55 protein-coding genes (1 of these 55 only partly in view) are annotated in these 57671 nt (G+C 39.0%); 38 read left to right on the top strand and 17 right to left on the bottom strand.

The window, feature by feature from the left end; genetic code table 11:
- Window positions 1-675, top strand: partial view of a 50S ribosomal protein L1 gene (gene rplA, locus HMPREF3020_RS08595; protein ID WP_005695230.1) — the 3' portion only. Its footprint begins 15 nt before the window's first position; the window shows 675 of its 690 coding nt (coding positions 16-690); its start codon lies off the left edge, out of view; its stop codon occupies window positions 673-675.
- A gap of 155 nt (window positions 676-830) precedes the next feature.
- Here the strand turns inward: rplA and HMPREF3020_RS08590 are convergent, their stop codons facing one another.
- From HMPREF3020_RS08590 to eno, 7 genes are all read right to left on the bottom strand, one after another.
- Entirely contained in the window at window positions 831-1976 is a 1146-nt protein-coding gene (locus HMPREF3020_RS08590; protein ID WP_070776212.1) for an iron-containing alcohol dehydrogenase, read from the bottom strand.
- Between the two features lie 48 nt (window positions 1977-2024).
- Window positions 2025-3206, bottom strand: coding sequence for a glutathionylspermidine synthase family protein (locus HMPREF3020_RS08585; protein ID WP_070776211.1), 1182 nt, complete (start codon window positions 3204-3206; stop codon window positions 2025-2027).
- 2 nt (window positions 3207-3208) lie between these two features.
- Entirely contained in the window at window positions 3209-3835 is a 627-nt protein-coding gene (locus HMPREF3020_RS08580) for a DUF1190 domain-containing protein (RefSeq protein WP_070776210.1), read from the bottom strand.
- A gap of 7 nt (window positions 3836-3842) precedes the next feature.
- On the bottom strand, window positions 3843-4550 hold the full coding sequence (locus HMPREF3020_RS08575) for an HAD-IA family hydrolase (protein ID WP_070776209.1): 708 nt from the start codon (window positions 4548-4550) through the stop codon (window positions 3843-3845).
- An 8-nt stretch (window positions 4551-4558) separates the two neighbouring features.
- Window positions 4559-4978, bottom strand: a complete 420-nt coding sequence (locus tag HMPREF3020_RS08570; protein ID WP_049364023.1) for a DUF2251 domain-containing protein — start codon at window positions 4976-4978, stop codon at window positions 4559-4561.
- A 37-nt stretch (window positions 4979-5015) separates the two neighbouring features.
- Window positions 5016-5723: a hypothetical protein gene (locus HMPREF3020_RS08565; protein WP_070776208.1), complete on the bottom strand. Its 708-nt coding sequence runs from the start codon at window positions 5721-5723 to the stop codon at window positions 5016-5018.
- A 140-nt stretch (window positions 5724-5863) separates the two neighbouring features.
- Window positions 5864-7174 carry a phosphopyruvate hydratase gene (eno, locus tag HMPREF3020_RS08560; RefSeq protein ID WP_070776207.1) on the bottom strand — a complete coding sequence of 437 codons (1311 nt, stop codon included), beginning with the start codon at window positions 7172-7174 and terminating at the stop codon, window positions 5864-5866.
- Between the two features lie 286 nt (window positions 7175-7460).
- Here eno and HMPREF3020_RS08555 point away from each other — a divergent pair, with 286 nt between their 5' ends.
- Window positions 7461-9230: a DUF4153 domain-containing protein gene (locus tag HMPREF3020_RS08555; protein WP_070776206.1), complete on the top strand. Its 1770-nt coding sequence runs from the start codon at window positions 7461-7463 to the stop codon at window positions 9228-9230.
- A gap of 130 nt (window positions 9231-9360) precedes the next feature.
- Here the strand turns inward: HMPREF3020_RS08555 and HMPREF3020_RS08550 are convergent, their stop codons facing one another.
- Entirely contained in the window at window positions 9361-10296 is a 936-nt protein-coding gene (locus tag HMPREF3020_RS08550; RefSeq protein WP_070776205.1) for a glycosyltransferase family 2 protein, read from the bottom strand.
- Between the two features lie 122 nt (window positions 10297-10418).
- Window positions 10419-12056: a glutamine hydrolyzing CTP synthase gene (gene pyrG, locus HMPREF3020_RS08545; RefSeq protein ID WP_070582690.1), complete on the bottom strand. Its 1638-nt coding sequence runs from the start codon at window positions 12054-12056 to the stop codon at window positions 10419-10421.
- Window positions 12057-12314: 258 nt separating this feature from the next.
- Between pyrG and glmU the strand changes: the two genes are divergently transcribed.
- The 3 genes from glmU (at window position 12315) to ispH (ending at window position 15234) form a co-directional block, all read left to right on the top strand.
- Window positions 12315-13685, top strand: coding sequence for a bifunctional UDP-N-acetylglucosamine diphosphorylase/glucosamine-1-phosphate N-acetyltransferase GlmU (gene glmU, locus HMPREF3020_RS08540; RefSeq protein ID WP_070776204.1), 1371 nt, complete (start codon window positions 12315-12317; stop codon window positions 13683-13685).
- A gap of 116 nt (window positions 13686-13801) precedes the next feature.
- Window positions 13802-14287 carry a signal peptidase II gene (gene lspA / locus HMPREF3020_RS08535; protein WP_070776203.1) on the top strand — a complete coding sequence of 162 codons (486 nt, stop codon included), beginning with the start codon at window positions 13802-13804 and terminating at the stop codon, window positions 14285-14287.
- Window positions 14288-14289: 2 nt separating this feature from the next.
- Window positions 14290-15234, top strand: coding sequence for a 4-hydroxy-3-methylbut-2-enyl diphosphate reductase (ispH, locus tag HMPREF3020_RS08530; RefSeq protein ID WP_049364772.1), 945 nt, complete (start codon window positions 14290-14292; stop codon window positions 15232-15234).
- 48 nt (window positions 15235-15282) lie between these two features.
- On the opposite strand, the gene HMPREF3020_RS08525 is transcribed toward ispH, so the two are convergent.
- Entirely contained in the window at window positions 15283-15654 is a 372-nt protein-coding gene (locus tag HMPREF3020_RS08525; protein ID WP_070776202.1) for a CopM family metallochaperone, read from the bottom strand.
- A gap of 131 nt (window positions 15655-15785) precedes the next feature.
- On the opposite strand from HMPREF3020_RS08525, the gene rdgB reads away from it, so the two are divergent.
- The 7 genes from rdgB (at window position 15786) to HMPREF3020_RS08490 (ending at window position 22111) form a co-directional block, all read left to right on the top strand.
- Window positions 15786-16385, top strand: coding sequence for an RdgB/HAM1 family non-canonical purine NTP pyrophosphatase (rdgB, locus tag HMPREF3020_RS08520; protein ID WP_070776201.1), 600 nt, complete (start codon window positions 15786-15788; stop codon window positions 16383-16385).
- A 38-nt stretch (window positions 16386-16423) separates the two neighbouring features.
- The gene (locus tag HMPREF3020_RS08515; protein WP_005695251.1) at window positions 16424-16741 is read left to right on the top strand and encodes a heavy metal-binding domain-containing protein; all 318 of its coding nucleotides are present in this window, start codon (window positions 16424-16426) and stop codon (window positions 16739-16741) included.
- A 145-nt stretch (window positions 16742-16886) separates the two neighbouring features.
- The gene (locus HMPREF3020_RS08510) at window positions 16887-17249 is read left to right on the top strand and encodes a helix-hairpin-helix domain-containing protein (RefSeq protein ID WP_070776200.1); all 363 of its coding nucleotides are present in this window, start codon (window positions 16887-16889) and stop codon (window positions 17247-17249) included.
- Between the two features lie 213 nt (window positions 17250-17462).
- Window positions 17463-18317, top strand: a complete 855-nt coding sequence (focA, locus tag HMPREF3020_RS08505) for a formate transporter FocA (protein WP_070776199.1) — start codon at window positions 17463-17465, stop codon at window positions 18315-18317.
- 54 nt (window positions 18318-18371) lie between these two features.
- Window positions 18372-20684, top strand: a complete 2313-nt coding sequence (gene pflB / locus HMPREF3020_RS08500; RefSeq protein WP_049371761.1) for a formate C-acetyltransferase — start codon at window positions 18372-18374, stop codon at window positions 20682-20684.
- 129 nt (window positions 20685-20813) lie between these two features.
- On the top strand, window positions 20814-21554 hold the full coding sequence (gene pflA / locus HMPREF3020_RS08495) for a pyruvate formate lyase 1-activating protein (protein WP_049364777.1): 741 nt from the start codon (window positions 20814-20816) through the stop codon (window positions 21552-21554).
- 53 nt (window positions 21555-21607) lie between these two features.
- Complete coding sequence (locus HMPREF3020_RS08490; RefSeq protein ID WP_070582679.1) at window positions 21608-22111, top strand: surface-adhesin E family protein; 504 nt, start codon at window positions 21608-21610, stop codon at window positions 22109-22111.
- A gap of 121 nt (window positions 22112-22232) precedes the next feature.
- Here HMPREF3020_RS08490 and efp read toward each other — a convergent pair whose 3' ends face one another.
- Window positions 22233-22799 carry an elongation factor P gene (efp, locus tag HMPREF3020_RS08485; RefSeq protein WP_005695259.1) on the bottom strand — a complete coding sequence of 189 codons (567 nt, stop codon included), beginning with the start codon at window positions 22797-22799 and terminating at the stop codon, window positions 22233-22235.
- 36 nt (window positions 22800-22835) lie between these two features.
- Between efp and epmB the strand changes: the two genes are divergently transcribed.
- The 9 genes from epmB to HMPREF3020_RS08440 all read left to right on the top strand — a co-directional run bounded on the left by epmB (window position 22836) and on the right by HMPREF3020_RS08440 (window position 33170).
- Window positions 22836-23852, top strand: coding sequence for an EF-P beta-lysylation protein EpmB (epmB, locus tag HMPREF3020_RS08480; protein ID WP_070776277.1), 1017 nt, complete (start codon window positions 22836-22838; stop codon window positions 23850-23852).
- 74 nt (window positions 23853-23926) lie between these two features.
- Window positions 23927-25321, top strand: a complete 1395-nt coding sequence (oapA, locus tag HMPREF3020_RS08475) for an opacity-associated protein OapA (protein WP_070776198.1) — start codon at window positions 23927-23929, stop codon at window positions 25319-25321.
- A 105-nt stretch (window positions 25322-25426) separates the two neighbouring features.
- The gene (locus HMPREF3020_RS08470; RefSeq protein WP_049364780.1) at window positions 25427-25834 is read left to right on the top strand and encodes an MliC family protein; all 408 of its coding nucleotides are present in this window, start codon (window positions 25427-25429) and stop codon (window positions 25832-25834) included.
- Between the two features lie 7 nt (window positions 25835-25841).
- Window positions 25842-26546 carry a DNA repair protein RecO gene (recO, locus tag HMPREF3020_RS08465; RefSeq protein WP_070776197.1) on the top strand — a complete coding sequence of 235 codons (705 nt, stop codon included), beginning with the start codon at window positions 25842-25844 and terminating at the stop codon, window positions 26544-26546.
- 35 nt (window positions 26547-26581) lie between these two features.
- Window positions 26582-27892: a 23S rRNA (uracil(1939)-C(5))-methyltransferase RlmD gene (gene rlmD, locus HMPREF3020_RS08460; protein ID WP_070776196.1), complete on the top strand. Its 1311-nt coding sequence runs from the start codon at window positions 26582-26584 to the stop codon at window positions 27890-27892.
- Between the two features lie 101 nt (window positions 27893-27993).
- Complete coding sequence (relA, locus tag HMPREF3020_RS08455) at window positions 27994-30243, top strand: GTP diphosphokinase (RefSeq protein ID WP_070776195.1); 2250 nt, start codon at window positions 27994-27996, stop codon at window positions 30241-30243.
- Window positions 30244-30263: 20 nt separating this feature from the next.
- Entirely contained in the window at window positions 30264-30620 is a 357-nt protein-coding gene (locus HMPREF3020_RS08450; RefSeq protein ID WP_049364783.1) for a diacylglycerol kinase, read from the top strand.
- A gap of 148 nt (window positions 30621-30768) precedes the next feature.
- Window positions 30769-32025 (top strand): GntP family permease, encoded by a 1257-nt coding sequence (locus HMPREF3020_RS08445; RefSeq protein ID WP_070776194.1) that lies wholly within the window; start codon window positions 30769-30771, stop codon window positions 32023-32025.
- A gap of 14 nt (window positions 32026-32039) precedes the next feature.
- Window positions 32040-33170 carry a glycerate kinase gene (locus HMPREF3020_RS08440; RefSeq protein ID WP_070776193.1) on the top strand — a complete coding sequence of 377 codons (1131 nt, stop codon included), beginning with the start codon at window positions 32040-32042 and terminating at the stop codon, window positions 33168-33170.
- A 58-nt stretch (window positions 33171-33228) separates the two neighbouring features.
- Here the strand turns inward: HMPREF3020_RS08440 and xerD are convergent, their stop codons facing one another.
- Genes xerD through proC form a run of 3 tightly spaced genes read right to left on the bottom strand, consistent with a single transcriptional unit; the run spans window position 33229 to window position 36100 of the window.
- Window positions 33229-34122, bottom strand: a complete 894-nt coding sequence (gene xerD, locus HMPREF3020_RS08435) for a site-specific tyrosine recombinase XerD (protein ID WP_005698164.1) — start codon at window positions 34120-34122, stop codon at window positions 33229-33231.
- 2 nt (window positions 34123-34124) lie between these two features.
- Entirely contained in the window at window positions 34125-35285 is a 1161-nt protein-coding gene (locus HMPREF3020_RS08430) for a 3-phenylpropionate MFS transporter (RefSeq protein ID WP_070776192.1), read from the bottom strand.
- Complete coding sequence (proC, locus tag HMPREF3020_RS08425) at window positions 35285-36100, bottom strand: pyrroline-5-carboxylate reductase (RefSeq protein ID WP_070776191.1); 816 nt, start codon at window positions 36098-36100, stop codon at window positions 35285-35287. The genes HMPREF3020_RS08430 and proC overlap by 1 nt, the downstream gene beginning before the upstream one ends.
- Before the next feature lie 68 nt (window positions 36101-36168).
- Between proC and rdgC the strand changes: the two genes are divergently transcribed.
- A complete protein-coding gene (gene rdgC / locus HMPREF3020_RS08420; RefSeq protein WP_070776190.1) occupies window positions 36169-37080 on the top strand; it encodes a recombination-associated protein RdgC in 912 nt (303 codons plus the stop codon).
- 83 nt (window positions 37081-37163) lie between these two features.
- Here the strand turns inward: rdgC and typA are convergent, their stop codons facing one another.
- The gene (typA, locus tag HMPREF3020_RS08415; RefSeq protein ID WP_070776189.1) at window positions 37164-39014 is read right to left on the bottom strand and encodes a translational GTPase TypA; all 1851 of its coding nucleotides are present in this window, start codon (window positions 39012-39014) and stop codon (window positions 37164-37166) included.
- A gap of 249 nt (window positions 39015-39263) precedes the next feature.
- Between typA and glnA the strand changes: the two genes are divergently transcribed.
- From glnA to ndk, 16 genes are all read left to right on the top strand, one after another.
- A complete protein-coding gene (glnA, locus tag HMPREF3020_RS08410; protein WP_070776188.1) occupies window positions 39264-40682 on the top strand; it encodes a glutamate--ammonia ligase in 1419 nt (472 codons plus the stop codon).
- Between the two features lie 157 nt (window positions 40683-40839).
- Complete coding sequence (rffG, locus tag HMPREF3020_RS08405; protein WP_070776187.1) at window positions 40840-41904, top strand: dTDP-glucose 4,6-dehydratase; 1065 nt, start codon at window positions 40840-40842, stop codon at window positions 41902-41904.
- A 78-nt stretch (window positions 41905-41982) separates the two neighbouring features.
- A complete protein-coding gene (gene rfbA, locus HMPREF3020_RS08400; RefSeq protein ID WP_070776186.1) occupies window positions 41983-42855 on the top strand; it encodes a glucose-1-phosphate thymidylyltransferase RfbA in 873 nt (290 codons plus the stop codon).
- Between the two features lies 1 nt (window position 42856).
- A complete protein-coding gene (rfbD, locus tag HMPREF3020_RS08395; RefSeq protein WP_070776185.1) occupies window positions 42857-43735 on the top strand; it encodes a dTDP-4-dehydrorhamnose reductase in 879 nt (292 codons plus the stop codon).
- Between the two features lie 2 nt (window positions 43736-43737).
- On the top strand, window positions 43738-44280 hold the full coding sequence (rfbC, locus tag HMPREF3020_RS08390) for a dTDP-4-dehydrorhamnose 3,5-epimerase (protein ID WP_070776184.1): 543 nt from the start codon (window positions 43738-43740) through the stop codon (window positions 44278-44280).
- Window positions 44281-44370: 90 nt separating this feature from the next.
- On the top strand, window positions 44371-45156 hold the full coding sequence (locus HMPREF3020_RS08385; protein WP_070776183.1) for an ABC transporter permease: 786 nt from the start codon (window positions 44371-44373) through the stop codon (window positions 45154-45156).
- A gap of 14 nt (window positions 45157-45170) precedes the next feature.
- Window positions 45171-45908, top strand: coding sequence for an ABC transporter ATP-binding protein (locus HMPREF3020_RS08380; protein WP_070776182.1), 738 nt, complete (start codon window positions 45171-45173; stop codon window positions 45906-45908).
- An 8-nt stretch (window positions 45909-45916) separates the two neighbouring features.
- Window positions 45917-47098 carry a rhamnan synthesis F family protein gene (locus tag HMPREF3020_RS08375; RefSeq protein WP_070776181.1) on the top strand — a complete coding sequence of 394 codons (1182 nt, stop codon included), beginning with the start codon at window positions 45917-45919 and terminating at the stop codon, window positions 47096-47098.
- 250 nt (window positions 47099-47348) lie between these two features.
- Window positions 47349-48221: a glycosyltransferase family 2 protein gene (locus HMPREF3020_RS08370; RefSeq protein WP_070776180.1), complete on the top strand. Its 873-nt coding sequence runs from the start codon at window positions 47349-47351 to the stop codon at window positions 48219-48221.
- 21 nt (window positions 48222-48242) lie between these two features.
- Window positions 48243-50366 (top strand): DUF7657 domain-containing protein, encoded by a 2124-nt coding sequence (locus HMPREF3020_RS08365; protein ID WP_218970520.1) that lies wholly within the window; start codon window positions 48243-48245, stop codon window positions 50364-50366.
- A gap of 14 nt (window positions 50367-50380) precedes the next feature.
- Window positions 50381-51316 carry a glycosyltransferase family 2 protein gene (locus HMPREF3020_RS08360; protein WP_070776178.1) on the top strand — a complete coding sequence of 312 codons (936 nt, stop codon included), beginning with the start codon at window positions 50381-50383 and terminating at the stop codon, window positions 51314-51316.
- The gene (locus HMPREF3020_RS08355; RefSeq protein WP_070776177.1) at window positions 51313-51726 is read left to right on the top strand and encodes a GtrA family protein; all 414 of its coding nucleotides are present in this window, start codon (window positions 51313-51315) and stop codon (window positions 51724-51726) included. Before HMPREF3020_RS08360 ends, HMPREF3020_RS08355 begins: the two co-directional genes overlap by 4 nt.
- Window positions 51723-52652, top strand: a complete 930-nt coding sequence (locus tag HMPREF3020_RS08350; protein WP_070776176.1) for a glycosyltransferase family 2 protein — start codon at window positions 51723-51725, stop codon at window positions 52650-52652. Before HMPREF3020_RS08355 ends, HMPREF3020_RS08350 begins: the two co-directional genes overlap by 4 nt.
- A complete protein-coding gene (gene wbaP / locus HMPREF3020_RS08345) occupies window positions 52649-54067 on the top strand; it encodes an undecaprenyl-phosphate galactose phosphotransferase WbaP (protein ID WP_070776175.1) in 1419 nt (472 codons plus the stop codon). Before HMPREF3020_RS08350 ends, wbaP begins: the two co-directional genes overlap by 4 nt.
- 38 nt (window positions 54068-54105) lie before the next feature.
- Complete coding sequence (pepB, locus tag HMPREF3020_RS08340; protein ID WP_070776174.1) at window positions 54106-55407, top strand: aminopeptidase PepB; 1302 nt, start codon at window positions 54106-54108, stop codon at window positions 55405-55407.
- A 10-nt stretch (window positions 55408-55417) separates the two neighbouring features.
- Window positions 55418-55837, top strand: a complete 420-nt coding sequence (gene ndk / locus HMPREF3020_RS08335) for a nucleoside-diphosphate kinase (protein ID WP_070776173.1) — start codon at window positions 55418-55420, stop codon at window positions 55835-55837.
- Between the two features lie 51 nt (window positions 55838-55888).
- Here ndk and HMPREF3020_RS08330 read toward each other — a convergent pair whose 3' ends face one another.
- Together HMPREF3020_RS08330 and HMPREF3020_RS08325 are read right to left on the bottom strand one after the other, a co-directional pair.
- Window positions 55889-56620 (bottom strand): ABC transporter ATP-binding protein, encoded by a 732-nt coding sequence (locus tag HMPREF3020_RS08330; protein WP_070776172.1) that lies wholly within the window; start codon window positions 56618-56620, stop codon window positions 55889-55891.
- Entirely contained in the window at window positions 56613-57590 is a 978-nt protein-coding gene (locus HMPREF3020_RS08325) for a FecCD family ABC transporter permease (RefSeq protein ID WP_070776171.1), read from the bottom strand. Before HMPREF3020_RS08325 ends, HMPREF3020_RS08330 begins: the two co-directional genes overlap by 8 nt.
- Between the last annotated feature and the right edge of the window lie 81 nt (window positions 57591-57671).

Here is a 57671-nt window from a genome sequence, read left to right as displayed (position 1 = left end):
AAAAAAATGAAAGCAATCAAAGCTGGCGTAGATTCTACTAAAGCATACGAAATCAACGAAGCAATCGCGTTATTAAAACAATTCGCAACTGCTAAATTCGTTGAAAGTGTTGACGTTGCAGTAAACTTAGGTATCGATCCTCGTAAATCAGACCAAAACGTTCGTGGTGCAACTGTATTACCACACGGTACTGGTCGTGAAGTACGCGTAGCTGTGTTCACCCAAGGTGCTAACGCAGATGCAGCTAAAGAAGCTGGCGCTGATTTAGTAGGTATGGAAGATTTAGCAGAGCAAATCAAAAAAGGCGAAATGAACTTTGATGTTGTTATCGCTTCTCCTGATGCAATGCGTGTTGTTGGTCAATTAGGTCAAGTATTAGGCCCACGTGGTTTAATGCCAAACCCTAAAGTTGGTACCGTAACACCAAACGTTGCTGAAGCAGTTAAAAATGCTAAATCTGGTCAGATCCGTTATCGTAACGATAAAAACGGTATCATCCACACAACAATTGGTAAAGCAAACTTCTCTGAAGTTCAATTAAAAGAAAACCTTCAAGCATTATTGGCTGCTTTAAACAAAGCAAAACCAACTACTGCAAAAGGTATCTTTATCAAGAAAGTAAGCATCTCTACAACTATGGGTGCTGGTGTCGCTGTTGATCAAGCTTCACTATAATTAAGCGTTAAAACTTAATTCAAATTAACCGCACTTTGGGTAACTGAAGTGCGGTTATTTTTTGTGTTCTTTTCAATAAAGTGAAATATTGAGAATATAAAAAGAGCGGTTAAATTCACAAAACAATGGAATTTGACCGCTCTTTTTATGAGAGATTACTTCGCTAAAGCGAAAATTGCTTCAATAGCTTCTTTGGTGTAAATCTTATCCATTTTCGCCTTAATAGCAGTTTGAACCGCATTTCCAATAATTTCAGCTAAGGTTTTATCATCAATGCTGAGTTGCTCAAGACGAGTTGGTGTGCCGATTTTATCAAACCAAGCTTTTAAGGCTTGAATACCATCTTCAGCCTTATCTAAGCCAAATATTTCTTTAGCAAAGCGTTTGAATTGAGCAGGTCTTTGAGATTGATACCATTGCATCCACGCAGGCATAATTACAGAGAGCCCTGCGCCATGGGGTACATCTGAAATCGCACTCATGGAATGCTCAATCATATGATTTGGGAAACCGTAAGGTGAGATACCTAAATGAGTTAAACCGTTCAACGCAAGTGTAGCCGCCCAGGCAAATTCACCACGAGCATTGAGATCTTGTGGATCATTGAGCAAGATTTCAGTCGTACGGATAACGGTTTTAATATTGCTTTCTACTAAGAAATCAATAATTTCAGGACGATATTCTGCCGTGAAATAGGCTTCAATAGAATGAGCAATAATATCTGCGGCAGAATACACTAAATAATCACGGCTGACGGTCGCTTGTAATTTCGGATTAATGACTGATACTTTCGGGAATAAATGATTACTGTGAATTGAATATTTTTGCTGCGTTTCTTCATTGGTAATGACTGAGCCCCAGTTCATTTCACTGCCTGTTGCCGCAAGGGTTATTACATCAAAAATCATCAACGCTTTTTGCACCGGTGTGCCTTTAAAGAAGTCCCAAGTATCACCCTCATAGCACGCACCCGCCGCGATCGCTTTCGCACTATCAAGGCAAGAGCCTCCACCGATACTCAGCACACTATCAGTACCAAAGGCCTTCGCCATTGCAACAGCTTCACGGACTTTGCTGATTGTTGGGTTACTTTTTACCCCGCCACATTCAATGTATTCAATTCCCTGCTCACGCAAGCTTTTCGCCACATCTTCAAATAAACCGGATTGTTTGACTCGCTCACTGCCATAGATAATTAAGGCCTTTTTTGCACCGTATTCGTGCATATATTTACCCATCTCTTTTTCTTTATCGAGGCCAAATTCAATGCGAGTAGGGTTTTGAAAACTAAATGGATACATATTTATCTCCTTGTTATCTGTTAAGTGCGGTTAGTTTTTGCGTTGTTTTTATTCTACAAAGTAATGCGGAATAAAGTGGCTATCATTGCCGGTAACAGGGGTAAAATCTTCTCTTAATCCGATGCCGCATGCTACATCACCAACTACCCAAGAACCAATCATAGGATACATACCATCAAAATTCGGTAGTTCAAATTTTTGTTGATAGATGTAGCCTGCCTGATCGTAAAAGGCAGAATGTTCGCTGCCTTTGGCGGCAAATTCCAGACCATTACGTTTTTCATAGTAAGAAACATTAGCGCCCTCACGACCTAACGTCGGTTTTTTCACCCATATTGATTGACGATCGGTAATATCATGCTTGCTAAAGTAAGCAGGTAGTAATAATGGATGATTTGGATGTTTTTGCCACAATTTCGCTAATAGCACTTTATTGCTTAATAGTAATTTCCACGCAGGCTCAATAAAAGTAGTGGATGAATTAAGCATGTGTGGTGCATATTCTGTCGTAGTCATCCATTCAAGCGGGTAGAGCTTAAATAAACAATCAATAGGTTGATTATTCAGATCGAGGAATTGCTGACTGTCTTTATCGTAGCCCACATCTTCAATAGCAAGCTGATGAATATGCCAACCTGCGTTGTAAGCCACATCCACTAGGTAATCGATATTGCCCCAATCTTCACGGCCCGCTTCTTGCATGGCACTAAAATGGAAATCGTTTAGTCCTGTTTGCTGTTGAATAAACTGAAAGCGATTGAGCAATTCTTCGTGAATCCAATTAAATTGGTCACGATGCGCTAAGCCTTCAATTTGCTCTAACCATTGCCATTGCACCACAGCAGCTTCAAGCAGGGAAGTAGGTGTGTCGGCATTGTATTCAAACATTTTGAGGTTTTCACCGTCATAACCAAAATCAAAACGGCCATATAAGTGCGGTACGTTTTTAGCCCATGTTTGTTCAATCAGATTTTTCTGTAAATCGGTGAAGCGATAATACGCATAATCACCTTGTTTCACTTCATCGGCAACAAAGTCCATACACATCGCGTGCAATTCATTAGTGGCGTCTTCAATACGATCGATTTCCGCTAGGGTAAATTCATACGCCACATTGTCTGACCAATAATGGGAGCCATCAGAGGAAGGCAGATTATAGTAATCAAAGCCCACATCTAATAATTGTTGCACCATATTAGGGCGAGTAGGAAAGCCTGTGATTCGTTTCATATTTAACCGCCTGAGCTACGGTTACTGCTTGAATTTGAGCTTTTAAAGCCACCGCGTGAAACCGGTTTGCTGTAAGTGCTACCTGCATTGCCTTTCACTAATACAGGCTTACCGACAGAACGATTAGTTTGCGGTTGGATAACTTGACCCGTTGGCGTTGAAACGGCACGGTTACTTGGATTGTAGCTTGGACCTAAAAATGAGCCCATCGTACGCGCAATCATATAGCCCATTGCGGCGCCTGCAATCGCACTGCCCATACTACCGTGTCCTTCTCCTGTTGCAGAGCTAGTGTGGCTTGTTCCCTCAGAACCGCTTGAGTTACCAGAGTGAGTTGCTCCATCTGTATTTAAGGTTTGTTTGACGGTCTGATTGTCTTCTGACCATTTGCTATTATCGCTTGGACGTGTATTTAAATTGCCCGAGAGAGAGGAGCCTGAGCCAGCATGTGCTGTGGTGATGCTGTTATTTTCATTAGATTGGTCAGCTTCGCATAATTCAATTTTTTGCCAATCGGCTAAACAATCCTCAAGGCTGTTATAAACATCTCGTTGAACTTGCTCTTCTGAGCAGCCGCCCAATAAAGCCACAATAGAAAGGCTTACGAGAACTTGATTTTTCTTTTTCATCATAGGGTTAAAGTGTTAATAATTCAGTTAAATGATTGATTTCTAATGTAGGCAAAACACTTGCTTCAGTAAATGAATTGAGATCTTTGCCCGATAAATTAATCCATACAGCTTGGCATCCAGCTTGAATGGCGCCTTGAACATCTGTGGTTAAGTTATCACCAATATGTAAAATTTCACTCGGTTTTACGCCAAAATAATGAGCGGTTTGGTGGAACAAATCTTGATGAGGTTTCGCTCTGCCTTGTTCTCCACCACGTAAACTCAGCTGAAAGTGTTCAAACCCAATGCGTGTTGCAATCACATTACCATTGGTAATCACGCTTAGCGGGTAGCGATCTTTCAGTTGATTCAGCACTTCAATACTTTCTGTGGGTACATCAATTTTGTGTCGCCATTCAATAAATTCTTCCATGGCAAGGGCCAAAGTGCGGTCAATTTCAACTGCACTTTTACCATGATGCGTCAGTAAGTTGCGTAACGTTTCGACACGCCAGGCAATCACATCTTCAGCAATTAAGGGATCTTTCTCCGCCAGTTGCCATTTCCATTCCCGCCAATATTCTGAGGTAAGCTCACTCAGTTGAGCGTGTTCTTGCACACATTGAAGAAAGCGTTCTTCGGCTAACCGAATGACATCACTGTTATCGTAAAGGGTGTCATCAAGATCAAAACTCATGACCTTGAAAGGCCGAAGACCGCGGTAAAATCGCATAGTTAATCCTATTTAATGGTATTCACACCAAGCCATGCTGTCGCACGTTCATTGGTGATTTCTTCGTGTGTCCACATGCTCATTAAGTCAGGCTGAGGATGCTTGTTGGTGTTATAGCCGATCAAATGAGCAAAATCAAATACGGCATGCGGATAGCCGTTAATGAGCAATAAGGCTAAATAACCACTTTCATCCCAGCAGATTTCTAATTTACGTGCTTCGTGGTGATTGCGAGTGTTATCGACGTTATAAACATGTAAGCAATCGACAACAGGCTGCGCATTTTGACGCATATCTAATGCATAAAAATAGCCGGTTTCACCGTCATCTTCAAACATCACTGCCAGGTGATCATGCACAGTCGAGTGTGTGCCGACTTGTTTTGGTTGACCGAGAAAGAGTTGATCTTCGAGGGTTAAATGTAACATGGTATTTCCTCTTGAATTGAAGTTTTTAATAGGCTAATCATATAGTTGATATGATATTAATATCTCTATCTAATACTATCTCTATATACTCAGCTGGTAGATCTGGTAAATTATATTCTTCAGGACTAAAATTACTTTTTCTAAGAGATATTATTGATAAGTTTGATTTTATATTAAAACTTATATCAGTTATTCCATAAAGGTAATCTAAGACACTGGCTTCTTTATAAAGACTAAACTCTTCTGCATATTCTATTTCTAGATAGTTAAATAGATGTTCCCTAATTTTATTTCTGTTTTCATAAATTTTTTCAATCCATCTATTACATTTAAATGTAGAGAGGTTTGTTTCTTTATGAAATATTTTATTTATTCTATTTAATAATTTATTTTCAAATTCAAATTGATAGATCAACATCGAATCGATTTGATATTCTTGGCAATTATACCATTCACCTAACAGCACAGCAGAATTGATATCATTAGGTAATGCATCAAACATAGATGTATTATCATCTATAGTTGCTATTTGTAAGTTTTGGTTATTAAATACAACATTTTCTAGAATTTTATCAGATAAAAATAATGCTTCTTTTCTATTTTTTGCAAGTGCTAATTCATAAATATTATCTTCATATTCTTGTTGTATAAGATAAGCAGTAGCCCATTCTGTTAATACAGAAAACTCATTGATGTTTCTTTCAACGCAATAATATCTTCTGTATAGTTCTAGTTTTGCATTCATGATTTTTACTGAGTTTAATTAGTTAATCAGATAATATTTAGATAAAAATAGTAGGCAAGCTATTGCTTTGCAATTTAATAAAAAAAACACCGCACTTTTGTGCAAAGTGCGGTGCTATTTTACCTTAAATTAAGCAAAAATTATGCTTGACCTTTAACCGCTTTTAAACCTAAGAACGGAGCCGGTGTGCCAGCACGTTCTAATGCTTCTTCTATACGGATTAATTGGTTGTATTTCGCAATACGGTCAGAACGGCTCATAGAACCAGTTTTGATTTGACCTGCTGCTGTACCAACCGCTAAATCAGCGATAGTTGCATCTTCGGTTTCGCCTGAACGGTGAGAAATCACAGCGGTGTAACCTGCATCTTTAGCCATTTTGATTGCTGCTAAAGTTTCAGTTAAAGAACCGATTTGGTTGAATTTGATTAAGATAGAGTTTGCGATACCTTTTTCGATACCTTCTTTTAAGATTTTGGTGTTAGTGACGAATAAGTCGTCGCCCACTAATTGAACGCGGTCACCCAACACTTTAGTTTGGTATGCGAAACCATCCCAGTCAGATTCATCTTGACCATCTTCGATAGACACGATTGGGTATTGTTTAGTTAATTCTTCAAGATAGTGTGTGAACTCTTGAGAAGTGAATGAACGGCCTTCACCTTTCATTTCGTATTTGCCAGTTTCTTTGTTGTAGAACTCAGAAGAAGCACAGTCCATTGCTAAAGTCACGTCTTTACCTAATACATAACCTGCTTTTTCAACTGCTTCTTTGATACATGCTAAAGCGTCAGCATTAGATGCTAGGTTAGGCGCGAAACCACCTTCATCACCTACAGCAGTGCTCATACCTTTGGATTTTAATACTTTCGCAAGATTGTGGAATACTTCAGCACCGATACGAAGTGCTTCACGTAACGTTTTCGCACCAACTGGTTGAATCATGAATTCTTGGATATCAACGTTGTTATCTGCGTGTTCACCACCGTTGATGATGTTCATCATTGGTAATGGCATAGAGTAAACACCTGGGGTGCCGTTAAGTTCTGCGATGTAAGCGTAAAGTGGTAAACCTTTAGATGCTGCAGCGGCTTTCGCTGTTGCTAAAGATACCGCTAAGATTGCGTTTGCACCGAAGTTAGATTTGTTTTCAGTACCGTCTAAATCGATCATGATTTGGTCGATTTCAGCTTGGTTAGACGCTTCTTTACCCACTAATGCATCAGCGATAGGACCGTTTACTGCAGCAACCGCTTTTAATACACCTTTACCTAAGAAACGAGATTTGTCGCCGTCACGTAATTCTAATGCTTCACGAGAACCAGTAGATGCACCTGATGGAGCCGCTGCTAAACCAACGAAACCACCTTCAAGATGAACTTCAGCTTCTACAGTTGGGTTACCACGAGAGTCGATGATTTCACGACCAATGACTTTAACGATTTTTGCCATTTTGTTTTCCTCTGTTTAAAGTTAATTAAAATTAGTTAGGCGAACCTAAAACGGGGATATGATAAAGCAAATTTAGAAATTTGTCTTGGAAAAATGACCGCACTTTGATCTGTATCTTATTTTTCAATCAAGTGCGGTGAGTTTTTGTCTTTTTTTGCGAATTATTTCTTTTATTTCAGTGGAATTGCCTTCAAAAGTTGGTTACAGTTGCACGAAATTTCGTATTATTTTACGGTGAATTATTTATTCTTAATTGAGACTTTGTTGCATTGAAAAAGGAATCATTATGTCTCTTTCGACTTTTTTTAAGCAAACCAAAACACGAATAAAATCAGCGATATCTACCCATCCGATTGAAATCTTCATGATTGCTGCGTTTGCTCTTGGAATTTGGTTTGTGGATATGAATTCAGAAAAAGATCATTTAGCTTATTGGCTATTTGAGCCGATGCTGTTTGCCTTTATTTATTTGTCTCGTCCCTACTCATGGTATCGTTTTTCGTGGATTGTGCCGCTTATTGCCGTTTTCACCATTTGGCAAGTGAATGATAATGCTGATTTTTATGGCTATAGTCCTAAGTTTTTGGGCGCTCAATTTATTGTGTTATTGATATTATTCGGCTTTCCATTTGTCAGAAACAATCAAGCCTTTACTTATCGTAATTTCACGACTCTATATTACATCACCTCATCCATTGCTGGCTGGGGGCTCGTCTCTGGTTTGGTAGCCGCAATTTTGGCTTCAATCAGTACATTATTTAACATTGATTTTAGTGAATGGTTTCAAAAGCATCTTTATTCCTCCATTACTGCATTTTGCCTGCCTTTGTTCTTTTTAGTCTTTCAACAGCGCCAAGAAAATACAGAGATGACGCTAAATCGTAGTTTTGACATTTTAGTGAATTTTATCTTAGCGCCTGCGTTGATGATATTTACTGCACTACTTTATGCTTACGTTGGCAAAATTATCTTAGCAGGGGCTTTGCCAAAAGGTATGGTGTCGAATATTGCGTTGCCTTATTTAGTTGGAGGCTTAGGTGTTTACGCTTTACGTAGTATTAGTGTGAAAGCAAATTGGGAGAGTTTCTTTAAGTTTTTCCCATACCTTTCCATTGTGCCCATTGTATTGTTATGGTTGGCAATTGACCGTCGAATTAGTGCCTATGCTTGGACTGAGCAACGGATTTATTTAGTGGCTCTAGCCTCGGCGATTACGATTGCTTATACCATTTTAAGCATTCCTAAAATTCGTCAATATCGTTTGATTTCTGTCGTTGTGATAGTAGCTATTTTTGCCATGACTTGGGTGGTGAAACCGAAAGAAATCGCTTATCAAAGCCAAACAGAACGTTTTGAACATTTACTCACAAAGCTTAATTTATCTGATGGACAAGGGAAAATTCGTGATGATGTGGATTTTTTAAGTCGTTTAGAAAATATGCCTGAAAACGAACGCCAAGATTGGAATGAATTAGATGATGTATCTGATTATTTAGTCCATCGTTTAGACTTAGGACTTTATGATGGATCTAATTATGAAGAGAAACGAAAAGCCTTTGTGAAAAAATATGGTGAAAAAGTGAATGAACTGATTTCATTGGATGTTTATGAGCATTCTTTCCGTATCAATGATAGCGACATTATGGCTCTGGAAAATAGCCCGGTTAGAGAAGCGGAGTTTGAATGGTCATCAATTGATGTGAGTTCGTATAAAAAATGGATCCGTGTGCCAGTCTATCAATTCTATCGTGTGGACGATAACAGCTCGAAAAAAGAAGAGAATGAGCCAAAAGAACGAGCCGAAGTTTGTTTTGTTGAAGAGCATGATAGATATTGTACCGATATGGATCAGCATATTAAACAGGTCTTTCAACAACATCATTTAGACTCAATGAAAAAACTGGCGGAATCAGATCTTAAACTAATCAGCAAAGACTTACTAAAAATTGATGCACCAGGTTTTGCTATCTATTTAGGTTCACTTGAAATGCAATTTAGTCAAGAAAAAGGCTATCACTATAAGTCGCTAACCGTTGAAACTATTTTTGATAAATAGGCTAGATGTGTAAAGTGCGGTGATGTTATTGCAAAAATTTGGCTAAAACTGACCGCACTTTGATATTAAATGAATAAAACTTCTCTAATTCTATTTAGATTGGGGGCGTCGAGTAATAGAACTCAAAGCGTTATTGAACGCGTTGATATAAAAGTTTTTTCAATAATTGGATGCGTTGGTCTAAAATGCTGAACATCGTATGTCGATCTTCTCCAAATAATGAAATTTCACAAGTAGATTGAATCTTATCGTAAGCCAAAAATGCCATTTCAAACTCTTCTTTGCTGAGTTTAATGGATTTTTCGTGTAACGTTCGGCTTAGTAAGCTCACTTCTTTCGATGTTAAGTCAGGAAATAAATGACTTATCCATAGCTCCATAGAGTATTGAACAGACTTGCTAATTTTGTCATGTATTTTACTCGCTTGGCCTTGATGTATCCGATAAAACAATAATGGCTCTGGTAAATTAGCAAATTTCTTTTGATGTAAGGCGCATTGTACCCACATATGAAAATCGGGTGCAGTGGCTGTTTGGGCATAATTGATCCCGAGCGCCTTGATACTAGAATGTCGCCACATTGAAGAGGGATTAATGATATTGTCTCGAGCTAAAGAAAAATGTGCTTTTATATCTTTATCTAAAAGAGGAAGTGTACTCACTTTAGTCGCTTTATCAGTTTGCCCATCATTAAAGAACAGAGCATTACTTCCTAAAATATCAATTTCGGGATGCTCGTCTAAATATTGAACTTGTTTTTCAAAACGATGTGTCACACAAATATCATCAGCATCCATACGTGCAACATATTCAACATTCATATAGTTAAGCATATCCATGACAAATTGCATTACAGCAGGCTCACCTTGGTTTTGTGGTAAATGGTAAACACGTAAGCGAGCATCTTTTGCTGCATAAGTTTCGAGAATCTTGCCTGTGTTATCTGTAGATGCATCATTAACCGCAAGAATACAAAAATCACTAAATGTCTGATTCAATAATGACTCTAAACATTCAGTGAGAAAATTTTCTGCATTGTATGCAGGTAACATTACTGCAAGTTTCATTTTTGGCTATCCATTATTAAATGAGTGAATAAGGCTCAGATGATATTATTCCTTATTAATACAAAATGCGGTCAAAAATACAAGAATTTTTGACCGCACTTGTTTATGGAATCATCAGTAAATTATTTTTCAGTTTTTAACTGATTTTCTCTAGCTGCTTTGACAAAGCCTTCAAATAATGGGTGGCCATCACGCGGCGTTGACGTAAATTCTGGGTGAAATTGACATGCCACAAACCATGGGTGGTTTGGTACTTCGATGATTTCCACTAATTTACGATCCGCTGATAAACCAGTTACTTTAAGGCCCGCTTTTTCAATTTGTGGAAGCAGGTTATTGTTCACTTCATAGCGGTGACGATGACGTTCTTCGATGGTTTCTTTGCCATACAATGCACGCGCTTTTGAGCCTTCAATTAAATGACATTGCTGTGCCCCTAAACGCATCGTACCACCGAGATCTGAATTGTCGTCACGGGTTTCAATGTGGCCTTCCGCATCTTGCCATTCTGTAATCAAACCCACAACAGGTTGCTCACAGTGACGATCAAATTCAGATGAGTTGGCTTTTTCAAGACCAGCGACATTACGCGCATATTCGATTAATGCAATTTGCATTCCTAAACAAATACCGAGGTAAGGAACATTGTTTTCACGTGCATATTTTGCAGTCAAGATTTTGCCTTCTACACCGCGATAGCCAAAGCCGCCCGGTACTAAAATACCATCGACACCTTTTAATACATCAGTGCCTTTGGTTTCAACATCTTGAGAATCAATGTATTTGATATGCACGCTTAAACGGTTTTTTAAACCTGCGTGTTTTAAGGCTTCATTCACTGATTTATAAGCGTCTGGTAATTCAGTATATTTACCTACCATACCGATGGTCACATCGCCCACTGGGTTTGCTTCTTGATAAAGCACTTGTTCCCATTCTGAAAGGTCCGCTTCTGGACAGTCTAAGTGGAAACGTTGGCAGATGAATTCATCTAAACCTTGTGATTTCAATAATGCTGGAATTTGATAGATTGAATTCACATCTTTTAATGAGATGACGGCACGTTCTGGCACGTTACAGAATAAGGCGATTTTTGCACGTTCGTTTGGTGGAATCATGCGATCTGAGCGGCAGATAAGCACATCTGGCTGAATACCAATCGAAAGTAATTCTTTTACAGAATGTTGCGTTGGCTTGGTTTTCACTTCGCCCGCCGTTGGGATGTATGGCACTAACGTTAAGTGCATAAAAATAGTATGCTCACGGCCTACTTGCACGGCAAGTTGACGCAGTGCTTCTAAGAATGGAAGTGATTCAATATCACCCACAGTTCCGCCTACTTCCACGATTACCACATCATGGCCTTGCGCACCAGCAATCACGCGATCTTTGATTTCATTGGTGATGTGCGGGATAACTTGAATTGTCGCACCTAAATAATCACCACGACGCTCTTTGCGTAATACTTCAGAGTAAATTTTACCGGTGGTGAAGTTATTGCGTTTTGTCATTTTGGTACGAATAAAACGCTCGTAGTGACCTAAGTCTAAATCGGTTTCCGCCCCGTCTTGTGTCACGAACACTTCGCCGTGTTGGGTTGGGCTCATTGTACCCGGATCCACGTTGATGTAAGGGTCTAATTTCATAATAGTCACGTTTAAGCCACGTGCTTCTAAAATTGCTGCCAATGATGCTGCAGCAATACCTTTACCTAACGATGAAACCACACCGCCTGTGACGAAAATATAATTTGTAGCCATAGTGAGAGACCTAAAATGTTGGGATAAAAATGATTATAGCCAATCATCTTTTATGCAAATTTGTGCAGAATACTGAAAAGTGCGGTCAAAAGTAAAAGAAAAAGATGATTAGCTATCAAGACGGGAGGATAGTTTACAGGATTTGAGATTTTTATACAATCTTGTCTTGTCAGGAATGTATGAAAATTAAATGGCTTATCATATTCTCCATTCTACGATAGAATACGCCCAAATTTTTTATAAAGAAGAGAAGAATTTATGACAAATAAAGCATTAAGCGTGGTGATTTTAGCAGCCGGTAAAGGCACTCGTATGTATTCTGATTTACCTAAAGTCTTGCACAAAGTGGCAGGTAAACCGATGGTAAAACATGTGATCGATACGGCAAATCAATTAGGTGCGGAAAACGTACATTTGATTTATGGTCACGGTGGCGAATTAATGCGTGAGCGTTTGGCAAATGAAAGCGTGAACTGGGTATTCCAAGCGGAACAGTTGGGTACAGGACATGCTATGCAACAAGCAATGCCTTTTTTCCGTGATGATGAAAATATTTTAATGGTGTATGGCGATGGCCCAATGATTACACCGGAAACATTGCAAAAATTAATCGATGCGAAACCTGAAAATGGTATCGCAGTGTTAACCGTCGTATTAGATAACCCAACAGGTTATGGTCGAATCGTACGTGAAAATGGCAAAGTTGTAGGGATTGTTGAACAAAAAGATGCAACGCCTGAGCAACTCAAAATTCAAGAGATTAATACAGGTGTGTTAGTTTCAGATGGTGCAAGTTTCAAAAAATGGTTAGCGCGTTTAGATAATAATAATGCACAAGGCGAGTTTTATATTACTGATGTAATTGGCTTAGCTCATCAAGATGGTTGTCCGATTGTAGCTGTTCAAGCAACTGATTTTATGGAAGTTGAAGGGGTAAATAATCGCCTACAATTAGCCAAAATGGAACGCTATTATCAACGTAAACAAGCAGAAAAACTTTTACTTGCAGGTGTGATGTTGATTGACCCGGAGCGTTTTGATTTACGCGGCATATTAGAGCACGGTAAAGATGTTGAAATTGATGTGAATGTAATTGTGGAAGGCAATGTGCGCTTGGGTGACCGTGTAAAAATCGGTGCAGGTTGCGTATTGAAAAACGTGACCATTGGTGATGATGTTGAAATCAAGCCTTATTCTGTTTTAGAAGATGCGACAATTGGTGAGAAAGCGGCGATTGGTCCATTCTCTCGTTTACGTCCAGGTGCTGAATTAGCCGCTGAAACCCATGTAGGCAACTTTGTGGAAATTAAAAAATCTACAGTAGGGAAAGGTTCTAAAGTAAACCACCTCACTTATGTCGGTGATACCGAAATCGGTGAGAACTGTAACATTGGTGCAGGTGTCATTACTTGTAACTATGACGGTGCAAATAAATTTAAAACAATTATTGGTAACAATGTATTTGTTGGATCGGATACGCAGTTAGTCGCGCCTGTTACCGTCGCAGATGGAGCAACCATTGGGGCTGGTTCAACGATCACTCAAAATATTGAGAAAGATGAGCTGGTGATTACTCGTGTGCCACAACGTCATATTCAAGGTTGGCAAAGACCTGTGAAGAAAAAGTAATTAACATTGCAAGGCGAACCAATGTGTTCGCCTTTTATAATTTGATGCCTTTTGCTTTATAAAGGCTATTCGAGTTGTTAAAATCATCGTCCATTTATAAAGACAGATAATTTCCTATGACAAAAAATAAAACAGGACTTTCATTCCTTTGGCTAAGTGCAGTCGCATTTATCCTCGATTTACTGACCAAATATATTGTGGTGCAACGCTTTGATCTCTATGAAAGTGTGAACCTATTACCCGTTTTTAATTTAACCTATGTGCGTAACTATGGCGCAGCGTTTAGCTTCCTTGCGGAACATGATGGTTGGCAGAAATATTTCTTTATCGTGCTTGCAATTGGGATTTCTTTAATGCTGGCTTACTTTATGAAAAAGAATTCTGCAGAACAAAAATTACAAAACTCGGCTTATGCACTGATTATTGGTGGCGCTTTAGCCAATATGGTAGACCGTGTGTATAACGGTTTTGTGGTGGATTTCTTAGATTTTTATTGGGATATTTATCATTATCCGGTATTCAATGTGGCAGATATTGCGATTTGTATTGGTGCGGGTTTATTAGCATTAGATGCCTTTAAAGGTGATAAAAAGAGCGGTTAAAAATGAAGATAATTTTAGCTAACCCTCGCGGATTTTGCGCGGGTGTCGATCGAGCCATTAGCATTGTTGAATTAGCGCTTGAAATTCATGGTGCACCGATTTATGTACGTCATGAAGTGGTGCATAACCGTTTTGTGGTAAATGGTTTGCGTGAGCGTGGGGCAATTTTTGTAGAAGAATTAAGTGAAGTGCCAGATGGTGCCATTGTGATTTTCTCCGCTCATGGCGTGTCACAAGCCGTTCGTCAAGAAGCAAAAGATCGCCAGTTAAAAGTATTTGATGCAACTTGTCCGTTGGTAACCAAGGTACATATGCAAGTGGCTCGTGCGAGCCGTAAAGGGACGAAAGCGATTTTGATCGGACACAAAGGGCATCCAGAAGTGGAAGGCACAATGGGGCAGTACAGCAACGAGGAAGGTGGTATTTTCTTAATTGAAAGCGTGGAAGATATTGCTCGTTTGCCGGTTCAAGAAAGTGATGATTTAACCTTTATGACACAAACCACACTTTCTCTTGATGATACGGCGGAAACTATCAGTGCATTGAAAGATAAATATCCTGCGATTCAAGGCCCACATAAAAACGATATTTGCTATGCAACAACTAATCGACAAGAAGCGGTGCGTGAATTAGCGAAACAATGTGATTTAGTGGTCGTTGTAGGTTCTAAAAACTCATCAAATTCTAACCGTTTAGCTGAGTTGGCATCGCGTATGGGGGTGAAATCAAAATTGATTGATGATCCAAATGATGTGTCGGCAGATTGGTTTGAAGGCGTTGAAACAATTGGCGTAACAGCGGGGGCCTCTGCACCGGAAGAATTGGTGCAATCTGTGATTGCTCGATTAAAAGAATTTGGTGCCGATGCTATTGAAGAGCTTCAAGGCTTAGAAGAAAATATGTTCTTTGAAGTGCCAAAAGAGTTAAGAATAAAAGAAGTGAACTAATTCTATTAAAAAAGTGCGGTTAATTTACCGCACTTTTTTTGTGTTATTTTATTTTTTATTATGCACTTTAAGCCATTTTTGCATTTGTTCAATTTCTGCTTGTTGAGCGTTAATAATATTCTCAGCAAGCTTACGCATCTCAGGATCTTTTCCGTATTTTAATTCAACTTCCGCCATTTTTACTGCGCCAATATGGTGTGGCAACATACCTGCTGCAAAAGCAACATCAGGATCTTTATATTGCGCAGCTGCCATCATGTCTTGATTCATTTGATTCATACCTTGCATTAATTCTTGTTGCATTGCAGAATCTGTCGACATTGGCATATTCATGTGTGCTTGATGCGGTTGTTCATTAGCTTGGGCATAAATTGAAACTGCAGCAGCGCTAAGTGTGATAAAAGTCATAAGTTTTTTCATGTTTTTCTCCTATGTGATAACTGAATGAGCACGAATCATAAACCTTGACCTAAGGTTAAAGTCAATATTTATTCCGAAAATTTTTGGTGAGGTGCTAAAATAAGACAATATTTGATATGAGGGACAGAATCATGAAGCAAAAAATTGTGCTTGCCACGGGCAATAAAGGCAAAGTAAAAGAAATGGCAGACGTATTAGCCGATTTCGGTTTTGAAGTCATTGCTCAGACCGATTTAGGCATTGAAAGTCCAGAAGAAACAGGATTAACGTTTGTTGAAAATGCGATTTTGAAAGCACGTTATGCATCTGAAAAATCAGGTTTACCGGCCATTGCAGATGATTCTGGTCTTGTAGTGGATGCGTTAAATGGTGCGCCTGGATTGTATTCTGCTCGTTATGCAGGTGTGGATGGTGACGAAGCTGATGCGAAAAACCGAGAAAAATTATTGGCAGAATTAGCCGATGTACCGACTGAACGTCGCCAAGCAAAATTTGTGAGTACGATTGTGTTATTACAACACCTAAGTGATCCTTCTCCGATCATTGCTCAAGGTGAATGTGACGGGCAGATTATTTATGAAGAAAAAGGTGAAAATGGTTTCGGTTACGACTCGCTCTTTTTTAGCCCTGAAAAAGGCTGTACTTTTGCCGAATTAGAAACCGTAGAGAAAAAGAAAATTTCTCATCGTGCGAAGGCATTAGCTGTTTTGAAATCAAAATTAACGGCCTAAAGCGCGGTTGATTTTTAACGAGAATTAAAGGATACAAAATGATTATTACCACTACGCCTAATATTGAAGGTAAACAAATCGTAGAATATAAACAAGTCGTCTTTGGGGAAGTGATTGCTGGGGCAAACTTCATCCGTGATTTTTTTGCGGCTATTACCGATGTGATTGGTGGGCGTTCGAGTGTTTATGAGCGTCGTATTAGTCGTGCACGCCAAGATGCCTTGAAAGAGTTGGAAGAAAAAGCAATTGCTTTAGGGGCAAATGCTGTGGTTGGCGTAGAGATTAATTACGCAACAGTAAGCAATAAAAGTATGTTTATGGTGATTGCGAGTGGCACAGCTGTAGTGGTGCGATAAGGTCGTTTTTTTATTTGCTTAAATGTAATTTTTGCGATCAAGATCGCAAAAGTGCGGTTGATTTCTTGCGTGTTTTCTGTGTTTCTTAAAAATGTCACTGTTGATATGAATCAACGGTACTTATTTGTTAATAAAGGACATTTTTATGAAATTGATGAAACATTTATTTAGTTCATTATTTATTGCAGGCGCGATGTTGAGCACAGAAGCGCTTGCAGAAGAAAAAACAGCTGAGCAGGCTCAATCGCAAACGCAAGTGCAGCAACAAACAGCTGTACAAGCACCATCACAAACAGTACAACAAACGGTGAGTGATAAATTAAATATCAATACCGCTAGCGTATCAGACATTCAAAAAGCGCTGATTGGTATTGGGGCGAAAAAAGCAGAAGCCATTGTGCAATACCGTGAAAAACACGGTAGTTTCACTGCGGCAGAACAACTACTTGAAGTACAAGGCATTGGTAAAGCTACGTTAGAAAAAAACCGAGATCGTATCGTGTTTTAATGTTGTTATTTTTATATGAAAAGCGGAATAGTGATATTCCGCTTTTTTATTTTTTGAGCAGAAAATTTACCAAAACTTGCAAAATATCAAATTTTTTTGGAATAAGTTGGGGATTTCTTGCAATGGTTTTATAAGAGAGTAGAATACCAAATGGGTATAGGAATACCTATGTTGTAGTATAAGAAATAATAAACCAACTATTTGGAGTTAGATATGGCATCAGAAAATTTAAATCAATCTTCTGTTGCTCTCACACCAGTTGAAGCAACGGATTATGCTGAAAGCGTCGCTGCGTATAAAGCGCAAAAACGTCCATTTTTATCATTCATGTCTGGTATTAGTGCTGGGGCTTGTATTGCATTAGCCTTTGTATTTTATACGACAACTCAAACAGCGAGCGCTGGCGCGCCTTGGGGATTAACCAAGTTAGTTGGTGGATTAGTCTTCTCTTTAGGCGTAATTATGGTGGTGATTTTAGGATCGGAATTATTCACCTCTTCTACTTTAACCTTAGTTGCCCGCGTAGGCGGAAAAATAACCACAACCCAAATGATTCGAAATTGGATTGTGGTGTATTTAGGCAACTTCGTAGGCGGTTTATTTATTGCTGCAGTGATTTGGTTTGGGGGACAAACCATGGCAGCAAATGGTCAATGGGGGTTAACCATTTTGGCAACCGCTCAACATAAGATTCATCATACTTGGTTTGAAGCATTTAACCTTGGTATTTTATGTAACATTATGGTGTGTGTAGCGGTATGGATGTCTTATTCCGGTAAAACTGTTACAGACAAAGCATTTATTATGATCATGCCAATTGGTTTATTTGTGGCATCAGGTTTTGAACACTGTGTGGCAAATATGTTTATGATTCCGCTTGGCATTATTACAGCACATTTTAGTACACCAGAATTTTGGCAACAAATTGGTGTGGATCCAATGAAATATGCAGACTTAGATCTTTATCATTTCATTGTGAAGAATTTAATTCCCGTAACGTTGGGCAACATTGTGGGCGGCGCAGTTTGTATCGGCTTATTCCAACGTTATTTAACCAAAGCTCACTAATGTACTAACGAACTAAACAGACTTATTTTTTATCAATTAAAAAAGGAAATGACTATGTCAGAACTTAATGAAGCACAAAAAGTTGCGTGGGCAGGATTCGTTGCCGGTGATTGGCAAGAAAACGTCAACGTGCGTGATTTTATTCAAAAGAACTACACCCCGTATGAAGGTGATGATTCTTTCTTAGCAGGTCCAACCGAAGCGACAACCAAACTTTGGGAAACCGTTATGGAAGGAATTAAAGTTGAAAACCGCACACATGCGCCATTAGACTTTGACGAACATACGCCTTCAACGATTACTTCTCACGCACCAGGTTATATCAATAAAGACTTAGAGAAAATCGTAGGTCTTCAAACCGATGCTCCATTAAAACGTGCCATTATGCCATTTGGTGGTATTAAAATGGTGGAAGGATCATGCAAAATTTACGGTCGTGAATTAGATCCTGAAGTGAAAAAAATCTTCACTGAATATCGTAAAACCCACAACCAAGGTGTATTCGATGTTTATACGCCAGACATTTTACGTTGTCGTAAATCAGGTGTATTAACTGGTCTTCCAGATGCTTACGGTCGTGGTCGTATCATCGGTGACTATCGTCGTGTCGCACTTTATGGTGTTGACTTCTTAATGAAAGATAAATACGCACAATTCACTTCTTTACAAAAAGACTTAGAAGATGGCGTAAATCTAGAAGCAACTATTCGTTTACGTGAAGAAATCGCAGAACAACACCGTGCATTAGGCCAAATGAAACAAATGGCAGCAAGTTACGGTTTCGATATTTCTAACCCTGCAACTAACGCTAAAGAAGCAATTCAATGGATGTACTTTGCTTACTTAGCAGCAATCAAATCACAAAATGGTGCAGCGATGTCATTCGGTCGTACTGCAACCTTCATCGATATCTATATCGAGCGTGATTTAAAAGCAGGTAAACTTACTGAAACTGAAGCGCAAGAATTAGTTGACCACTTAGTCATGAAACTTCGTATGGTTCGTTTCTTACGTACACCTGAATACGATCAATTATTCTCTGGTGACCCAATGTGGGCAACTGAAACTATCGCAGGTATGGGTTTAGACGGCCGTACATTAGTCACCAAAAATACATTCCGTATTTTACACACCCTTTACAACATGGGGACTTCTCCAGAACCAAACTTAACAATTCTTTGGTCTGAACAATTACCTGAAAACTTCAAACGTTTCTGTGCGAAAGTATCGATTGATACCTCATCAGTTCAATACGAAAACGATGATTTAATGCGTCCAGACTTCAACAATGATGACTACGCAATTGCATGTTGTGTATCACCAATGGTTGTTGGTAAACAAATGCAATTCTTCGGTGCGCGTGCAAACTTAGCGAAAACATTGTTATACGCAATCAACGGCGGTATCGATGAAAAATTAGGTATGCAAGTAGGTCCGAAAACTGCACCAATCACTGATGAAGTGTTAGATTTCGACACAGTCATGACTCGTATGGACAGCTTTATGGATTGGTTGGCAAAACAATATGTGACTGCCTTAAATATCATCCACTATATGCATGATAAATATTCATACGAAGCAGCATTAATGGCATTACATGATCGTGATGTATACCGTACCATGGCTTGTGGTATCGCAGGTCTTTCTGTTGCAGCAGACTCACTTTCCGCAATTAAATATGCGAAAGTTAAACCAGTTCGTGGCGACATCAAAGATAAAGATGGCAATGTTGTAGCAAGCAACGTAGCGATCGACTTCGAAATCGAAGGTGAATATCCACAATATGGTAACAACGACAACCGTGTTGATGACATCGCTTGTGATTTAGTTGAACGTTTCATGAAGAAAATTCAAAAACTTAAAACTTACCGCAATGCTGTGCCTACACAATCTGTATTAACCATTACTTCTAACGTGGTTTATGGTAAGAAAACAGGTAACACTCCAGATGGTCGTCGTGCCGGCGCGCCATTCGGACCAGGTGCTAACCCAATGCACGGTCGTGACCAAAAAGGTGCGGTAGCATCATTAACTTCTGTAGCTAAACTTCCATTTGCTTACGCGAAAGATGGTATTTCTTATACCTTCTCAATCGTACCAAATGCGTTAGGTAAAGATCCAGAAGCACAACGTCGCAACCTTGCGGGCTTAATGGATGGTTACTTCCACCACGAAGCAGCAGTAGAAGGTGGTCAACACTTAAATGTGAACGTGTTAAACCGTGAAATGTTATTAGATGCGATGGAAAATCCGGATAAATATCCGCAATTAACTATTCGTGTATCTGGTTACGCAGTCCGTTTCAACTCTTTAACTAAAGAGCAACAACAAGACGTCGTCACTCGTACATTCACAGAATCGTTCTAAAACACGATAAAATTTAACCGCACTTTAGCGGGAACATAAAAATTATGAGCCTGATTTAAGTCAGGCTCATTTTTTATAGATGATATTTTTGGTAAAATTTAGCTAGATTTATTTTTTGGAAATTTATGTATGTCTGTTCTAGGAAGAATTCACTCCTTTGAATCCTGTGGAACCGTGGATGGTCCCGGCATTCGTTTTATTTTATTTATGCAAGGCTGTTTAATGCGTTGCAAATATTGCCACAACCGTGATACTTGGGATCTTGATGGTGGTCGCGAAATCAGTGTGGAAGAACTCATGAAAGAAGTCGTGAGCTATCGCCATTTTATGAATGCAACCGGTGGTGGTGTAACAGCATCAGGTGGTGAAGCCATTCTTCAAGCTGAGTTTGTACGAGATTGGTTCCGAGCTTGTAAAGCAGAAGGCATTAATACTTGTTTAGATACTAATGGGTTTGTACGTCATTATGATCACATTATTGATGAACTGATCGATGTAACCGATCTTGTTTTGCTTGATTTAAAAGAACTGAACGATCAAGTGCACCAAAACCTTATTGGTGTACCAAATAAACGGACACTTGAGTTTGCGAAATATCTGCAAAAACGTAATCAGCGAACCTGGATTCGTTATGTAGTGGTTCCTGGCTATACCGATAACGATCATGATGTTCATCTGCTCGGACAGTTTATTGAAGGTATGACCAATATTGAAAAAGTCGAACTTCTCCCTTATCATCGATTAGGCGCTCATAAATGGAAAACCCTTGGCTTTGAATATGAGCTCGCAGATGTTTTACCACCGACGAAAGAATCACTTGAGCATATTAAAACAATCCTTGAAGGATATGGACATACGGTAAAATATTAAGCTAAGGTGTAAAAAGATTAACAGCAGGCTTTAGAAAGCTTTAAGGAGGAAAAATGAAAAAATTAGCATTAACGTTTTTAGGTGTAGCCCTTTTAGCAGGCTGTTCAGCTGTTCAATCGCCAGTTACACAAGAAGAGGTGACATTAACGCCCCCTTCAAAAGATAGAGTAGGGTATGTTCGATTAGTAAAAGATAAAAATTACTACATTGATACCGATTCAATTTGGGTGGACAACCAAGATTTAAACCAAGTGCATTTTGATGCCGTGGTGAATTTGGATAAAGGTTTATATGTGTATCCAAATGAGAAAAGACGTTATGCACGTTCTGTTCGCCAATATAAAATCTTAAACTGTAAGAACTACCATTTAACCCAAGTTCGGACTGATTTTTATGATGATTTCTGGGGCGAAGGTTTGCGTGCCGCACCGAAAAAACAAGAGAAATACACAATTAGCTTAAAACCTAATACAACGCTCTATGCGGCGGCACAAATCATTTGTGTTAACTCAGATAGAAAACCTTCTTTAGATTTAGAAGGCTCAAAAGCGAAATAATCAATCAAAGTGCGGTTAGAAATAACCGCATTTTTTATCTCTATGAAACTAATGAGCAGGCAATAAAAAACGGCCAATATTTATCAAATATTGACCGCTCTTTTTATCTCTCAATGAAAGATTATTTCACACGAGAAACGTATTCGCCTGAACGAGTATCGACTTTAATTACTTCACCGATTTGAACGAAAAGAGGTACTTTCACCACAGCACCAGTACTTAATGTTGCTGGTTTACCGCCTGTACCCGCAGTATCACCTTTAAGACCAGGGTCAGTATCGATGATTTCTAATTCTACGAAGTTTGGTGGAGTAACTGTAATTGGTGCACCGTTCCATAAAGTCACGATACAATCTGCTTGGTCTAATAACCATTTTTCAGCATCACCCACTGCTTTTGCATCAGCAGAGTATTGTTCAAATGTTTCTGGGTGCATGAAGTACCAGAATGCATCATCTTTGTATGAATAAGTGAGGTTAAGATCCATAACATCAGCAGCTTCAACCGAAGTACCAGATTTGAAGTTTACGTCTAATACTTTGCCTGAAATTAATTTACGAATACGAGTACGAGTAAAAGCTTGGCCTTTACCTGGTTTAACGAATTCGTTTTCAACGATCACACAAGGCTCACCGTCTTGCATAAATTTTAGACCTGGTTTGAAATCACTGGTAGTATATGTAGCCATATTAAAAATATCCTAAAAAATAGAGATTGTTTGAAAGTGCGTATTTTAACCCAAAATATTGCGATTAGAGAAGAACAAAATTGGTTAGAAACCCTAAAAAATGCGATTTCTGATCCGAAAATCTTGTTAAAAACCTTAAATTTGTCTGTTGAAGATTTTGCCGAGGATATCACTGCTCGTAAACTTTTTGCTATGCGAGTGCCTTTGCCTTTTGTTGATAAAATGGAAAAAGGGAATCCGAAAGACCCACTTTTTTTGCAAGTGATGACGGCTCAACAAGAATTTATTGAGACCGAAGGGTTTAGCCAAGATCCTTTAGATGAGCAGCAAAAAAATGCGGTGCCTAATATTCTGCATAAATACCAAAATCGCTTGCTGTTCATGGCAAAAGGAGGCTGTGCCGTTAACTGTCGTTATTGTTTCCGTCGCCATTTTCCTTATGATCAAAATCCAGGCAATAAAACGAGTTGGCAACAAGCAATAGACTATATTGCGGCCCATTCAGAAATTGAAGAAGTGATTTTTTCGGGTGGCGATCCGATGATGGCAAAGGATAGTGAATGGGCATGGCTATTAGAACGCCTTGAAAAAATACCGCACTTACAGCGTTTACGTATTCACTCTCGTTTGCCTGTCGTGATTCCGGAGCGAATTACGGATGAATTTTGTGATTTATTGCTAAAAAGCCGATTACAAGCGGTGTTTGTCACGCATATCAATCATCCAAATGAAATTGATGAGGTACTTGCTTTCGCTATGCAAAAACTGGCAGGCGCTAAAGTGACCTTACTCAATCAATCAGTCCTTTTAAAAGATGTGAATGATAACCCACATACATTAAAAGTATTGAGCGATAAGCTATTTCAAGCGGGAATTTTGCCTTATTACTTGCATTTATTGGATAAAGTGCAGGGGGCGAGACATTTTTATATCTCAGATGAGAAAGCATTACAAATTTACAAAGAATTACAGGCGCTCACTTCTGGCTATTTAGTGCCCAAATTAGCACGAGAAATCGGCGGAGAGCCAAATAAGACTTTATACACCGCTTAAGATCCGATAAAATACGATTCAATTTTTCACCGCACTTTTGTGCGATCTTTAGTTTAGCAAATCGAGGTAATACCGTGGATAATAAAAATCAACCTAACGACAATTCATCTCAAAATGAATTAGATTTAGGATTTAATCACTCTGACTCTGTGACACCAAGAAAACCGGTTCAACAAAGTGGCTCAATTTTTGATAAAGCCAAAGGTTTATTTGGTAAAAAAGAACAGCCAGATACACAATTCCATGTTCGTCGCGAACCAACTTTTGGTGCGGCAGCAAGCCAATCTTTTTCACCTTCTCAAGCATTCCAAAGTGAAAATACTGAACAATCAGTGCAATCAAGTGCTTTCGGCGCTCAAGAGTCCGTTGAAAATGTTCAAGTAGAAAACGTAGCGGAAGAAAAAGTGATTTTTGAAAATTCACCTGCAGAAGAGATTGTGGAAGAAGTGAAAACTCAAGCAGAAACAGTTGCACCAGCAACAGCCGCTGCAGCAGCAAGCTTGAAATCACCAGAAAAATGGAAGGTTTTACAAATGTTACCAGAAAAACATCGCCGTTTATTTATTGCTATCTTGGGGTTAGTGGTCTTGCTGATTATTTTCTTCACCCTAAAACCAAACTCAGATACGGTAGAGTCTTTTGAACAACAAAACAGCAATGAAATTCCGGTTCAATTCCAATCATTGGATCAGTCTCAACCGGTTGAAACTACTGTATTAGATAACAATAACAATGCAGCGCCGGCAACGACAGAACAAGCTGCAAATGAAGCTAAATCAGATACACCTCCAGCCATGGAGTACGTAGGTGATAAAGCAGATGCTGCGAAATCACAACCTGCAGAGCCTGCACAACAAACTGTTGCTCAACAACCAGCAACTCAATCTGCACCAGTTCAACCAGCTGTTGCTCCTGCACCAGTTAAAGAACCTGTGAAAACAGTGCAACCAACTGTAGAAAAACATACCACAACAGTTGAGCATAAAGCAGAACCTCGTCGTGAACAAACATCGGTGGTTCAAGAGAAAAAACAACCTAAACCTGTAGCTGAAAAAGCAACAGTTCAGCCGACTCAAACCGTGAAAAAAGAGTCAAGCAAGATTCAAGAAGCGAAACCTGTTGCAACTAAAGACAGTAAGGTTCAAATTGTGGAAGCTAAATCAGCAACCCACAATGCGGTGAAAGCAGCTGAACCAGCAACACAAAGCGCTTCAACAGGTGCAACAAAAACATTAACTGTGCCTCAAGGTGTTTCACTGATGCAAGTATTCCGTGATAATAAATTGAATATTTCAGATGTGAATGCCATGACAAAAGCAAGCGGTGCAGGTCATGCATTAAGCAGTTTCAAACCTGGTGATAAAGTACAGGTATCAGTGAATAGTCAAGGCCGAGTGAGTGAGCTTCGTTTATCAAATGGCGGTAAGTTCGTTCGTCAAGCCGATGGTTCATATCAGTATAAAAAATAATTTTTAGTGGGCGAGTAATCGCCCATTTTTCTAGATAAGATTGTTTATCCTTGCTCATTTCGTAAAGTGAGCAATCATAAACAACCCTTGATGGAAATAGAATTCATGTTAAAAAAATTAAGCGTAATTTTGACCGCACTTTGTCTTTCTGCTTGTTCACAAAATGTTGAATTAAGCAAACCCGCACCACAGAAAATGAAAGTGCAAACCGTTGATAAAAAATCCCAAAAGGGTTCGGCGACGGTTTATTTGTGTAAAGGCAATAAAGAAGTGAGTGTGGTTCATACCAAGCAAAAACAGAAAAGTAAAAAAACACTCAGCCAGGTGACTGTTACTTTTAATGATGTAACCGAAAAATTGACACGAGTGATTTCTGAGCGTGGGAGAAATTATGCGAATATTCGTTGGTATTGGCAGGAGCGTGATGACTTCAGTCAATTACAAACTAGCGTAGGTGAAGTGCTTGCTGAACGCTGTGTTAAACAACCAAGTGAATTAAAATCAGGCAAATAATTCTTGTATGGATCTCCAACGCGGCTTTGTGTTACATCGTCGTCCTTATAGTGAAACCAGCCTTTTGGTGGATTTATTCACTGAAGAAACGGGACGTTTGACGGTTATTGCAAAAGGTGCTCGTGCGAAACGTTCGGCATGGAAATCTGTCTTACAGCCTTTTACGCCATTACTTCTTCGTTGGTCAGGAAAAGGCGCATTAAAAACACTCACGAAAGCAGAGCCCGCGGCAATTACGCTGCCTTTACAGCAAACGGCTTTATACAGTGGATTTTATGTAAATGAGCTGATTACTCGAGTGATCGAGCCCGAAACGGCCAATCCACAACTTTTTCAGCATTATCTTCAATGCTTAACAGGCTTAGTCACTCAACCACAGGTTGAGCCCACATTGCGTCTATTTGAATTTCATTTACTTAAAATCTTAGGTTATGGCATTGATTTTCTGCATTGTGCAGGATCAGGTTTACCAGTAGATGAATCGATGACTTACCAATATCGTGCGGAAAAGGGTTTTATCGCCTCGTTAGTGAAAGATAACTTAACCTTTTATGGTCGAGATTTACTTGCTTTTGACCGTTTGGAATTCACCGATGAGTCCATCTTGCAAGCAGCAAAGCGCTTTACTCGAATTGCACTTAAACCTTATTTAGGTGATAAACCGCTGAAAAGCCGAGAGTTATTTACGCAAAACGTGCTTTATTTAAAATAATCCTTTCTTTGATACAAACAGATTAATACACCATCATGGCTTTACTTTACGCTCCACAAAAAAAACAGAAAACCGCCCAAAAAGTTGTCGCTGAAATTCAGGATTTAGATTATCAAGGGTTAGGTGTCGCCAAAATTCAAGGTAAAACCTGGTTCATTGAAAATGCTTTGCCAACGGAAAAAGTGGAAGCGGTAGTGACTGATGAAAAGCGTCAATATGGTTTAGCCGCTGCACAAAAGTGGCTACAAAAGAGTAATCAGCGTGTTGAGCCACAATGTCGTTATTATGGACGTTGTGGTGGATGCCAAGGCCAGCATATTCCTGTAGAAATGCAGCGTAAAGCGAAAGAGAAAGCCCTTTTTTCTCGATTAAGTAAACTGCAAGCAGAGCCTATTCAATTAATGACAATGATTTGTGGCGAACAATGGGGCTATCGCCGTCGTGTACGATTAAGTTTGCTATGGAATGCTAAAAACAAAACCGTTGACATGGGATTTCGTCAGAAAAACTCCAATCAGTTAGTCAGCATTCAGCAATGCTTAGTCGCAGAGCCTGCAATCAATGATCTTATCCCCAAATTGACCGCACTTTGGGCGCAATATTCAGTCCCTAAACAATTAGGGCACATTGAATTAGTCTCAGCAGAGAATGGCGTAGCCATGTTGTTACGTTACAAAGGCAATTTAGCAGAAACTGACCGCACTTTGTTACTCGAGTTTGCACGTGTCAATGCTGTGAATTTGTTTTTACAAGATGATCAAAATATCCAACTTGTGCATGGTGAAATGCCTTATTATTCTCTGGACGATATTCGTTTATCTTTTGATATCCGCGATTTTATTCAAGTGAATACCCACTTAAATCAACAAATGGTTGAGACGGCTTTAGATTGGCTTGATTTGAATCAGGACGATCACGTTTTAGATTTATTCTGTGGTATGGGCAATTTCACGTTGCCTTTAGCCAAACGCGTGAAAAGTGCGGTTGGAATTGAAGGTGTTTTTGACATGGTTCAAAAAGCTCAAACGAATGCACAGTTTAACTACATTGAGAATGTTGAATTTTATCAAGCTGATTTAGACCAAGCTTTTTCAGAACAACCTTGGGCAAAACAACATTTCAATAAAATTCTTCTTGACCCGCCTCGTAGTGGTGCTGCATTTGCACTGAATGCGTTGTGTGAACTTGGTGCCGAAAGCATTCTCTATGTATCTTGCAATCCCGCAACCTTAGTACGGGATGCTGAGATTCTTCGCTCTTTCGGCTATCGCATTATCAAAACCGCTATGATTGATATGTTTCCACATACCAGTCATTTGGAGTCGGTGACATTATTTATCAAATAAGGTGTAAATTCTGATAGAATAGTCAGACTTTTTTGTTGTCTTAAAAAGACAACTCGGCGGACAGGATGTTGCCGAGCCATATTCATCAACAAGGGGGTATTATGGTTGCAGTTCGTGGTTCTCACTTATCAAATCCACATGATTTTGAGATCGAACAATGGTGTTCGAGCCTTAAACTTGCTGCCCCCGCAGAAAAGTCTCTGATTGATGCATGGTATTATGCCCAAGGCAAAATAGCTGAACATGCCGATCAAATGGAGAATGCAATCCTCACATTGCAATCTGGTGTGGAAATGGTGGAGATTCTGCATGAAATGAATATGGACTGCGAAAGCTTACTCACCGCGATGCTATTCCCCTTAGTAGCAAACAAAATTGTCGATTGGGAGCAAATTCAAGAACATTTTGGTCCTAAAATCACCAAACTGCTTAAAGGTGTGGAGGAGATGGATAATATCCGTCAGCTTAATGCCAGCCATTCTGCCAATGCCTCTCAAGTGGATAATGTTCGCCGTATGCTCCTTGCGATGGTGGACGATTTCCGTTGCGTGATCATTAAACTTGCTGAACGTATTACGTTTCTTCGTAATGCGGAAAATCACTTTTGTGAAGAAGAAAAAGTATTGGCTGCCAAAGAATGTTCCAATATTTATGCCCCATTGGCGAACCGTTTAGGTATCGGTCAATTGAAATGGGAGCTTGAAGATTACTGTTTCCGTTATTTGCATCCAGAACAATATCGAAATATTGCCAAATTATTACATGAGCGTCGCTTAGATCGTGAGCAGTATATTGCAGATTTTGTCACAGAGTTAACCGGTTATTTAAAAGAAAATATCGACAAGGTTGAAGTTTACGGTCGTCCAAAACATATTTATAGCATTTGGCGAAAAATGCAAAAGAAACATTTGGAGTTCAGTGGCTTATATGATGTCAGAGCGGTTAGAGTGATCGTACAGAAATTGCAAGATTGTTATACGGCGCTCGGTATCGTCCACACGCATTTCAAACACTTGCCAAAAGAATTTGATGATTATGTCGCCAACCCGAAACCAAATGGCTATCAATCCATTCATACTGTGGTGTTAGGCAAAGGTGGTAAGCCCATTGAAGTGCAAATTCGTACCCAGCAAATGCATGATGATGCGGAGCTTGGTGTAGCTGCCCACTGGAAATACAAGGAGGGCACGACAGGTAGCCTTTCCGCTTATGAAGAAAAAATCACTTGGTTGCGTAAATTACTTGCATGGCAAGATGATATTACGGACTCTGGCGAAGTGATGGCTGAATTACGTAGCCAAGTCTTTGATGATCGCGTATATGTGTTTACACCGAAAGGTGAAGTGGTTGATTTACCCGCGGGGTCAACGCCTCTCGATTTTGCTTATGCGATCCACAGTGAAATTGGTCATCGTTGTATCGGGGCGAAAGTTGGGGGACGTATTGTGCCATTCACTTATCACCTGCAAATGGGTGAGCAAGTGGATATCATCACGCAGAAAAATCCTAACCCAAGCCGAGATTGGGTCAACCCGAACTTAGGCTTTACCCATACCTCAAAAGCGCGAGCCAAAATCCAAGCGTGGTTTAAGAAACAAGATCGTGATAAAAACGTTCCAGCTGGTAAAGAGCAGTTAGATAATGAACTTGCGCGTTTGAATATCAGTTTGAAACAGGTTGAGCTGCTTGCCTTGCCACGTTATAACTTAAGAAACCTAGAAGATTTATATGCAGGCATTGGTAGCGGAGATATTCGCTTAAATCAGTTGATGAATTTCTTGCAAAGCCGATTGATCAAAGTGACGGCTGAAGAAGCTGATCAAGAAATTCTCCGCCATGTGGCGAGTAAAAGTGCGAATACTGCACAGCAAAAGGCGCAACAGAAAGCCGAGCAACAACAGAATAAAGGCTATGTCATTGTTGAAGGGGTCGGTAATTTAATGCACCACATGGCGCGTTGTTGTCAGCCTATTCCAGGTGATGCCATTGCAGGCTACATTACGATGGGGCGAGGTATTTCAATTCATCGTTGCGATTGTGAACAGTTTATTGAATTACAAGCGGCCCATCCAGAACGTGTAGTGGAAGCCCTTTGGGGGGATAATTACGCGGCGGGGTTCCATATTAATATTCGCATTGTGGCCAGTGATCGCAACGGTTTATTGCGCGATATTACAACCGTGCTCGCGAATGAAAAAGTCAGTGTATTAGGGGTTTCAAGCCGTGCAGACACCAAAAAACAAGTGGCGACGATGGATATGGAAATTGAACTGAAAAATGTCGAAAGTTTAAGTAAAATACTGGCCAGATTAGCGAAGTTAGACGACGTTATCGAAGCAAAACGTTTATAGATTAAAACATAGGAACTTTTATGTATAAAACCACGGGATTAACCCATTTAATTAACTCTACAAAATATTCCTTACAAGGTTTAAAGAGTGCATTCAAAAATGAAACTGCATTCCGCCACGAGTGTTTTCTTGCGTGCATTCTGATTCCACTCGCCTTTTGGCTGGGTGATACTAAAATTGAAATTGCTTTGATGATTTCATCGGTTTTACTTGTGATGGCAGTGGAACTGTTAAATAGCGCCGTTGAAGCGGTGGTGGATCGCATTGGAACGGAACGCCATGAGCTTTCAGGGAGAGCCAAAGACCAAGGCTCAGCAGCGGTATTCATTGCCCTTTGTATTGTTGTCGTGGTTTGGGGAAGTATTTTATTTTTCTAAAGTGCGGTCAATTTTCAGTAACAATTTCGGCTTATGTGTTGTACATAAGCCGTTTTTGTAGGTGGAAGTCGGACAAGATTTTATTCCTCTACTTTTGCTGATATAAATAAGAAAGATTTTTGCATATTTATATCAACAGGAGGACGCTATGCCTACAGTCTCAGCCTTAGGTGCACTCATTGCACTCATTGTCGCTATTTTCCTTATTTTGAAAAAAGTCTCACCAGCCTATGGTATGTTAGTCGGGGCTTTAGTAGGGGGATTAGTTGGCGGCGCTGATTTATCTCAAACCGTGAGTCTCATGATCGGAGGCGCTCAAGGTATCACTACTGCAGTCATGCGAATTCTCGCAGCAGGGGTATTGGCGGGAGTTCTGATTGAATCAGGTGCGGCTAATACCATTGCTGAAACCATTACAAACAAGTTAGGTGAAACAAGAGCATTATTAGCGTTAGCGTTGGCCACATTAATTTTAACCGCCGTTGGTGTATTTATTGATGTTGCCGTGATTACGGTCTCTCCAATCGCCTTAGCACTTGCTCGTCGTACTGACTTATCAAAACCCGCTATTCTCTTAGCGATGATTGGTGGGGGAAAAGCAGGAAACTTAATGTCTCCCAATCCCAATGCAATCGCGGCGGCAGACACATTCCATCTTCCTTTAACGTCAGTGATGATGGTAGGGATTATCCCCGCTATTTTTGGCTTAATATTGACGTATTTCTTAGCAAAACGGTTAAGAAATAAAGGTTCACGTGTTTCAGCCCAAGAGGTTGTCGCAGTAGAAACACAGAATTTACCCTCATTTTTGACCGCACTTGTGGCGCCTTTGATTGCCATCTTCTTACTGGCACTTCGTCCGTTAGCTGATATTAAAGTGGATCCTTTAATCGCTTTACCACTTGGTGGTTTGATTGGCGCACTCTGCATGGGTAAGCTTCGCCAAGCCAATAACTATGCGATTAGCGGTTTAGGGAAAATGGCTCCGGTGGCGATTATGCTACTTGGTACGGGCGCTTTAGCCGGTATTATTGCTAATTCCGGTATGAAAGATGTGCTTATAGAAGGCTTAAAACATTCGGGCTTACCTTCTTATATCCTGGCGCCAATTTCAGGTGCACTCATGTCGCTTGCGACGGCATCAACAACGGCAGGTACAGCGGTTGCTTCGAATGTGTTTAGTTCAACGCTATTAGAGTTGGGGGTGAGTAGTCTGGCAGGTGCCGCGATGATTCATGCGGGGGCGACAGTTTTCGATCATATGCCACATGGTTCTTTCTTCCATGCAACTGGTGGTAGCGTAAATATGGACATGAAAGAACGCTTAAAATTGATTCCTTATGAAAGTGCAGTGGGGTTAATTATGACCATTGCGTCCACCTTAATTTTTGGTGTATTTAGTTAGTTTAAGGAGAGAATATGAAAATTGTCATTGCGCCTGATTCATTTAAAGAAAGTTTAACCGCACTCGAAGTGGCTAATGCGATTGAAACTGGTTTTAAACGTATTTTCCCAAACGCTGAATATGTGAAACTACCAATGGCAGATGGGGGAGAGGGAACCGTACAATCTTTGGTTGATGCCACTCAGGGGCGCTTAATTGAGGCAGAAGTCACTGCACCGTTAGGCAACCAAGTAAAAAGCTTTTTCGGTTTATCAGGTGATGGTAAAACGGCGATTATCGAAATGGCGGCTGCATCGGGATTGCATCTTGTCCCGATGGATAAACGCAATCCTTGTCAAACCACCAGCTTTGGTACGGGGGAGCTGATTAAGCACGCCCTAGATCTTGGCGTACAACATATCATTTTAGGAATTGGTGGGAGTGCCACAAATGACGGTGGTGCGGGTATGCTGCAAGTATTAGGCTTACGTTTATTGGATAAAAATGGGCAATCCATTGGCTTTGGTGGCGCAGCATTATCTAATCTTGCTGAAATTCAACTGGTTGATTTAGATCCTCGATTGCAACACGTACAAATCGAAGTAGCTTGTGATGTAAATAATCCACTTTGTGGTGAACGTGGAGCCTCTGCAATTTTTGGCCCACAAAAAGGTGCGACGTCTGAGATGGTGAAGGAACTCGATGCTGCATTAGCCCATTTTGCCCAAATTGCTGAGCGGGATTGTGGTAAAAAGATTCAAGATCAACCAGGTGCGGGGGCGGCAGGTGGTATGGGTGGTGGTTTATTGCTTTTACCTAATGTGCAACTGAAAGCCGGTGTGCAGATCGTGTTAGATAATTTGAAACTCTCTGAGCAAGTTAAAGATGCAGATTTAGTGATTACTGGTGAAGGTCGTATGGATGCGCAAAGTATCTTAGGTAAGACCCCAATCGGTGTGGCGCGCACGGCGAAACAATTTAATAAGCCAGTTATCGCGATTGTGGGTTGTTTGCGTGAGGATTATGAAGTGGTGTATGAACATGGCATTGATGCGGTGTTCCCGATAATTCGCAGTCTGAGTGATTTACCGACAATTCTCAAGCAAGGCGAGCAGAATTTAATCTCAACGGCTCAAAATGTGGCGAGATTGTTGTCATTGAAATAAGTTTTTCATACTAAAGTGCGGTCAAAAATAACGATAAATTTGACCGCACTTTTTGATCTTATCCTCTCGGATGAAATCGTTCATGAAGGTGTTTCAAGCGCTCTTTAGCCACATGAGTATAGATTTGCGTGGTGGAGAGATCGCTATGTCCGAGGAGCATTTGTACAACACGGAGATCCGCACCGTGATTCACCAAATGTGTCGCAAAGGCATGACGGAGAACGTGTGGAGAAAGTGCATCTGTATCGATTCCTGCTAACACGGCATAATGCTTTATACGATGCCAAAAGGTTTGGCGAGTCATTTGCTGAGCCCGTTGACTGGGAAAGACCACATCAGAACTTTGTCCATTGAGCAAAATAGGGCGACCATAAAGTACAAATTGTCGCACCCAAAAAGCGGCCTCTTCCCCCATGGGTACAATACGTTCTTTGTTACCTTTACCAATCACACGCACGACACCTTGTTGTAAATTCATATTCTCAATAGTGAGCGTGACCAATTCCGTGACACGTAATCCAGTGGCATAAAGTAATTCCAACATGGCTTTATCACGTAACTCGAGCGGAATTTCGACATCAGGTGTATTTAATAAATCCGTGACTTGTTGTTCGGTTAAATATTTAGGTAAGCGGCTTGGCAATTTAGGTGAGCTCAGTACGGCACTTGGGTCATCCGTACGATACTTTTCACGATATAAATATTGGAATAATTTCCGCATCGCACTTAGCATTCGTGCAGTGCTGGTGGCTTTGTAACCTTGCTCTAAACGGCTGCCTAAAAATTGTTGTAGATCTAAGGGTTCGAGGGTTTCGAGAGATAAATTTTGTTTATCCAGCCAATCACAAAGTGCGGTCAAATCGAGACGATAAGACTGCACGGTGTTTTCAGACAATCCTTTTTCGATCCAATATTCATTCAAGAACAAATCAACTAGTGTGAGATTATTCATGTTTACACTCTATGTATCAAAAAAGCTTTCACGCCACGCGGGGTAATAAATAAGCCAATGAAAGCAAAGGCGGCCATTAAACTAAAGGCATAAACTGGCGAAATTGGATAAAGTACGCCAGAAAGCGCAGTGAAAATCGCAATGGCTGCACATCCCGCCAAGGCATTGTATAAACCTTGTAATTTCGCAATATGGGTTTGTGGTTGAGTGGTGATGTAACGCACGGTCGCGTAATGACCGACGACATAAGTAAGACTGTGAAAACATTGCAGTAAGACAATCTCAACAAAGGTATCGGCATAACCGAAAGCGAGCCAACGCACGATAGCCGCAATACCGGTGAGATAGAAAAGGGCTGTAATGGTCCAGTTTTTGAATAATCGAGTAGAGAAGAAAAAGACCACAATTTCAGCTAATACGCTGATTCCCCAAAATAAACCTGCATCAGAAACGGAGTGGCCATGATTTGTCCAAAAAATGGTGCTATATGAGTAATAAGCTGCGTGCGATCCTTGAATCAGTGCAATCGCAATAAACAAACGAAGGGTCGTGTTATTTTTCAGTAAGTCTAAAAATCCAACGGAATTTTCGACCGCACTTTGGGATTCGTCCTGCGGCATTGGGTTCGGATGAAGTAATTGCACAATACAGTAAAAAACGAGTATGCCTGTGATCATCCAAGTAATATATTGCTCACCCACGAGTCCAACGAAATATCCGAATACCATCACACCGACAACGAACGCAAAGGAGCCAATTAAGCGCGCTTTACCGTAATCTAAATGAATTTGCTGTTGCCACGTGCTGGCGAGGCTGTCACCAATCGGCATACCGGCCGCATTCACCATGGAATATAACGCAAGTCCAATAAACAAGAGCCAGAAATTGTGCGACATCAGTCCAATTAAGGCCATCGTAATAACACTGGCTACACCTAAATAGCGTAAGCCATTTACTAAGAGGGAAACGCGTTTGATCAAGCCAGAAAATAAAATACCGCCGCTGAAACGGAAAATGTAGGCACAGGCGAGCAATAAGCCGATGCTTTCTTCGCTATAAGATTGCGTTTTCAACCATGCCGGGAAAAGGGGAAGAAACACACCGTAGGCACAGTAGTAGCCAAAAAAGCTCAAGGCGAGCCAAGTAAAAGGACGAACTTGCATTAGAATAATTTTTCCATTTCTTGTGAGCGTGCCACACAGGCTTGCATCGCTTGTTTAATGATGTTGTTAAATTGATGTTGATTGAACACATTTAATGCGGCTGCAGTTGTTCCGCCTTTTGAGGTGACATTTTCTCGTAAAGTCGAAAGAGCTGTCTGTGGATTTTCAATCACCAACTTCGCTGAACCTAACATAGCTTGTTGTACCAACTCACGAGATTGGTTTTCATCTAATCCCATTTCCATTAGGCCTTGTTGCATGGCTTCTAAAAATTGGAAGAAGTAAGCTGGGCTACTGCCAGACGCAGCAGTGACTGCATGCATTTGATCTTCATTTGTCACCCAAGTGGTTTTCCCTACAGCTGAAAGTAAATCTTCCGCAAAAGCGCGGTCAATTTCAGGTGTGTTTTTGTCCGCAAATAAGCCTGCCATGCCTTCACCCACTAATGCAGGTGTGTTTGGCATCACGCGAACAATGGATTTTGCTGTTGGAAGGAGTTCAGCTAATCGGGCAGTCGAAATTCCTGCTGCAATAGAAATAATTAATTTATCAGATAAATCAACCGCACTTAATGGCTTGCAAACATCGGCTAGCACTTGTGGCTTAATGGCAAATAACACAACTTGAGATTGTGTGATGGATTGCTCGTTATCCGTAGAAACTACGACGCCATATTGTGCAAAAAAAGCACGTTTCTCTTCATTAGGATCATTAACGATAATTTTATTGGCAGGGTACCCTTGTTTTAATAGGCCTAACACAATCGCTTGTGCCATATTACCACCGCCGATGAAGGCAATTAATTTCTGTTGCATCATTTTTTCCCGTGAGTTTATGGGCTACAATGTCGCGTATTTTACCCTATTATGAAGGAAGTGTTACGATGTGGTTTAAAAATTTAATGTCATATAGGCTGACTAAGCCCTTAGATTGGGATCTTAATGAATTGCAACGCCAGTTGTCAGATTGTGAATTTCATCCTTGTGGCTCACAAGATCAAAGTAAATTTGGTTGGACGAATCCGTTGAAAGACAGCGAATTATTACATTTTTCAGTGGGTAAACACATTTTGTTGGTCGCGAAAAAAGAAGAAAAAATGTTGCCGGCGAATGTAGTTAAACGTGAATTGGATGAACGTATTGAAAGCCTTGAGCAAAAAGAAAACCGCAAATTGAAAAAAACGGAAAAACAAACGTTAAAAGATGATGTGGTGATGAATTTATTGCCACGTGCATTCACTAAAAATCAGCAAACTTCTGTATGGATTGATACGGAGAACAACCTTGTGCATGTCGATGCGGCATCCAGTAAACGTGCAGAAGATGCCTTGGCGTTATTACGTAAATCACTTGGTTCGTTACCGGTTGTGCCGTTGGCATTTGCAAATGAACCTTCGACCATTTTAACGGATTGGATTGTGCAGGAAAAAATTCCGCATTGGTTGGTGGCGTTAGAAGAGGCTGAACTGCGTGGATGCCAAGAAGACAGCGTGATTCGCTGTAAAAAACAGCCTTTGGAAAATGAAGAGATTCTCGCGCTTTTACAAGATGGTAAAAAAGTGGTGAGCAAGCTCGCATTGGAGTGGGAAGATACGCTGACGTTTGTGTTTAATGAAGATTGTACGCTCAAACGTTTAAAATTTGCTGATGCGGTACGTGAGAAAAATGCGGATATTTTAAAAGAAGATTATGCGCAACGCTTTGATGCTGATTTTGTATTAATGACAGGTATTTTATCTAAACTGACAGAAAACTTACTCGATGAATTTGGTGGTGAGAAAGTAAGATTAGGTTAATTTAATCATAAAATAAAAAAGGCGAACATGATGTTCGCCTTTTGTTTGTTTAAAAGTGCGGTCAAATTTCCGCACGTTTTTAATTAGTGAGTACTCGTACTGGTTGTCGTACGGTTTGCACGTTTACGATCGTTTTCCGTTAAGAGTTTTTTACGGATACGGATCGATTCAGGTGTGACTTCCACTAACTCGTCGTCATCGATAAATTCGATGGCTTGTTCAAGGGAGAATTTCACCGGTGTAGTTAATACGATGGCATCATCTTTACCTGATGCACGCATATTGGTGAGTTTTTTACCTTGTAAACAGTTTACGGTTAAGTCGTTTGTACGGCTGTGAATACCGATGATTTGACCTTCGTAAACTTCTACGTTAGCTTCGATCATTAATTTACCACGCTCTTGTAAACCAAATAGCGCATAAGCTAATGCTTTACCTGTTGCGTTAGAAATTAATACACCGTTTTTACGTTGGCCGATTTCACCTGGTTTGATGTCATCGTAGTGATCGAAACTAGAGTAAAGTAAACCAGTACCTGACGTCATAGTCATGAATTCGCCACGGAAACCGATTAAGCCACGGCTTGGAATGATGTATTCTAAACGTACACGACCTTTGCCATCTGGCATCATGTCGCGAACTTCACCTTTACGGATACCTAATGCCTCCATGATAGAACCTTGGTGTTGTTCTTCTACATCGATGGTCACTTGCTCATAAGGCTCTTGTTTTTTACCGTTGATTTCACGGTAAATTACTTTAGGACGAGAAACCGCAAGTTCATAACCTTCACGACGCATATTTTCAATTAATACAGAAAGGTGTAATTCACCACGACCAGAAACACGGAATTCATCTGGGTTTGGTGTTTCTTCTACGCGTAATGCCACGTTGTGAACTAACTCTTTGTTTAAACGTTCAAGAATTTGACGAGAAGTTACATATTTACCTTCTTGACCCGCAAACGGAGAAGTGTTTACACAGAAGAACATGGTTACGGTTGGTTCATCAACGGTTAATGAAGGTAAGGCTTCAACGGCGTTGATATCACAAATAGTATCCGAGATATTTAATTCACCTAAACCGGTAATCGCGATGATATCGCCTGCGTAAGCAACATCTTCTTCATAGCGTTGTAAACCAAGGTGGCCTAATACTTGACCCACACGACCTTGGCGAGTTTTACCTTCACCATCAATAATCGTTACAGGTTGATTTGGTTTGATTGCACCACGTTTGATACGACCGATACCGATAACACCCACATAGCTGTTATAGTCTAATTGTGAGATTTGCATTTGGAATGGTGCATCAAGTTCTACTTTTGGCGGTTCAACGTGTTGAACGATCGCTTCAAATAACGGCGTCATATCTTCCGCTAATTCTTCGTGTTCAAGCCCTGCGACACCATTTAATGCTGAAGCATAGATAATTGGGAAGTCTAATTGCTCATCGGTTGCACCAAGGTTAACGAATAAATCGAATACTTGATCCACCACCCAGTCAGGACGTGCGCCTGGGCGGTCAACTTTGTTGATAACTACGATTGGTTTTAAACCATGAGCAAAGGCTTTTTGGGTTACGAAACGCGTTTGTGGCATTGGGCCGTCAAAGGCATCTACCACTAAAAGTACAGAATCCACCATAGAAAGAACACGTTCTACTTCACCACCGAAGTCGGCGTGTCCTGGGGTATCTACGATGTTAATGCGATAACCATTCCAGTTAATTGCGGTATTTTTTGCCAGGATGGTAATACCACGTTCTTTTTCAAGATCGTTTGAGTCCATTACGCGTTCATCAACATCACCACGAGTTGATTCAAATGTACCGGATTGTTGAAGGAGTTTGTCAACGAGGGTGGTTTTACCATGGTCAACGTGAGCGATAATTGCGATATTGCGCAATTTATTAATATCAATGTCGTTTTTCATTTATTACGTTCTTAATGTTTAAGTTTTGTAGGGTGGAATTTTTAGGCCACCAAATAGTCCAAGTAGTTTAAATTGGTGAGTTAAACTCACCCTACGAGAATCTCGAAAGGGCAAAAATTATACACGATATTTCGTTATTCTGCTATGCTGGTGTTTAAAATAAATCCCATGAAAAAAGTAAGCGGTTGCGTTATAATGCTCTTTTAATTTTTATAAAGATTATATACATAGCAAAATAGAGGACTCCTTATGCCAAATGCAAATGCAATTGCCAACGTATTCAAACTGATCGAAGAGAACGATATTAAGTTCGCGCTACTTCGTTTCACCGACATTAAAGGGAAAGAACACGGCGTTTCTATTCCAGTTAGCCTTGTTGATGAAGATATGTTTGAAGATGGCAAAATGTTCGATGGTTCTTCTGTTGAAGGTTGGAAAACCATTAACAAAGCCGATATGCTTTTAATGCCAATCGCTGAGACTGCGGTAGTCGATCCATTTGCGCAGATCCCAACCCTCTCTATTCGTTGTAGTATTTATGAACCAACAACCATGCAAAGCTATGATCGTGACCCGCGTTCAATTGCCATTCGTGCCGAAAACTATATGCGTTCAACCGGTATTGCTGATCAAGCATTCTTTGGTCCAGAACCCGAGTTCTTCTTATTTGATGATGTCCGTTTTGATGTATCAATGAACCGCGCTTCTTTTGCCGTTGATGACATTGAAGCAGCTTGGAACACCAACAAAAAATACGAAGGTGGTAACAACGCTTATCGTCCATTGAAAAAAGGCGGTTACTGTGCGGTTGCTCCAATTGATACAGCACACGATATTCGTTCTGAAATGTGTTTGATTTTAGAAGAAATGGGCTTAGTAGTAGAAGCACACCACCATGAAGTGGCAACTGCGGGTCAAAACGAAATTGCAACTAAATTCAATAGCTTAACGTTGAAAGCGGATGAAACGCAAATCTATAAATATGTAGTGCAAAACGTTGCTTTAGAGCACGGCAAAACCGCTTGCTTTATGCCAAAACCAATCACGGGTGACAATGGTTCAGGCATGCACTGTAATATGTCATTAAGCAAAGATGGTAAAAACATTTTCCAAGGTGATAAATATGCTGGCCTTTCTGAAACTGCACTTTATTACATTGGCGGTATCATTAAGCATGCTAAAGCATTAAATGCGTTCACTAACCCAAGTACTAACTCATACAAACGTTTAGTACCAGGCTTTGAGGCACCAGTATTGTTGGCTTACTCTGCAAGTAACCGTTCTGCTTCAATCCGTATCCCTGCAGTAACCAACCCGAAAGCGATCCGTATTGAAGCGCGTTTCCCAGATCCATTGGCAAACCCGTACCTTGCATTCGCTGCATTATTGATGGCTGGCCTTGATGGCGTGGTAAACAAAATCCACCCAGGCGATGCAATGGATAAAAATCTTTACGATCTTCCACCAGAAGAATTAAAAGATATTCCAGCAGTTGCGAGCTCGCTAGAAGAAGCGTTGAATTCATTAGAAAAAGACTATGAATTCTTAACGCAAGGTGGTGTGTTTACGAAAGACTTTATCGAAGCATTTATTAATATTAAACGTAAAGAGGTAGAGCGTTTAAATATGACACCACATCCTGTTGAGTTTGAGATGTATTATGCATAATGATAAACAACAGAATTCAAGTTGTTGAATAAGAAAAGTGCGGTCATTTTTGACCGCACTTTTTTCATAAGTATTGTATTCTTTAATTGTGAAATAGTATTATTTCAAATAGAATACAGGGCAATGTTTTATTTGTTAAATAACCAAGAGGATGAAAATGAGCAAAACAATTTTGGTTACTGGTGGTGCTGGTTTTATTGGCTCTGCAGTTGTTCGCCACATTATTGAAAGCACGCAAGATAACGTGGTAAATGTTGATAAATTAACTTATGCAGGTAATTTAGAATCTTTAGAATCTGTAGAAAATAATCCACGTTATGCATTTGAACAAGTGGATATTTGTGATTCAAAAGCATTGTTGCGTGTATTTGAACATCATCAACCTGATGCCGTAATGCATTTAGCGGCAGAAAGTCATGTTGACCGTTCTATTGATGGGCCAGCAGCTTTTATCGAAACAAATATAGTAGGCACTTACACGCTATTAGAAGCAGCTCGAGCCTATTGGAATACTTTAAATGATGAGAGAAAAGCAGCATTTCGTTTTCATCACATTTCAACAGATGAGGTATATGGTGATTTAGAAGGAACAGATGATTTGTTTACTGAAACTACACCTTATGCACCTAGCAGTCCTTATTCAGCATCTAAAGCCTCTAGCGATCACTTGGTTCGCGCATGGTTGCGTACTTATGGTTTACCAACGATTGTGACTAACTGTTCAAATAACTATGGTCCATTTCATTTCCCTGAAAAACTTATTCCATTAATGATTTTAAATGCACTAGATGGAAAACCATTACCAGTTTATGGAAATGGTCAACAAATTCGAGACTGGTTATTTGTAGAAGATCATGCGCGTGCATTATATAAAGTCGTAACCGAAGGAGAAGTAGGGGAAACATACAACATCGGTGGACATAATGAGAAAGCAAATATTGATGTAGTACATACTATTTGTCGTTTATTAGAAGAGTTAGTACCAAATAAACCAGAAGGTGTAGCAAAATATGAAGATCTTATTACCTATGTGAAAGATCGCCCAGGTCACGATGTACGCTATGCGATTGATGCAGCCAAAATTGGCCGAGAATTAGGTTGGAAGCCACAAGAAACTTTTGAATCAGGTATCCGCAAAACGGTAGAATGGTATTTAAATAACAAAAAATGGTGGAGCCGTGTATTAGATGGCTCGTATAACCGTGAGCGTTTAGGTAACTAATTATTAACAAGCGGTGAAGTTTTCCTAATAATTTACAAAAATTTAAGAAAATCTATCCGCTCTTTTAAAGGTCTCCTTATGAAAGGTATTATTCTTGCAGGCGGTTCTGGTACTCGCCTCTATCCCATTACTCTAGGTGTGTCTAAGCAGCTTTTGCCTGTTTATGATAAACCGATGATTTACTATCCACTTTCAGTATTAATGTTAGCGGGTATTCGCGATGTTCTTATTATTACTACCCCTGAAGATAATGAAAGTTTCAAGCGCTTATTAGGTGATGGTTCAGACTTTGGTGTGAATTTACAGTATGCAATTCAACCAAGCCCAGATGGTTTAGCCCAAGCATTTCTTATTGGTGAAGAGTTTATCAATGGAGATAGCTGTTGTTTAGTATTAGGCGATAACATTTTTTATGGTCAGCATTTCTCTCAAATGTTGCAAGAAGCAGTTGCTCAACCAAGTGGTGCAACAGTATTCGGGTATCTTGTAAAAGATCCTGAACGTTTCGGCGTAGTTGAATTTGATGAAAACTTCAAAGCGGTTTCAATCGAAGAAAAGCCTGCCCAACCTAAATCTAACTATGCCGTAACAGGATTATATTTTTATGATAACCGTGTGGTTGATTTTGCAAAACAAGTTAAACCTTCAGCGCGTGGTGAATTAGAAATCACCACATTAAATGAAATGTATCTAAAAGACGGTTCATTAAACGTGCAATTACTTGGACGTGGTTTCGCTTGGTTAGATACAGGTACGCACGAAAGTTTACACGAAGCTGCTTCTTTCGTGCGTACCATTGAAAATGTTCAGGGCTTGCAAGTCGCTTGTTTAGAAGAGATTGCATGGCGTAATAGTTGGTTAACTTCTGAACAAGTCGAGGCATTGGCAAAACCGATGGCGAAAAACGAATATGGTCAATACCTACTTCGTTTAATCAAAGAGGGCAAATAGAATGGCAAAATTTTTGATTACGGGTGCTAAAGGGCAAGTTGGCTACTGTTTAACGCAGCAATTACAAGGTAAACACGAAATTTTAGCCGTTGACCGTGATGAACTTGATATTACCGATCAAAGTGCGGTAAAAAATGCGGTTGAAAATTTCCATCCTGATGTCATTATCAACGCCGCTGCACACACAGCTGTGGATCGTGCTGAAACAGAAGTAGAACTTTCCGAAGCCATTAATGTGAAAGGCCCGCGATATTTGGCAGAAGCCGCAAAAGATGTTGGGGCAACCATTTTACATATCTCAACCGATTACGTTTTTGATGGGCAGCGAGAAGGAAAATATAAAGAAACTGATGCTACCGATCCGCAAGGCGTATATGGCAAAACAAAATTAGAAGGTGAGCAAGCTGTTGCAAAAGCGAACGATAAATTTATTGTCTTGCGTACAGCTTGGGTATTTGGCGAACACGGCAATAACTTCGTGAAAACGATGTTACGTTTAGCAAAAACTCGCGATACATTAGGCGTCGTAGCAGACCAAATTGGCGGACCTACCTATGCAGGTGATATTGCAGCAAGCTTAATTCAAATCGCAGAAAAAATTATTGCTGGCGAAGATGTTCAATATGGCATTTACCATTTCACAGGTGAACCTTATGTAAGCTGGTGTGATTTTGCAAAAGCCATTTTTGATGAAGCTGTTTCGCAAAATATATTAGAAAAGGCACCGCATGTAAATGCAATTACAACTGCTGATTATCCTACACCAGCAAAACGTCCAGCAAATTCATGCCTAGATTTAACTAAAATTCAGAGAGTTTTTGGTATTCAACCAAGTAATTGGCAAAAGGCATTGAAAAATATTAAAGCATATGTGGAGTAAATATGAGAGTTATTGATACAAAAATTCCCGATGTCAAATTATTAGAGCCACAAGTATTTGGCGACGAACGAGGTTTCTTTATGGAAACCTTTCGCGATGAATGGTTTAAAGAAAATATAGCAAACCGTACTTTTGTGCAAGAGAATCACTCCAAATCAGTAAGAGGGGTATTACGAGGTTTACATTACCAAACCGAAAACACACAAGGTAAATTAGTGCGCGTTGTTTCTGGTGCAGTGTTTGACGTGGCAGTAGATATGCGCGAAAGCTCTCCAACTTTTGGGCAATGGGTAGGTGAGATTTTATCTGCCGAAAACAAACGCCAATTATGGGTGCCAGAAGGTTTTGCTCACGGTTTTTATGTATTAACTGATGAGGCTGAATTTACTTATAAATGCACCGATTACTATAATCCAAAAGCAGAACACTCGCTTATTTGGAATGATGAAACCGTTGGTATTGAATGGCCTCTTGAAGGCGAGCCGAGTTTATCAGCTAAGGATTTATCAGGTAAAGTGTTGGCGGAAGCTGTGAAATTTAAATAAACCTTGCAAATATAAGGGGAATTGCATAAACTTCCCCCCCCCTTTTTCATCTTTTAGATTCTATTGTTTTACATTCGTATTGAGATTCTTATGAAAAAACAAACTGGATTAATTGAATTATTACACTACAAAGAGTTATTAAGACAATTAGTCATTAAAGATATCAAATTAAAATATCGCCGCAGTTATTTAGGTTATATTTGGAGTATTTTAAACCCATTATTAATGATGACTGTATTGGTTATTGTTTTCTCCCAATTATTTAGATTTGATATTCCAAACTTTGCAGTATATTTACTAAGTGGACAAGTATTATTTAGCTTTCTTAGTGAAGCAACAACAATGGCTGTAAGCTCTATCGTAGAGAATGCGCCTTTACTAAAAAAAACTTATGTTCCTAAATATATTTTTACTATTTCTAAAGTAACAAGTTCATTAGTTAATTTATTATTCTCACTTGTTGCATTAGTATTAGTGATGATATTCACTCAAGTTTCTTTTACGTGGAATATTCTTTGGTTTCCTGTTGTATTGCTTGAAGTTTATATTTTCAGCTTAGGCGTTAGCCTTATTCTTGCTTCCACTGCGATATTCTTTAGAGATATTCAATACTTGTGGGGTGTATTTATTTCCATTTGGATGTACTTAACTCCTATTATTTACCCTGTTTCGATTATTTCTGAAGAATATCGTTGGTGGTATGACAATCTTAATCCAATGTATGGATATTTAAAGCAGTTTAGAGATATTGTTTTAAATGGAAATCCATTACCAATAGAATGGTTAACCCAAGGTTTTATCACCGCTTTTATCTTCTTATTTATTGGACTTTGGGTGTTTAAACGCAAACAAAACCAATTTATTCTCTATATTTAAATGGCTAATAAGTTATGACTGATATTGTTGTTAATGTAGAAAATGCTTCTGTTCGTTTTAATAAAGCGTCAGGAAACATTAGTGGCTTGAAAGAGTATGTTATTAAGATGTTAAAAAGAGAGCTTATGTTTCAAGAGTTTTTTGCTTTAAAGGACATTAATTTTAAAGTAAAAAGAGGAGAAGCCTGGGGATTGATTGGTAAAAATGGTTCGGGAAAATCAACATTATTAAAATTAATTAGTGGGATTATTGAACCTTACCGGGGGAGTGTTGATGTTAACGGTTCATTGTCTCCGCTCATTGAATTAGGCGCAGGGTTTGATTCTGAACTCACTGCTAGGGAAAATATTTTTCTCAATGGGGCACTCCTTGGGCATAGTAGAAAATTTATTGAAGAACATTTTCAGCAAATTGTTGATTTTGCTGAACTTAATGAGTTTCTTGATGTGCCAATTAAAAACTTTTCTTCTGGCATGTCAGCTCGTTTAGGGTTCGCTATTGCAACGGTTACAAAACCTGATATTTTAATTGTTGATGAGGTATTAGCTGTAGGAGATTATGCTTTTCAACAAAAATGTAAGGTGCGTATGGAAGAATTACTTAGTGGCGGTACAACACTTCTATTTGTTTCTCATTCCATTGAACAAGTCAAAGAGCTTTGTCAATATGTGATATGGATTGATAAAGGTATCATTAAGGCACAAGGTGATGTAGAGTCTGTAAGTCAACAGTATATGGCTGAATTTAATTAAGGAATTTTATGTTTAAAAAATTACTTCAAATACTTAAAGAAAAGATCTTCTTTAATCTAATGCTCTCTTTTCTTTTAAAAGAACGTTATAAAATGAAAAAGGCAGCAAAAGATTACTCAAAGAAGAATCCTAATGGCACAATCAAAGCAATTAAACTTTTTGAAAGTTTCGATTATGCTTCGCTGGAAGGTCAGAATGTTATTTTATTTGTGGTTTATGCCCCAAAATCTTTCTTAATGTATGAGCGCTATTTTCAAATGTTAGAAAAGCTTAATTATAAAATTGTAGCAATTTCTAATGGTTCTCTTAGCCAAAATTTTGTTGATATATTTAAAGATAAAGTGGTGTTTATGGGAGAACGAGCTAACATTGGGCGCGATTTCGGTACCTATAAAGAATTTATTCACCTACTTAGCCATAAAAATGTTACACCTAATAATTTAATTATTTGTAACGACTCTATTTTTGCCAATTTGAATCAAAAAGATAACCGCTTTGTTGATTTCTTAATTAAAAATGAGAATGAAGATTTTGTTGGTGTTGCAGAATATATGGGGAAACCAGGCTATCACGTTCAATCTTATTTCTTAAAATTTTCACATAATGTGCTAAAAGCACCCAATTTTATTAAGTTTTGGGATAATTTCTTAATTAGCGATGATAGACGTTTGAATATTCATAATGGAGAAATTAAACTTTCTGCATCCATTTTAAAAGATGGGTTTAAACCAGTTGTATTTTTAAGCACAGATAATGTTATCAATAAAATTGTTAGTTCAAAAGAGACCCTGCAAAAATTCTTAATTGAAGCCTCAGCGAATAAACACTTAGATCAAAATGTTATCTCAGGCCTAAAATCTTTAAGTCTTGCTTTTTATGATAAAAAATCTACACCAGAACACATAGCTTATTATACTGCCTCTTTAAAACAAGAAATTTCTCGTATGATAGATCGATTTGGGATGATAGTAGTTTGTCCATTTTTTATTATTGATGAGTTTGGGTTCCCGTTTTTAAAACGAGATTTGGTTTATCGCCAAATTACTGAATGGATGCTAATTCGCGATCAAGGTAAGAACTTTGACCAAGACTTATTAGAGGAATATGTTAACGACCAACGCATTCGCTGTCGCTCTTGGAATTTAGCAAGTTTGAAAGATAAATTGATGTATATGACAGGAATGAATTAGTTCTTTTAAATAAAAGTTTTAATGAAAGTATAGTCTTAAAATTTATAGATATTCTTTGAATATCTTGGTACTAGTGATAGTCTTGATTTTACGCGAGTATTCGATGGTTTTATTTGTAGAGCTTATTAAGCTTAGATAAATGATACCTAATCCACAGTGTCGATTTGGTTGCAATTGGATGATTTAATGTGTCTATTTTGCTGTTTAAATGACTATTTAAGAATAGATATATTTACTTATTATATGGCTTATGGTACTGAATAAGTTTAAATTTGATATTATCGTATGCACCTTCAACGGTTCATCTTTTATATCAACACAATTGGAAAGCATCTTATCACAGTCCATTCTGCCACAAAAAATAATTGTGTCGGATGATGGTTCTTGTGATGAAACGCTTTCGATTGTGATAGCGGCTTTTGAAAATGCTAATTTTATGAACTATGAAATTATACAAGGCCCGAAGAAAGGAGTGATTGCTAATTTTCTATTTGCGTTAAAACATTGTGAGGCTGATTTTATTTTTTTAGCAGATCAAGATGATATTTGGCATAAAGATAAAGTATCTGAATTTGCTAAAATTGCGAATAACACTGTACAACCTAGTTTGATATTTAGCGATGCTAAATTGATTGATGAACATGGCAAAGAAATAGCTTCTAGTTTTTTCCAATATCAAGGCTTAACCACAAATTGTATGGAAGATGATTCTATTTTATATAAAAATTGTGTTCAAGGAGCGGCTTGTGCAATTAACCGCCCTTTAAAAGAATTAGTATTAAAATCATTAGACTATATTAATATAGATAAACTTTATATGCACGACTGGTGGCTTGCATTGTTAGCTCATTATTATGGTAGTTATCAATTTATTAATAAGCCATTGATTGAATATCGCCAACATAGTAAAAATCAAGTGGGTGTATCTAATAATAGATTTAGATTTATTTTATATTTTTCTAGGTTTAGCCAATATTGGAACAACTTTAAAAAAGCCATTTCACAGAAAGAAGAATTAGAAAAATTTGCCATGAATAGTCGTGTTTTACGAAGTAAGTCTGATAGGCAATATCAATTTGTTCCTCAAGTAAAACGGATACTGATTAAACTCCTTCAACTTTGAAATGTAAAGGTTAGTATAAATATGCAGAAGTTTGTATTTAAGCAAATCAACATTAATCACATATATTGGTTATATGCAATATGGTTGATATTGAATGTTTCTTTTGCTTTAAGCCCGTCCTCTTATGGTATGGCATTAGATGCATTTGGTATTGATTATAATACAGTGTTTGGATTACCTCGTCCTATTCGTTCGGATGAATGGGCAGTATGGACTCCTTATACACAAATGGCAGTAAATAATGATTTTGAACGTTATTATCAAAGTGGTTTATACCAAATTGATCTGCGTAACTTTAATCAAATTCCATTATTAGATTGGTCATTAGTGTTTAAGCCACTTATTTGGGGATATTTTATTCTTCCTCCTGCGTATGCTTTTTCATTATTTTACGCTTTACTTACGATATCATTTGTGGTTGGTTGGGAAAAAGTGATTGCTCGTTTTATTGGGGATGTTCCCAATCAACGTATTTATGCCATTACATTCACCTTTTTGATCTATTTCACAGGCTATGTTCAATATTGGTGGACAACAACCGGTCCGTTATTAGCTTTAACTCCTTGGCTTATTTTAGCTATCTATAATCAATCACGCTGGCGTTATATTTGGATGTTTTATATCGCAATAGCTTGGTTGCTTTCTCATACTTATCCTCCAATTATCGTCACTCTTACTTATTTAAGTGCGGGTTTTGTTATCACAGGTACTAAAAGTTGGAATAAACAAGTATTAGCTGATTATGCCATTAAAGTAGTAGTGTGTGGCTTAGCGGCTGCAGTCATTTTGCTTTATTATCAAGATGTGATTAAAGTTATGGGCGAAACAGTTTACCCTGGGAAACGCGTTGTTTCTGGTGGTAGCGTACCGTTATTTATATGGTTAGCCTCAATTTTCCCATTTATTGCACAATCTAATTACCAAGAATTGTTATTAAATATTTGTGAGGTGGGGACAGGCGCTAGCTTTTTACCATTACTTGCAGCGTGTTTTGTTAATAATAAGCGAGAGATGTGTAAGCATAAATCTGTCTATATCTGGTTTATTTTATTTGCATTATTTAGTTTATGGATGTTATTTCCATTCCCTGCCATTTTAGGAAAAGTAACATTATTCTCTTTAGTATTAGAAAATAGAATGACGTTTGCTGCAGGATTTGCTTTAAATCTCGCAGCATTATGTATGCTCGTACATGGCAAAATCAACTTAAGTCTCAATAGAATTACAATTTTTATTTTTGCAATGATTGCAGTTTATTCTTTAGCTACGTGGTTTGGTTATATTACGTTTGCGAAGAAATCTGCTTGGGAATTCATCTTAGTTCCACTTGTATTGGCATTATTATTTATTCCAAAATGGGCTAAAGTAGGTTTAGTTGGTTCGGCTGCGGCAATCAATATGCTGTATAACTTTAGCTTTAACCCGATAATGCCAGCAAAACCGATTTTTGATATTATCAACTCTCCAACAACACAAGCTTTTAATACGAAAAAAGAAAGCAGTGGTTGGGTTGTTGAACCAGGATATTTGGGGGCAACACTAAGTGGTATCGGTGTGGATTCATTTACCAATGTATTAATGCAACCACAATTTGAAATTTTCCGTAAGATTTACCCAAAAATGTCTGATGATGAATTTAATCAGATCTTTAATCGTTACGCACATATTCATTTAACAGAAGATAACCTACCGTATGTCGCTTATCCTGATGATATTCGTATTCCTTTGAAAGATATCTCTAGCAAAAAGGTATTGCAAGAAGAAGTGAATATTACCAATAGTGACCTAAATAAATCAGACTTAGCTAATATTCCTCAGGGGGGATATATTGATAATATCCGTGATATTGGAGACAACATTGTTATCAGCGGATGGGCAATGAGTGATGATAAACAATTAAGTATTATTGGATTATCTGCTGAAAAAATTAAAGGGTCTCCTCTTATTCCTAGACAAGATGTAGTCAAAGTTTTAAATGATAGTAAATTGCTCAATTCTGGTTTCCAAGTTGTTATCAGTAAATCAGATCTTACATCTCCAATCTGTTTAATCAGCAGAGATACAGATTATGGTAATAAGCAGCTTGCTCCACCAGCTGGTGGCTCAGCCTATTATCAATGTACAGAATTGCCACAAACTAAATAAAGAGGATTTAAATAATGAAATACCGCGATCATCGTGTTGCTTTAGTTGTACCTTGTCATAACGAAGGCATTACTATTTATAACACGGTAACCAGCTTTAAAGAAGCAATGCCAGAATTAGAGCTTTATGTTTTCGATAATAGCTCTAAAGACAATACATCTGAAGAAGCACGTCGTGCTGGTGCAGAAGTTATTTTCGTGAAGACCCCAGGTAAAGGAAATGTTGTTCGTCGTATTTTTGCGGATGTTGATGCCGATATTTATGTAATGACAGATGGCGATGATACCTATGAAGCGGCGGCAGTGAAAAAATTAGTAGATAAACTTATTGACGATAAACTGGATATGGTCGTGGGTTGTCGAAAAGTTGCCCCTGAAATTGCAGAACTTGCATACCGTTCAGGACATCAATGGGGTAATAAAATGCTTACGGGAACGGTAATGAAAATTTTTGGTGGTCAATTTACTGATATGCTTTCAGGTTACCGCGTATTTAGCCGACGTTACGCAAAATCATTCCCTGCATTGGCACAAGGTTTTGAGACCGAAACAGAATTGACTGTTCACGCTTTAGAATTACGTATGCCTTATGGAGAGGTGATGACTGAATATTCTGAGCGTCCAGAAGGTTCTGAAAGTAAATTATCGACTTATAAAGATGGTTTCCGCATTTTAAATATGATCGTTCGTTTATTTATGCGTGAAAAGCCTGTTGTTTTCTTTGGTATTATTGCCTCCTTATTTGCATTACTTTCAATGTTATTTGGTATGCCTGTCATTGACGAGTTTTTGGAAACGGGTTTGGTTCCTCGTTTGCCAACTGCATTACTTGCAGCCTCACTAATGATGATCGCAATAGCCTGTTTATTTGCTGGTTTAGTACTTGATGGGATAACAACAAGTCGTCAAGAAATAAAACGTTTATTCTATCTGAATACGCATAAATCATGACAGATGTAAAAGTAAAAATCCCCAATGAAATTAAACAAATATTCTTATTTTGTGTGGTTGGGGTTGTTGGTTTTGTTGTTGATACTGCTGTTTTATATTTATTAAAATCTATACTAGGTTTATATGGTGCTCGAGGGGTATCTTTTATTGCCGCAGTATTCTCTACTTGGCTATTAAATCGTAGTATTACGTTTAAAGAACGTCGATATACACACTGGTATCAAGAATTTGCTTATTATTTTGCATATATGATTGTGGGCGGTGTGATAAACCTCGCCATATATATGCTACTTGTTGCGATGAGTTCTACGATTGCACAGTACCCTATTATTGGCGTAGCAGCGGGAAGCGTGACGGGTATGATGGTGAATTATTTAAGTTCGAAATTTCTGATATTTAAGAATAAATGATGATACCTAACTTCTCGATTATTGTGCCAACTTACAATGCGGGCCCTAATTGGGGCGATTGGATCGCTGCCTATCAATCTCAACTCTTGAAAGCTGATAAAGTAATTGTGATTGATTCTTCTTCTTCCGATAATACGGCAGAACACGCAGATGAGTCGGGGTTCTTAGTACATTCTATCCCGAAATCAGAGTTTAATCATGGCGGAACTCGTAATCAAGCGGTTGAATTTGCCAAAAGTTTTGCGGATGTAGTGGTATTTATGACTCAAGATGCAATTTTGGCTTCACCAGATTCATTAGCGAATTTACTTGCCCCCTTTGTAGATCCTGAAGTGGCTGCTGTTTGTGGGCGACAGTTGCCACATCATGAGGCAACACCGCTAGCAGTTCATGCTCGTTATTTTAATTATCCGTCTGATTCCAGAGTGAGAACTATGGCTGATATTTCAGCGTTAGGTATCAAGACAGCATTTATGTCTAATTCTTTTGCTGCATACCGCTTATCTGTATTTGATAAATTAGGCGGATTTCCGGATAACACAATTCTAGCTGAAGATATGTATTTAACAGCAAAAATGATTTTATCTGGATATAAAGTTGCCTACTGCGCTGAGGCAACAGTATTTCACAGTCATAACTACACACTAAAACAAGAATTCCAACGTTATTTTGATACAGGTGTATTTCAGCAAGAACAGAAATGGATTCAACAAAAATTTGGTAGTGCTGCTTCTGAGGGAAAAAGGTTTGTACTATCAGAATTAAAGTTTTTATCCATAAAGTCACCGTATTTAATTCCTAAAGCTATATTATCTACATGTGTTAAGTGGCTCGGTTTTAAATTAGGTTATTATTACTATAGATTACCTTATAAGTGGTGTAGGGCTTTTAGTATGCATAAAGGATATTGGGATAAAGTAACATGAATAGAGCCAATTTTATTAAGTTTTTTCAAATTTCTGTAGATTTTGTTTCTTTTTGGATTTCTATTTTTTTAGCCTCCTTTGTTTTACTTAAATTTAGTAGGGCGGATGGTCAATATTTTCCCATAGAGCAGCTTTCATCTTTTATTTTTATTCATAGCCTTATGGGAGGATGCTGTGTTATTTGGTTTTGGATTCGTTTGCGTCATTACACCTACCGCAAGCCATTTTGGTTTGAGTTAAAAGAGATATTTAGAACATTATTAATTATTTTTGTTATTGAGCTAGCCATAGTTGCTTTTTCCCGTCTTTATGTTTCTCGTTATTTTTGGTCTATAACTTGGCTTTTTGTTTTTACTTTAGTGCCCTTGGGGCGAGTTTTAATCAAAAATTTACTTATCAAATTAGGATGGTATTTGAAAGAAACCATTATTATTGGCAATGGTAAGAATGCGAAAGAAGTATTTGATGCATTAAATAATGAGCCATATTTAGGGTTTAATATTAAATTGTTTATAAATACTGAAGAATATAAATCAGAGTTCATTGAAGGGGTGCCAGTTATGCGCCATAATCCTGAGTTGCTGATCAAACTGGTATCTCCAGAATTTACACAGTTTATTCTTGCTATAGATGAGGAAAATAAAGTAAAGCAGGATTTCTGGTTGCGTTATTTAATTCGAAAAGGCTGTCGTTCTATCTCAGTTATTCCTGATTTTCGAGGTATTCCGCTTTATGGTACGGATATGTCTTTTCTGTTTAGCCATGAAATGGTACTGTTTCGAGTAAATAATAACTTAGCAAAACGGTCTTCTCGATTTATTAAAAGAGTCTTTGATATATTGGGGGCCTCTTTTCTTTTGATTTTTTTATTTCCATTATGTATCCCATTGTATTTTCTTATTAAGAAAGATGGTGGAAAACTAATTTATGAGCATTCAAGAATTGGTCAGAATAAAAAAGAATTCAAATGTTTGAAGTTTAGAACAATGGTAAATAATTCTGATGAGGTTTTAGAAAGAATTTTAGCAACGGATGAAAATGCTCGTTTAGAATGGGAGAAAGACTTTAAACTTAAAGATGATCCTCGTATTACACCTATTGGAAGATGGCTAAGAGCTAGAAGTCTAGATGAATTGCCACAGCTTTGGAATGTTCTCAAAGGTGAAATGAGTTTAGTGGGACCTCGCCCAATAGTAAAAGAGGAGTTACCTTATTATCAGGAGGACGTTGATTATTATCTTATGGCAAAACCTGGAATGACAGGTTTATGGCAGGTGAGCGGACGAAATAATGTAAGTTATGATATTCGTGTCTATTTTGATACTTGGTACGCAAAGAACTGGTCATTATGGAATGATATCGTGATTCTATTTAAAACATTTAAAGTTGTATGGAAGAAGACCGGAGCTTATTAGCAAAGTAACTTATACAATAAATAAAGGAGAATAACCACATGCAAATTACATTATCAACGGCTCCCGCTTCGGAGAGTTGGGGCAAAAATGCCATTTTAAGTTTTAATCAAGATCAAGCCGTTATTCATCTTAAAGATGATGAAAAATCGAACCTTGTTTTAGTTCAAAAAGCCGCACGTAAGTTACGTGGGCAAGGTATTAAAGATGTTGAACTTGTGGGGGATACATGGGAATTAGAAAAATGCTGGGCATTTTATCAAGGTTTTTACTCGGCGAAGCAAGATTATTCGATTGAATTTCCTCATTTAGATGATGAGCCACAAGATGAATTATTGGCCCGTATTGAATGTGGCGATTTTGTGCGTGAAATTATTAATGAACCTGCAGAAACACTCACGCCAGTTAAATTAGCAGAACGCGCGGCTGAGTTTATTTCTAAACAAGCCGAAAATTATGCCGATAAAAGTGCGGTCAGTTTTCAGATCATTTCTGGGAAAGCGTTAAAAGAGCAAGGCTACCACGGGATCTTTACTGTGGGTCGTGGTTCTATTAATCCGCCCGCTATGTTGCAATTAGATTTTAACCCGACTAATGATCCAAATGCGCCTGTATTAGCCTGCTTGGTTGGTAAAGGTATTACTTTTGATAGTGGTGGTTATAGCATCAAACCAAGTGATGGTATGAGCACCATGCGTACCGATATGGGCGGCGCTGCATTATTAACAGGTGCGTTAGGATTTGCCATTGCGCACGATTTAAATCAACGAGTAAAACTCTATCTATGCTGTGCAGAAAACTTGGTGAGCGGTAATGCGTTTAAATTAGGTGATATCATCACGTATAAAAATGGTGTAACCGCTGAGATTTTAAATACTGATGCGGAAGGCCGTTTAGTATTGGCGGATGGCTTAATTGAAGCCGATAGTCAAAATCCACAATTTATTGTCGATTGTGCAACCTTAACCGGTGCAGCGAAAGTGGCAGTCGGTAATGATTACCACAGCGTGCTTTCTATGGATGATGCGTTGGTAAATAGCTTATTCCAAGCTGCCAAAGAAGAAAATGAACCGTTCTGGCGTTTGCCTTTTGAAGAATTCCATCGTAGCCAAATCACTTCTTCTTTTGCGGATATTGCAAATACAGGTACAGCGCCGGTTGTCGCGGGCGCAAGTACTGCAACGGCATTTTTATCGTATTTTGTGAAAAACTATCAACAAGGTTGGTTGCATATTGATTGCTCTGCCACTTATCGTAAATCTGGTAGTGATTTATGGGCTGTGGGTGCAACTGGAATTGGTGTGAAAACATTAGCAAATTTATTAGTAACGAAAGCAAGTTAAGTAGGATTTTATGGTAGAACGTACTTTTTCAATTATTAAACCTGATGCAGTAAAGCGTCATTTAATTGGTGCTATTTTAGGGCGTTTTGAATCTCAAGGATTCCGTGTCGTTGCGCTTAAAATGGTGCAATTAACCAAAGAACAAGCGGAAGGTTTCTATGCGGAACACCAAGGTAAACCATTTTTTGAGCCGTTGGTGGAGTATATGATGTCTGGACCGATGGTGGTTTCTGTATTGGAAAAAGAAAATGCCGTGAAAGATTACCGCACTTTAATCGGGGCAACGAATCCGGCTGAGGCGGCAGAAGGCACTATCCGTAAAGACTTCGCGTTAAGTCAGCGTGAAAATTCTGTTCATGGTTCTGATAGCGTTGAAAGCGCAAAACGAGAAATTGCTTATTTCTTTGTAGATTCAGAAATCCAGCCATAATTCATCTCTTACAAAAAAAAGCACTTAGTGAATCGCTAAGTGCTTTTATTTTTATTGCTTTTCAATTTTTGAGATAGTCTTTTTCATTGGGTCAATTTCAGCCCGAATATGAAAGGTTTTTGCCAAATTCTCCGCATTTAACACGGCTTGCGTTTCACCTACAGCTAACAATTTTCCTTTATCTAATAGAACAATTTCATCACAAAATTGATAAGCCAATGAAAGGTGATGAATGGCAACAACGCACGTATGTTGTGGTGTGAGTGATTGAAGCTGTTCCATCATATCAATTTGATAATAAGGGTCGAGTGGTGCAATCGGTTCATCCACCAATAAAACAGGGGATTCCTTAATGCAGCAGCGAGCGAGTTGCACACGCGCTTTCTCACCGCCTGAAAGTTGTTGAAATGGCTTATCGAGTAAATGCGTTACCGTAAATTTTTCTGAAAACGCTTGAATTTTTGACCGCTCTTTTTCTTTTGGTAACGGAGCTGCCAAGCCTAACGCAATCACATCATAAACGGATAAATCCCAATGAATTTGCGTATTTTGTGCAAGGTAAGCAATGTGTTGGCTTTTTTCAGTTGCATTCATTTTACTTAATGGGTGATTATCGAACCAAACCTCCCCTTGTTTGATGGGTAAGATACCCGCAATGGTTTTCAATAAGGTAGATTTTCCCGCACCATTAGCCCCCATAATGCCGATCAATTTACCTGATGGAAGCGTACAGTTGATGTCATTTAAGCAATAGGATTGGGTGAGTTTTTCAATTCTAATCATAAATTTTTCTCTGTTGCGTTAATAACATCCAAATCAAGCAAGGCGCGCCGATAAGCGCAGTTAATGTACCGATGTAAATATGTGAGAACAGCGGGATATATAAAATCGCTAAATCGGCCAATAACAGCAATAATGCCCCGATTAATGCACTGGTGAGATAAAGCTGTGACGGGCGAGCTTTCAGTAAAATACGGGCGAAGTGTGGCGCGATTAAGCCGATAAAGCCAATAGTGCCGGTCTGTGGAATGGTTGCCCCAACTAATAAAGCCACACCAAAGGTACTGATGAAAAAGCTACGTTTCGGATCCACACCCATGGTGCTCGCTGTTTCTTCACCAAAGGTGAGTAAATCTAAGTATCGGCGAGTGTGGTATAAACAGAAAATTCCCGCAAGAACAATCGGTAGTGAAATAAGCAGGGTATCTAATTTCGCCCACATCAATGAGCCTTGTAGCCAACGATAAAGTTCAGCTAATGCCCATGGGCTTTCCGCGTTGGAGAGCAGTAATGCGATTGCTGACCCAAGCAACATATTGACCGCTAAGCCGCTCAGAATCATCATGGTGGTGCCGTAGTTTTTGGCGATCAAATACACGATGAAAAAACTTAAAAGCGCACCAATCACACCACCGGCTAAGAGCAGTGAAAATGGCACGGCAAAATAATAAAGGATAAATACACTAGCCGCTGTTGCACCAGCACTGCTGCCGAGTAAGCCTGGACTCGCTAATGGATTTTGGAAAATACCTTGCATTGCATTACCGGCAATCGCGAGACTTGCCCCTGTCAATAAAGCTAAACCAATGCGCGGAAAACGAATATCCCACAGCACCATTGAACGCATATCGGTGAGCACGCCATCCGCATTTTTGAGATGGGCGAAATCACCGAGCTGATGATAAACTGCAAATCCGCTAATCAACAGCAATGCGAAGAAAAGTGCGGTATTTAATTTGAGTGTTTTGGTCAATGATCAATTTCCTATGTAATCCAAATATCATTTGTTAATTTGAGTTTGTCAAATCTCCCCTAACCCCTCTTTGCTAAAGAG

It is taken from the genome of Haemophilus sp. HMSC068C11, assembly GCF_001815355.1.
Classification (GTDB): Bacteria; Pseudomonadota; Gammaproteobacteria; order Enterobacterales; family Pasteurellaceae; genus Haemophilus_D.
The sequence above is the reverse complement of the archived record's forward strand: the minus strand, read 5'-3'. Positions and strand labels throughout refer to the sequence as shown.

Coding starts and splice junctions, on each gene's coding strand:
- HMPREF3020_RS08590 (WP_070776212.1), bottom strand. CDS start 1,976: ATGTATCCATTTAGTTTTCAAAACCCTACTCGCATTGAATTTGGCCTC.
- HMPREF3020_RS08585 (WP_070776211.1), bottom strand. CDS start 3,206: ATGAAACGAATCACAGGCTTTCCTACTCGCCCTAATATGGTGCAACAA.
- HMPREF3020_RS08580 (WP_070776210.1), bottom strand. CDS start 3,835: ATGAAAAAGAAAAATCAAGTTCTCGTAAGCCTTTCTATTGTGGCTTTA.
- HMPREF3020_RS08575 (WP_070776209.1), bottom strand. CDS start 4,550: ATGCGATTTTACCGCGGTCTTCGGCCTTTCAAGGTCATGAGTTTTGAT.
- HMPREF3020_RS08570 (WP_049364023.1), bottom strand. CDS start 4,978: ATGTTACATTTAACCCTCGAAGATCAACTCTTTCTCGGTCAACCAAAA.
- HMPREF3020_RS08565 (WP_070776208.1), bottom strand. CDS start 5,723: ATGAATGCAAAACTAGAACTATACAGAAGATATTATTGCGTTGAAAGA.
- eno (WP_070776207.1), bottom strand. CDS start 7,174: ATGGCAAAAATCGTTAAAGTCATTGGTCGTGAAATCATCGACTCTCGT.
- HMPREF3020_RS08555 (WP_070776206.1), top strand. CDS start 7,461: ATGTCTCTTTCGACTTTTTTTAAGCAAACCAAAACACGAATAAAATCA.
- HMPREF3020_RS08550 (WP_070776205.1), bottom strand. CDS start 10,296: ATGAAACTTGCAGTAATGTTACCTGCATACAATGCAGAAAATTTTCTC.
- pyrG (WP_070582690.1), bottom strand. CDS start 12,056: ATGGCTACAAATTATATTTTCGTCACAGGCGGTGTGGTTTCATCGTTA.
- glmU (WP_070776204.1), top strand. CDS start 12,315: ATGACAAATAAAGCATTAAGCGTGGTGATTTTAGCAGCCGGTAAAGGC.
- lspA (WP_070776203.1), top strand. CDS start 13,802: ATGACAAAAAATAAAACAGGACTTTCATTCCTTTGGCTAAGTGCAGTC.
- ispH (WP_049364772.1), top strand. CDS start 14,290: ATGAAGATAATTTTAGCTAACCCTCGCGGATTTTGCGCGGGTGTCGAT.
- HMPREF3020_RS08525 (WP_070776202.1), bottom strand. CDS start 15,654: ATGAAAAAACTTATGACTTTTATCACACTTAGCGCTGCTGCAGTTTCA.
- rdgB (WP_070776201.1), top strand. CDS start 15,786: ATGAAGCAAAAAATTGTGCTTGCCACGGGCAATAAAGGCAAAGTAAAA.
- HMPREF3020_RS08515 (WP_005695251.1), top strand. CDS start 16,424: ATGATTATTACCACTACGCCTAATATTGAAGGTAAACAAATCGTAGAA.
- HMPREF3020_RS08510 (WP_070776200.1), top strand. CDS start 16,887: ATGAAATTGATGAAACATTTATTTAGTTCATTATTTATTGCAGGCGCG.
- focA (WP_070776199.1), top strand. CDS start 17,463: ATGGCATCAGAAAATTTAAATCAATCTTCTGTTGCTCTCACACCAGTT.
- pflB (WP_049371761.1), top strand. CDS start 18,372: ATGTCAGAACTTAATGAAGCACAAAAAGTTGCGTGGGCAGGATTCGTT.
- pflA (WP_049364777.1), top strand. CDS start 20,814: ATGTCTGTTCTAGGAAGAATTCACTCCTTTGAATCCTGTGGAACCGTG.
- HMPREF3020_RS08490 (WP_070582679.1), top strand. CDS start 21,608: ATGAAAAAATTAGCATTAACGTTTTTAGGTGTAGCCCTTTTAGCAGGC.
- efp (WP_005695259.1), bottom strand. CDS start 22,799: ATGGCTACATATACTACCAGTGATTTCAAACCAGGTCTAAAATTTATG.
- HMPREF3020_RS08470 (WP_049364780.1), top strand. CDS start 25,427: ATGTTAAAAAAATTAAGCGTAATTTTGACCGCACTTTGTCTTTCTGCT.
- recO (WP_070776197.1), top strand. CDS start 25,842: ATGGATCTCCAACGCGGCTTTGTGTTACATCGTCGTCCTTATAGTGAA.
- rlmD (WP_070776196.1), top strand. CDS start 26,582: ATGGCTTTACTTTACGCTCCACAAAAAAAACAGAAAACCGCCCAAAAA.
- relA (WP_070776195.1), top strand. CDS start 27,994: ATGGTTGCAGTTCGTGGTTCTCACTTATCAAATCCACATGATTTTGAG.
- HMPREF3020_RS08450 (WP_049364783.1), top strand. CDS start 30,264: ATGTATAAAACCACGGGATTAACCCATTTAATTAACTCTACAAAATAT.
- HMPREF3020_RS08445 (WP_070776194.1), top strand. CDS start 30,769: ATGCCTACAGTCTCAGCCTTAGGTGCACTCATTGCACTCATTGTCGCT.
- HMPREF3020_RS08440 (WP_070776193.1), top strand. CDS start 32,040: ATGAAAATTGTCATTGCGCCTGATTCATTTAAAGAAAGTTTAACCGCA.
- xerD (WP_005698164.1), bottom strand. CDS start 34,122: ATGAATAATCTCACACTAGTTGATTTGTTCTTGAATGAATATTGGATC.
- HMPREF3020_RS08430 (WP_070776192.1), bottom strand. CDS start 35,285: ATGCAAGTTCGTCCTTTTACTTGGCTCGCCTTGAGCTTTTTTGGCTAC.
- proC (WP_070776191.1), bottom strand. CDS start 36,100: ATGCAACAGAAATTAATTGCCTTCATCGGCGGTGGTAATATGGCACAA.
- rdgC (WP_070776190.1), top strand. CDS start 36,169: ATGTGGTTTAAAAATTTAATGTCATATAGGCTGACTAAGCCCTTAGAT.
- typA (WP_070776189.1), bottom strand. CDS start 39,014: ATGAAAAACGACATTGATATTAATAAATTGCGCAATATCGCAATTATC.
- glnA (WP_070776188.1), top strand. CDS start 39,264: ATGCCAAATGCAAATGCAATTGCCAACGTATTCAAACTGATCGAAGAG.
- rffG (WP_070776187.1), top strand. CDS start 40,840: ATGAGCAAAACAATTTTGGTTACTGGTGGTGCTGGTTTTATTGGCTCT.
- rfbA (WP_070776186.1), top strand. CDS start 41,983: ATGAAAGGTATTATTCTTGCAGGCGGTTCTGGTACTCGCCTCTATCCC.
- rfbD (WP_070776185.1), top strand. CDS start 42,857: ATGGCAAAATTTTTGATTACGGGTGCTAAAGGGCAAGTTGGCTACTGT.
- rfbC (WP_070776184.1), top strand. CDS start 43,738: ATGAGAGTTATTGATACAAAAATTCCCGATGTCAAATTATTAGAGCCA.
- HMPREF3020_RS08385 (WP_070776183.1), top strand. CDS start 44,371: ATGAAAAAACAAACTGGATTAATTGAATTATTACACTACAAAGAGTTA.
- HMPREF3020_RS08380 (WP_070776182.1), top strand. CDS start 45,171: ATGACTGATATTGTTGTTAATGTAGAAAATGCTTCTGTTCGTTTTAAT.
- HMPREF3020_RS08375 (WP_070776181.1), top strand. CDS start 45,917: ATGTTTAAAAAATTACTTCAAATACTTAAAGAAAAGATCTTCTTTAAT.
- HMPREF3020_RS08370 (WP_070776180.1), top strand. CDS start 47,349: ATGGTACTGAATAAGTTTAAATTTGATATTATCGTATGCACCTTCAAC.
- HMPREF3020_RS08365 (WP_218970520.1), top strand. CDS start 48,243: ATGCAGAAGTTTGTATTTAAGCAAATCAACATTAATCACATATATTGG.
- HMPREF3020_RS08360 (WP_070776178.1), top strand. CDS start 50,381: ATGAAATACCGCGATCATCGTGTTGCTTTAGTTGTACCTTGTCATAAC.
- HMPREF3020_RS08355 (WP_070776177.1), top strand. CDS start 51,313: ATGACAGATGTAAAAGTAAAAATCCCCAATGAAATTAAACAAATATTC.
- HMPREF3020_RS08350 (WP_070776176.1), top strand. CDS start 51,723: ATGATGATACCTAACTTCTCGATTATTGTGCCAACTTACAATGCGGGC.
- wbaP (WP_070776175.1), top strand. CDS start 52,649: ATGAATAGAGCCAATTTTATTAAGTTTTTTCAAATTTCTGTAGATTTT.
- pepB (WP_070776174.1), top strand. CDS start 54,106: ATGCAAATTACATTATCAACGGCTCCCGCTTCGGAGAGTTGGGGCAAA.
- ndk (WP_070776173.1), top strand. CDS start 55,418: ATGGTAGAACGTACTTTTTCAATTATTAAACCTGATGCAGTAAAGCGT.
- HMPREF3020_RS08330 (WP_070776172.1), bottom strand. CDS start 56,620: ATGATTAGAATTGAAAAACTCACCCAATCCTATTGCTTAAATGACATC.